The following is a 55211-nucleotide window of genomic DNA, read 5'->3' on the forward strand; positions in this document are numbered from 1 at the left end:
TGGCATGACCGCGCAGCTGAATCTCCTCTTGACGAATGCTGATCGGTTCGCCACCTGCGATGCGTAACTGCTCGGTGATTAGGTCGACACCGGTGACCATTTCGGTTACGGGATGTTCCACCTGAATGCGGGTATTCATCTCCATGAAATAAAAACCGCCGTTGCGATCCAGCAGGAATTCGACGGTGCCCGCGCCTTCATAGTTGATGCTGCGGGCTGCCGCGACGGCGGCGTCGCCCATGCGGCGTCGCAGCTCAGGATCGAGGGCCGGACTGGGAGCCTCCTCGAGCAGTTTTTGGTGACGGCGCTGGATCGAGCAGTCGCGTTCGCCCAGATGCACAACGTTGCCGTGACGATCCGCAAGCACTTGCACTTCCACGTGACGCGGCCTGTCGATGAATTTCTCCATGTACAGCCCGGGGTTACCGAAGGCCGCTTCCGCCTCGCCCTGAGCAGCCTTGAAGAGTGTGTCGAGCTGATCAGGGCTCTGAACCAGGCGCATGCCGCGACCTCCGCCTCCGGCAGTGGCCTTGATCATCACCGGGTAGCCCATGGATTCGGCCAGGGCTGCGGCCTCTGAAGGATTGGCTAGGAGCCCCTCACTGCCGGGAACGGTCGGGACACCAACCGCTTGCATGGTCGATTTGGCGGTCGACTTGTCGCCCATCGACCGGATCGCGTGCGGTGATGGGCCGACGAACGTCAAGCCATGGTCGCGGCACATCTCCGCAAACTTGTCGTTCTCGGCCAGGAATCCATAGCCGGGGTGGATGGCATCGACCCCCCTGGATGTGGCTGCCGCAAGAATGTTGGGAACATTGAGATAGCTGCGGTTGCTCGGCCCCTCGCCCACGCAAACCGCTTCATCCGCCAACTGAACGTGCAGAGCATTGCGGTCGACGGTGCTGTACACAGCGACCGTGCCAATACCAAGTTCCCTGCAGCTCCTCAGGATTCTGAGAGCGATTTCGCCGCGGTTGGCGATCAGCACCTTGCCGATGGGCATCCCGCAGTTTCAAAGCCAGGGCGGATCGTATCAGTGACTGCGTTTACCGTTCCTGCGCGGGAGAGCATTGACGTCTGGGCTTGCTGGGGATGGGCCCCCTAGCCGGTATATTTCTCTGCGATACAGCCCGAGTGGCTGAATCAACCACGCGGATGTGGTGGAATTGGTAGACACGCACGTTTGAGGGGCGTGTGGCTTCGGCCTTGCGAGTTCAAGTCTCGCCATCCGCATTCTTTTTTCCCAGCACGATCCGGCACGCGTGACGCTCCGAACCCCGGATCCAACGCTTTCAATTCTGTTTGTGTCCAACGGTCCGGGTGAATTGAGCACCTGGGTCCGCCCCTTAGCGGAAGCGTTGCACCGCCAACTCCTGTTGCGGCCCCGCGCTCCGCAATCGGCACTGAGCCTCTCTTTGGTGCTGGTGCCCTGTCCCAATGCCACAGGACAGGAGGCGGATGCAGCAAGTCGCTGGAGCCAGTTCGACCGCATCATTCCGGCACGTCACTTTTGGTCTCTGCTGCTGCGTCCCCAGCGGTTTGGCAGCTGGCCATCGCAGGGGGTGGTGGTGTTTTTGGGGGGCGATCAGTTCTGGACGGTGTTGCTCTCAGCGCGTCTTGGTTACCGCCACATCACCTACGCGGAATGGGTGGCGCGATGGCCCCGTTGGAATGACCGCATCGCGGCCATGGCCCCGTCGGTGCGCGATCAGCTGCCCAGGCGATTGCGTTCCCGTTGCGAAGTGGTGGGAGATCTCATGGCCGATCTCTCCAGCCACGCCCGTGCTCAAGACCCTCTGCCTAAGGGGGAATGGGTGGCTCTGTTGCCGGGATCCAAGCCGGCCAAGCTTTCCGTTGGCGTTCCTTTCCTGGTCGAGACAGCGGACCGTTTGGCGGCCGAGCGTCCTGGGTGCCATTTTCTGCTGCCGGTCGCTCCCACCACCAGCGTTGAGGAGCTGCTTCGGTATCTGGAGCCTTCCAATCCCATCGCGGCGAGTTATCTGGCCGGAATCCAAACCCTGCTGCCACCGGGTGATAGCTGGCCGTGGCGGCGTTTACTCACCCGAGCAGGAACACTCATTCATCTGCAAGAAGAACCGCCAGCCCATGGTGTGCTCAGTCAGTGCGCCCTCGCGCTGACCACCGTGGGTGCAAATACTGCTGAGCTGGGGGCTTTGGGAGTCCCCATGATTGTGCTGGTGCCCACGCAGCATCTGGGGGTGATGCAGGCCTGGGACGGATGGATGGGGCTGGTGGCGCGGCTCCCGGGGTTGAATCGTGTGATCGGGTGGCTGCTGAGTGCCTGGCGCTTGCGCAATCACGGTCTTCTGGCCTGGCCCAACATCTCCGCGGGCCGCGTGGTGGTGCCTGAACGAGTGGGTCCGATCACGCCTGCTCAGATCGCCATGGAAGCATCGGAGTGGCTGCAGTCGCCCGAGCGGCTTGAAGGTCAGCGACAGGACCTGAGGGCCTTGCGTGGACAGCCTGGCGCAGTAGCGGCTCTGGCGAAACAGGTTCAGGAGCTGCTGCCACTGGCGCTTTCCGACTAGCTTTTTTCAAGTGCAGCGCCATGACCATGACCAGTCCAACTTCCGTCGGTGGCGATCGCGTCGAACGCTCTCCGGAGGAATGGAGGGCGCAGCTCACCCCTGAACAGTTTCAAGTTGCCCGTCAAGGGGGTACTGAGCGTGCCTTCACTGGTGCTTACTGGAATCACAAGGAGGATGGGATGTATCACTGCGTCTGCTGTGATGCCCCCTTATTCAGTTCACGCACCAAATTCGAGTCAGGCACCGGTTGGCCCAGTTTCTGGGAGGGTGTCAGCTCGGGTGCGATCCGCACCAAAGAAGACCGCACCCACGGGATGGTCCGCACCGAGATCCTCTGCGCTCGTTGTGATGGACACCTGGGCCATGTGTTCAAGGACAGCCCCACTCCCACAGGGCAGCGCTACTGCGTCAACAGCGCTTCTCTGCAATTCAAAGGGGCAGATGCCGATTGATTTGATCTGAATGGGATCTGGTGAGCAATCACCAGGGATCATCCAACGGTTCATTCGGAGCCTGCTGATCTTGGGAGGCTCGCTGTGGCGGTTCTGGATCCCGAGGTGCGCGATTGCGGGGCTCAAAGTCCATGGGCAGCCGCTCTCTTTCCATCGGTTCGACGTCCAGCGGAGCCCCCGGGCGTTCCACGGGTCGCCTGGACGCTGGGCGTGGCCGATCGTCGTAACGAGGTCTTTCGTCGTAAGCAGCAGGTTGTTCCCAGTCCCTGCGAGGCTCATTCAAGCGGGGCTCGGGATCTCTGTAGGTGCGCTCCTGTTGTTCTAGGCCACGGCTGCGATAGCGGTCCGGATCCCGGTAGGGCTCCGGGTCGTCCATCGGCATCTCGTCGAGGTAACGCCGCCTTCTTTGCTCTTGTTCCCGAGGCTGCTCGAGTTCGACGTATTCCAACTCCGGTTGCTCGGCTTGGAAGGATTCGGCCTGGGACGCCTCGAGCTGACGGGGTGCTGATTCCGTTGGCTGGCCGGAGCTCAGCTGGTTCTCGACCGGCACCACGTTGAGCCGATAACGATCCCGTTCCTGCTCGTCCCAGCTGGAGCCCCCAACCCCGAGCTTCTCCAGGAATCCACTGTTGAGCTGCTTGAGCTTCTCTTCAGCTCCTTCGTAAACAATGATCCGGTCAGCGCCACTGCTGACGATCTCGTCCACGGGAATTTCCCAGGTGCTCAGGACGCCCTCACCCAGGAGCGGCACCCCCACCGCACCCATCACCAGGGTGGTGAGATCACCGGTTTCGATATCAAAGGAGAAGCCGAGCACCCGGCCAAGCTGTTGCCCGGATTCAGTGATCACTTGGCAATTGATCACTCGGCTGTAACGGTCCGCCGAAAATCCTTCGCTCAAAGAATCTGCTGAGTCGACCAGGATGACGTCGCCGACCTGACGGATGCGATCGAGCGGCATCCAGCGCGGCAGGCCCGGCAAAAAGCGTGTGAGGGGGTTGTCGCGCAGCCCCAGAGCCACCACTTCACGCCGGTCGATGTCCACAATCACCTCGCCCACGACGCCGAGGCGACGTCCGCTGTCGCGGGTGATCACCTGTGTGCCCATCAGTTCCGACCTCAGCCAGAGGCGGTCTCTGGGCACGTTGGCCAAAGGATCGTTCGTTGTTGACGACAAGCTCAACCGCAGGCCTCAGCCGGAGTGATTGCGGCCATTTTGACGCAAGGACTCAAGGAGGGAAGATCAGGCGGCATCCGGAAGGCCCACCACCTGAGTGTGGGCGCCACGTGCCTGGGTGACGCCAATGGTGCGTGTCGAGGCACCGATCATCGGCCTCCGGTGGCTTACCACCAGAAACTGGGCCTGTTCGGCTTGCCGTGCGATCAAGGCGGCGAGACGCTCCACATTGACCCCATCGAGGAAGCTGTCGACCTCATCAAGGGCATAAAAGGGAGAGGGGCGGAAGCGTTGCAGAGCAAAGAGAAAACTGAGCGCCGTCAGCGATTTCTCCCCTCCGGACATGGCCGCTAGCCGCCGAACCGCTTTGCCTTTGGGATGCGCCACCAGTGTTAGTCCTCCCTCCAGGGGATCGTCCGGGTTGTCGAGCTGAAGTTTGCCGTCGCCGTCGGACAGGCTGGCGAAGATCTCTCTGAAATGGCTGTCCACCGCGGTGAACGCCTCCATGAACGCCTCCTGCCTCAGCGTGGCCACCGTTTCAATGCGCAGCAGCAGTTCCTCGCGTTCCTGGCTGAGCACATCCAGGCGTTCTCCAAGATCCCCGAGCCGCTGCTCCAGCTCCTGGAGCTCTTCGAGAGCGAGCATGTTGACCGGTTCCAGGGCTTCCATGCGGCCTTGCAGCTGCTGCAGTTGTTCCTGAAGCTGCTCTAGTCCTGCTTCGCGCAGGTCGTCGCTGATCTCCGGAAGCGGATTGGGAAGGGTGTTGCGCAGTTCTTCCAGGCGGATGCCACCGCTGCGCAGCTGCTCATCCAGGGCCGCGCGTTCTTCTCGCAGTCGCTCCAGCTCCCAGCGAGCCTGCTGCAATGCTTGGCGCTGTTGGGCCACTACCGCTTCGGCCTCATCCCGGGCCCGGCGCTCTTCTCCGAAACGCGTCTGCAGTTGCTGCTGCTGGGCTTCGAGTGACTCGCGACGGATTTTCAGAGCCTGTTGCTGTTCTCTCCAGCGGCCATGGGCGTCGGCGAGGGTCTGCACCGCTTGCTGCAGCGACTGTTCCTCCCGTTCGGTGCTCTGCTGCTGATCCGCCAATCTCTGCTGGGAGAGTTGGCGGTCACGTTCCTGCTGAAGTAGGGCATCCCGTTGACGGCGGGCCGTTTCCAGTCCCGCATCAGCCTGTTCCAGTTCCTGCTGCAGTGCCTGCCAGCGCTCGGCATCACCGTTGGCTTCCACTGCGGACTCCTGCTGGTTGAGCTGCTCCAGCTCGGTTTGCATTGGGGTCAGGCTGGCCGTTAGTTGCTGCAGCCTTTGTTCGTGGGACTGCTGGGCTTGCTGTAGCTCATTCAGCTTGCGTTGACGCTGTTGCACGCGTTCCAGCAATGGGCCATGGGCGCGCTTGGCGGCCTGACGTTCGGCCTCCAGCGCCGCCTGGCGTTGCTCCAGCTGACGCAGCGCGGGACGCTGCTGATCCACCGCTTCCACCAGCCGTTGTTCTTCCCGCCTGCAGGCGGCGAGGGTTTCACCCAGTTCCAGCAGTCGCTGGCGCAAGGGGGCGGCCTCGTCACCATCACTGCTGATGCCGAAGCTCAAGCCGCCGCTGCGTTGGGAGAAGCTGCCACCGGTCATGGCGCCGCTTTTCTCGAGCAATTCACCTTCTAAGGTCACCGCGCGCGAGCGTCCGAGGAACTGACGCGCGCTGCTGAGGTCAGAGAACACCTGGGTGTCTCCAAACACATAAGCGAAGACGTCTGCGTAGATCGGCTCATAGCGAATGAGATCCACAGCGCGACCCACCAGGCCTCCAGCACCGGTGGCTTCCGGGCGTCGTCCCCGTGCCATGGCGGCACCACCACCACCGGGTGCGCGGATCTTGTTCAGCGGCAGAAAGGTCAAGCGTCCGGCCCGTCGACTTTTGAGCAGATCGATGGCGCGTGCGGCGATGCGGTCGTCATCCACCACCACCTGGCCCATGCGTGCACCGGCGGCCACTTCGAGCGCCAGCCGGTGGCGGTCTTCAACCTCTCCAAGCTGGGCGACCGGACCATGAATGCCCTCCAGACCGGATTCCAGCAGCAGCCGGAGTGCGCCGGTGCCTCGGCTTTCCTGCAGCGCTTCCCGACGGCTGTCGAGACGGGCGATGTCCCGTTCAAGCCGCGCTTGCTCCTGTTCCAGCCGAGAGCGGGTGCGCTGCTGAATCGCGACTGACTCCAGCAACTGCTGAAGCTGTTCCTTGCCGTTTTTGATCGATTCGAGCAAGGTCTGCCACTCCTGCTCGAGCTGTTCGAGAAGTCCCTGAACGCGTTGATCCTCAGCGCCGTCTTGGTCACAATCCTGTTCCAGCTCACGCTGGCGTTCCTCGTCTTGGCGTCGGCGTTCCTTTAGCTGTTGACGTTCCTCTTGCAGCGGCTGAATGGATCTCAGCAGTTCCTGTCGCCGCCCAGAGCGTTGCTTCTGTTCCTCCAGCCAGCTCCCGGATCGGCCAGCCACTTCTCCGAGCCGACGCCGAGACAGTTCAACCGCCGCTTCCGCCTCTCTGCAGAGTTGCTCCACCTTCTCAAGGCCATCGGTATCGGTCTGGAGGTTCAGTGTGTCGCTCTCGGCTTGGAGCTGGCCGCGGCGGGCCTGAAGCTGATGCCGCAGCCCCTGGAGGCGTTCGCCCTCTTGTTGATGCTGTGCCGCCTGGCGCTCCAGTTCGCGGCTCTGCGGATCCAAGCCAGCCAGTTCCGCCTGCACGCTTAGAAGCTGGTCTTCTCCCAGTGCCTTAACACTGTTCTGCAGCGTCTGAAGACGCTTCGCTGATTCCTGCAGCGTGAGATCCCGTTGCTCGATCGTGCGCGCATCACGCTCGTCTTGTTCGCCCAGTTGCTGCTGGCGTTGCTGCAAGCGTTGACGTTCGGCCTGGGCGGCTTCAAAGGCCAGCACAAGCTCCTGGCGCCGTCCAAGTTGCACCTGTTCCTTGAGCTCCTGGTAAGCGCGTGCCTTGGCGCAATCTTTCTCCAGTCTCTGGCGGGCTGTCAGCAGCTCCTGCTCCACGATCCGACAGCGTTCCTGTCGTTCCTGAACCTCATCCAACTTGCGTCGTGTTTGCTCGATGCGGGTGTCGAACAGGGCTACTCCGGCCAGTTCATCAATCAGCCCGCGGCGATCGCGGTTGCTCATCGACACGATGCGGGTGACGTCCCCCTGCATCACCACGTTGCTGCCTTCCGGATCGATGCGTAGACGCCGCAACTGGGTTTGCAGTTGTTGAAGGTTGCAGGGGATGCCGTCGGCGCTGTAGCTGCTGCTGTAAGAACCGCCCGGCATCACCCGTAATTTGCGCGTGACCGTCCATTCCCTCTGATCCGCATGGATCCAGGGACCTTCATCCGGGGCCTCCAGGCCCTCTTCGGCTGCATCGGGCTGCCAGTCCGACAGGTCGAAACGCACACTCACGGTGGTTTCCGCTGATTTGCCGGCCTTGAGAACGCCACTGTTGACGAGATCGGGCAAGCGATCTGCGCGCATGCCACGGCTGTTGGCCAGGCCCAAACAGAACAGCACCCCATCCAGGATGTTGCTCTTTCCGGAGCCGTTGGGTCCGGTCACTACCGTGAATCCCTCCTCAAGAGGGATCGTCATGGCCCCACCGAAGGACTTGAACTGCGTTAGCCCAACCTGATTGATATGTACCAACAGGGGCCACGGCTGTTAGCTCATCGAAATTAGCGGAGCTTCGGAAAACCTCAAGTGCTGTCTTTAGAAAGCGTTTTGCTGCTTCGCAGACGGCATTGATTCCCCTCCAAATCCAGCACCACCTGCTCGGGCAGACCGATCATTTCCAGACCCGAGAGGAGCACGTGAATCGGCGCTAAGGGGTCGGGAGGTAGGGGAGCGGCCATCGCGCCGCCCACCACACGGCGAGCCCAACCTCTGCCGCCAGAGACTGCGGCGGCCTGCCGATCGAGCCACACCAACCGATGCGGTGGCAAGGCGGTGGCTCTGACTGCCGGGCCATCGAGGCCAGGAATGGCATCCAGTCGCCAGCTGCGGCAGCTGTCACCGTCTTCCAGCAGCAGATCAAGATGGCAGCCGCGCGGATCGTCCGGAGCACCGAAATGCTCCAGCAGCACGTAGCGCAGCGGATGCGCACCCATGGGTTTCCTCCGGCTGTCACCACCCTTACCCTGCGTGAGGATGTCAGCACCGTCATGGATTCAGCACCATCCCCTGCCGACGTGCCTGAGCAGTCGCCCGATCTGGCGCATCGATTCCGAGATCGTTTCGAGTCGCTGGTGCCTGAGATCCAGCAACGTTGGCCTGAGGTGACGCAACAGGCACTCGAGGCCACGCGCGGAAGCTTTGATGAGGTGGTGCAGCTGCTTTCGAAGCACAGCGATCGCGCCGGTCATGTGGTCAGCATCCAGCTCGAGGAACTGCTGCATCAGGCTGGGGATCGCACAAAGCATCTGGCCGACAGCCTGGATCCTTTGGAGGAGCAACTGGAGCGACTTCTGGATGAGCTCAACCAAACGTTGCGGCCCAAGATCGAGAAACCTGTGCGTGAGCGCCCCTTGCTGGCGTTGGCGGTCGCGGCCGGTGTGGGTGTCTTGGTGGGTGCCATCATCCGCGGCGGTGGGAGGTCCTCATGAGTGAACTGCCGCGTCAGCAGGACTCTCGGCCCCGTGGCCTTGGAGCTGCTGCCAGAGTCACCGCGCTGGCGGGATCCGTCATGGATCTCCATGTGCGCATCGCTCTGCAGGAGGTGGACCGCGAAAAACGCCGCCTGATCAGTGGTGGCGTCTTCTTGGCAATGGGTGGAACACTCATGCTGCTCGCCCTGGTGACAGCTGAAGCGGCCTTGCTGGTGTGGATGCTGGAGGTCGGGGGCTGGTCGTTGCTGCGATCTTTGCTCACGCTGGCTGTGTTGAATCTGGCCGTAGCTGGCGTCAGTTTGCGCATCGGCGGACAGGTGCTGAAGGGACCCTTCTTGCCGCAGACGTTGGATGGTGTCACCAAGACGATTCGTGCGCTTCTCGGCAAGGTTTGACCCTGCTCAGCGCATGGAGGCTTCTTGCACGCTCGATGGGGCGCGCAATCCGTAGTGAAGCCATCGGCAGTCAAGACCTCCATTGCTGACAGGGATGCGTTTTGAGGCTTTGAGCCTCAGGGCTCCTGTGAGCGAGCGGTTTCCGCTCAGCAGCCAGAGCTGCCAACCTGCAGCGTTCTGTTTCGCGTAAGTGCCAAGGTCGCGATAAAGAGCTTCGAGTTGCTGTTCATCGCCAATGCGATGGCCGTAGGGCGGATTGCAGACCAGAACGCCTGGTAAATCAGGAAGTGTTTGATCCATAAAGTCGCCTGTGTGGATGTTGATGCATGCCTCCAGGCCTGCGGCTCTGACGTTGTCGCGCGCTTGCTCTGCGATTTCAGGGTCTTGTTCAAACCCCACGATGGGAGGAAGGGTTTGTGGCTCGCGCTGGCGAGTGCGAGCTCGATCGCATTCCCGTCGCCAAAGCTCTTGATCAAAATCGGCCCACCCCTCTAGCGCGAATTGACGTCCGAGCCCTGGGGCCTGTTGGAGCGCACTGAGCGCTGCTTCGATCAGCAGGATGCCCGAACCGCAACAGGGATCCACCAAGGGTGTTGAACCATTCCACTCGGTGAGTCTGATCAGGCCTGCTGCCAGGTTTTCCTTGAGTGGAGCCACACCCATGGCGGCCCTGTAGCCACGGCGGTGCAAGCTGCCGCCGCTGCCGTCGAGGCTGAGCACGGCATCGCCTCGTCCGAGGTGCACCTGCAAGGAGAGATCGGGATTCTGCAGATCAACGGAGGAACGTTCACCCCAGAGGTCGCGCTGCTGGTCCACCAGGGCGTTTTTCACCTGCAGAGCTGAGTAGTGGCTGTGGTTCAGTCCTGGCGCTTTGCCGGTGACATCCACCCGGAAGGTCATGGAGGGATGGAGCCAGCGCTCCCAGTTCATGGCCCGTCGGATGCCGTCATAGAGATCGTCTCTCCCCAGACAGGGAAAGCGGGCCATCTGGCGCAGCAACCTGAACGGCAATCGGGCCTGGAGGTGCAACCGATAGAGGCAGGCCATGTCGGCCTGGAAGGCGGCTGCACGCCGAAGTGGTCGCACCTCATGAGCCCCAAGGGCCTGAAGCTCTTCGCAGCCAGCGTCTTCCAACCCCTGGGGAAGCACGGCGACTGCGGAGATCCGGTTTTCACGACCCAACGGCAGTGCTCCCGGTCTGCACTGCTGTCAGAATGACAGGGTCCGGTTTTCCGGACTAGGTGATCCACACCAGTGTTTCGGACAGCGGTTCGATTCCGCTCAGCTCCATTTCTTCTTTCTCGGGGCTGCAATGGTTTCGACGGGGCATGAGGAGGGTGACTGAAGCCTGCTCGGTGAGAGCAAACCCGTAACTGCGAACAACATCGTTCGTTTCTCCCGTCAAGCAGCCCCTGTTGCTGCCTGACCCATTAAGGGAGATGGGGTGAGGTCAGCCTTATCACCCAATTGATCCACGGGGGCTGGAAGGCCCCCACCACCATTCCAGGGCAAGGGATTTCAGAGATTCAGTCCGTTGACAGAATCCAGCCCGTTGACAAGGCGTTGACAACGATCGGGGCATTCAGCCCACGTTGACAACGATTCAGCGTCCAGGCGATCGAGCACCATCGCCACCAGCAGACGCTTGCTGTTCCAGGTCAGGTGGGCCAGCAACAGACGCACCGTGGTCGCCGCCACCTCGGGGTCACCGGTGGCCAGGCCATCAAGCCATGGGCCCTCCAGCCTTTCCAAATCCGCCAGACCCTGAAGACACGTCATCTCGACGTTGGTCGTGGCGGTTCCCGGCATGGGCGTTTGTTGGCAACGCTTCAGTTTGGCGGCGGTGCTCACCACCAGTGCATTGACCACAAATGCACCCGGTTTAAAGCTGCTTCTCGTAGGCAACACCTCGGTAGGTCAGGCTCACAACTTTTTGGATCGCCGTCTGTGCCTTCAGACGATTGAGGATGTACTCCCCCCTTCTGTACTGCATCAGGTGGATGCGCTCAGAACGTTCAGCGATCAAGGCTCTTTGTCCAGAAACCGGGATAAAAGCATTGATTCGCCGCATCAAATCTGAAGCTAAGTGGAAGCTCCAACTGGGCTGGCGTCGGTGCTCACCGCCAGTCGGAATTACAAAAAAGCGCCCCCGCAGGGATGCTCGAGTTTCAGGATTCCAGGGCCTTTTTGATCCGCCGCCGGTGGTCTGAGATCCACCGTGCCGCCCGTGCTGGGTCAAGCTCAGCAATCGCCGCCTGCAACAAACCCGCTGTCATTCCTGACTTCTCAAACGGATTTGATGGACTGATCTTGCTTGAATCAACGCCTGCCATCTTGCAAGCACGATTCAATAGTTGAATCTGATTTGGTGTCATGATTTACGGGCTGCAATGTCCCTAATTGACACCCTAATTTTAGCGAATGCGTTTTATCTACTTTGACTCAACTGCCCTTATCTATGCCAGGTATTGAAGGCTGATTGATGGAGTTAGTCAGACTAATTAGCAATGATAAACCTCTGTCAATGCAGGGGCTTAGGGGGTGTAGGCTCAACAATTGTGGCTGCACTCGAACGTCCAAACTCCCTCACAGGCTCCGCCAGCTGTAGCTTCCAGCTCCTCGACTGATAATTCTACCGATTGCATTGATTGAACATCTTCTGCAGTAATTGAAAAGCCTGCGTCTTTGGCGATTTCAACAGCAGCTTCAGGGGAGGCTGCTGCCTTGAGCTTGTCCTGAAGGCTGGTGTCAGCCATGACCTTCTCTAGGAACGCTTTGAGATGCTCTTCTGACATTGGATTGCGTGCAGCAACAGCCTGGTCATAGCAACGGTAGGCAGCGGTGTCTGTATCCAATAAAAAAGCCCGCTAAGTGCGGGCGATGGTGCCAGGTATTGACGGCTGATTGATGGAGTTAGTCAGACTAATTAGCAATGATAAACCTCTGTCAATGCTGGGGCATTGAGGGCATAGGCTCAACAACAAGGGCGCGCATCCCACCAAGTCAAACTTATTCTACCGCCAGCCGCACCTTCCAGCTCATCGTCTGACACTTCTACCGTTGCCAATTGCATTGATTGAATATCTTCTGAGGTAATTGCAAAGCCTGCGTCTTTAGCGATTTCAAGAGCAGCTTCATTAGAGCCTACTGCCTTGAGCTTTTCCTGAAGGCTGGTGTCTGTCTTGACCTTCTCCAGGAACGCTTTGAGTTGCTCTTCTGACATGGGAGGGCGTGGAGCTACAGCTTTTTGATAGTCACGATCGGCTTCAACGACTCAAACGGTCATCGATAAGCCACCAAACAGCCACTTGCGCATGGGTCGCATGCCAGGGCAACGACCCCATGGCTCAGCAATGAGGTTCCTTAAACTTGGCACCACCAGCAATGGCAGCAAGGGCAACCGCATCCAGTTCGAAATCATCGAACTCGTCATCGTCATCCATCTGACGCAGGAACTCACGCACCTCTTCTGAAGTCACCGTCATTCCTTTCTCTGCTGCAATCTCCACCATGCGCTGGATCGAGGCATCAGGGTCTGAAGTCATCAGCTTGAACAGCTCACCCTGCACACTCATCGGCACCGCATCACGCATTGCCTTGAACTCTTCCAGCGTTGCCATCAGGGGAATTGCAGCGTGACTCCGTTGTAGCCGTGGCGCAGCAACGGTTCAGTGACCCGCTTCAGCGCACTTGGACCCGAAGTCCTTCCTCGATGCGGTTTAGAGATGTTTGCTCGGAGTGAGTGGCGAGCATGCCAATGACGGTGAAGGCGATAACCAGTGCGCAAGCCATGAGCTGAGAAGTGTGTGGTTTGGGGTCTCCCCCTTCGATGCACACACCATCTCGGGAATCACCAAACGACTCGATGATCTGCCTTAAAGCAACCTGTGATGTTGCTCACAGGGTTTTAAAAGCACTGCAATGACTCGGTTTCAAAGACTCACTCCCCAGTTCCAGCCCACCATCCGATCTGCTTCCTCCTCGTTAAGTCATGGCACCGTGAAGTGACGCTTCAGCTCGTCAACCACATCCAGCAAAAGCTTGTAAAAGCCCAGCTCAAGCAATGACCCGTACCCAAAACTTTTTCGCACGTCATACAAGTATCAGTTCAATCAAGAGCATGACGGTCATCAATATTTCCAGTGTCAACGGTTTGGTTGAACTGCTGTAAGTGTTGATGACCGTCAGAAGAATCTGAGGTATGGCTAACAAGGATCGCCCGCTCGTTGATCATCATTCGGCCTAGCCTGGTGGAGTGGGTTGGCTGGCGAACGCTCAAGATTGGTGGTACGGATCAAACTCGCCGTAATGCCCACATTTAAGGTTTCTACAAAAAATCAGTCTTGTGAGTGCATCGTCAAAGTCTTAGTTAGTTTCATCAAGTACGCTGGGTTGGCACATCAAAATAATGAACCAGATGCCGCCTATAAACGGAACCAGGCTAATAAAGATCCACTGCCATTGTTTGCCAATGTCGCGAAGCCGACGAACCACGAGCGAAAGATTGGGGAAGATGCTCGCGACTCCATAGAAAAGGAATAGAACAGCTCCAAACTCTGATGCATTTCCTAGCGATTGCAACACGAGTATGACGATGAACTGGGTGAGGAAGAACCACCAATATTCGGCTCTTGTTGCTTTACCGCCGTAGGTGAAGGCCTTTCTCCAAGCAGTAGTGAATGCTTCTGCAGGTCCCATGTGACTCAATGCAAGGTCTCCGTGCCTTGTTTTAGAGCTCAACAGAGCGACTGGCAGCACGAGGTTCACTACAGCACACAAAAGAGAGAGTCGTGCTAGTCGCAGCTTGTAGCCCACCATTCACATTCGTCGTATCCCAGCTGTCAGCTAGCTGCCCCAGCACAAGCATTGGAGTCCGCCGGCCGCGCCATCACTGCTCATCTACCGAAAGCCCCGCTTGAGATGTTTATCGCTCTTCAACAGAAATTGTGAAGCCTGCTTCCTTGGCAATGCCTCCAATGGCATCAGGGTCGGTGACACCTTTTAGCTTTTGTTGAAGCGCTGGGTCTGACTGAATGGCTTCCAGAACGCTTTGGTTGCTCTTTTTGCATTGGAGTAAGTGATACTATAATCAAGCTGTAGCAACGGTCAGCACCATTTCGCTGATTGATCTTCAATGAGGGCGTCGACTACTAGAAGACTTCACGAAATACTCAAGCTTTCTTCTCTAGGCGTTTCTCGGACCTTACAGCACGCGTGCGGGTGGGTTTCCCTCGGTCTGAAACAAGCACGCTCTGCATCTAATGTCGATATCGAAGCTGGGAGATTGCACTCCTCCAGCTGCAGCTTCCAGCTCCTCGTCTGATACTTCTCCCGATTCCATTGATTGAATATCTTCTGCGGTAATTGCAAATCCTGCTTCTTTGGCGATTGCAATCGCAGCTTCAGGGGAGGCTGCTGCTTTGAGCTTTTCCTGAAGACCGGTGTCGCCTTTGACAATTTCTAGAAAGGCTTTGACTTGTTCTTCGGACATTGAAGTGAGTGGAACTTCAGGCGACTCCTAGCCACGATCGGCTTCAACGACTCAAACGGACAGGGATGAGCCACCAAAGAGCCATCTGCGCATGGGTCGCATGCCAAGGCAACGGCATCCAGCTCGATGTCATCGAACTCGTCATCGCCGTGCATCTCCCTGAGTAAGCCACGCACCTCTTCGGCGGTCATCGTCATCCCTTTCTCAGCAGCTCTCCACCATGCGTCGAACCGAAGCATCAGGTTGTTGAGGTCATCAGCCTGAACAGCTCCCCTTGCACATTCATCGTCACCGCATCTCGCATGGCCTTGAACTCTTCCAGCGTTGCCATCGGTCTTTGTGTGGAATCCCTGTTCGGGGTTGCGCAGCGACCGCCAAGAGATCTATCACGGACATGTAGCGACCGCTACTAAACGTTCACTCCACTTCTGTGGGGCGCAGCTCGATCCAAGCCATGGAACGGGGGCTTGGGCTCTGCAGGAGCTGTGATGACCGCGTTGTATTGGAACGGTTCAGCATTTGCACCAGTGAGGAAGACTGCCGCTAAGAAAGAGGCGGTTTTACTGCATCTGGAAGCAGCTTTCATGGGCGCCGATGCCATCCCCTCACAGAAGCACCGAGGATTGATGTATCTCCGCCAAAACGGATTCGCAGCAACCCGCTGAGTCTCTCAAGCGCTGAGTGGAGTGGTTTTGCAGACAACACCACACATCACGGCGTTGCAAGGCGGCTCTTTCTGAGTGCCCATGGGTCTTTTTAGGGGTCTTTGGGAATCCAATCGGGTGACGGCCTACTCCACGTCCAGGTGATTTAGCGCCATTCCCTCCTCGCCATCGACTGTTTACCGGTCCAATGACCCAATCAGTTACGGCAACGTTGTTGAAATCCCACTTCCCTGCTCCTAGAACCAGTCTTGAATGAGTCCCTACTTCCGATGAGAGCTGTCGTCACTTCACTCGTCCTTGTCTCGTCAGCCATCGCTGCACCGGCCTTCGCCCAAAAGGAAATTCCCAAAGCTCCGGGGCATGACCAGTGCCCGCTGGGTTACGTCAACACTCTGGGAACAACCTGCGTCTCTCCCATCTACTACGAGGTTGCGCCCACGAATGGCGGGGCATGCTTAGAGGGGTGGATGAACATCGGCGCTGGGTATTGCAAGAAGAAAACAGGTCCCCTCGGAATCCTCTAACCACCTCCGGAGCGATCGGCAAAAAAGTGGCTTCGTTGCCACCCTTCACTATCAGAATTCCAGCACTCTTTTGATCTGCTGCCGGTTGTCTCCCTGTTGTCAGGGGAATGCTGAGGCACAACGCCATCGAAGTCAGGGAAACCCTGCAGAGATCAAGAGGCCGGGAACGATGCTCCCTTCCCGGTGCTGACGATGCAAGCGCAGCTCGGCATTATGCGCGGACTAACTCTCGATCCATGCTGCGCCGTCTCCCCATTGGATTACTGGCGTCTGCTGTTGTCATGGCGCCACTGCCAGCTTTTGCTGAGCATTGCGACAATCAACTCACAGCTCGGGCTTTGATTGCCCCATGGAATGCTGCCGACCAGGAGTTCCTTGGAGGACGCACATCAATCAGCTATTTCTTTGAAATGCGGCGACGCCGCTATCAAGTGGTGTATGGCAATGCCAAAGGGGAAATTATCCCAGGCTCACCATGGCAAATGATCGAGTCTGATCCTTTTTATGACGAAGAAAAAACCTTGGGCATTGAGCTGATCAGGGCCACTGATCGGTTGATCAGCCTTGATTTTCGGGAGGTTCGGCGGGCCCAAGATGCTGACCTGGTCATCGTTGGATACTGCGATAAGAACGACGAAAAAGAGGGAGCGCTTGCGCAGAATGCTGGAGGGACTCAATACATCATGATCTTGAATGGATGTCGGGGAATCGCTACTGGGCAAGAAGATCCCGTCTGGTTATTCCTGCACGAATTTGGCCATGCCCTTGGCCTTGAACATCCCTTCTCAGACGTCGATGGTGATTGTCTCTTTGACAACCAGCCCTTTTCAAAGGCTTCTGCGCATGCAGGGATAACGGTGATGGCTTACAAGCCAGGACCAGGTCGTCCGCCTCGGTTTTTTACTGATTATGACATTGCTGTCTTGCAGAGAATCTGGGGCTCGGAATGAAGAAGGGACTCCCATGATCGATGGATCAATAACTCTCTTAAATAGTCATTGGGTTTCAGGAATGCAGGACCAAAGCAAAGCAAGCGCACTGGGTGCAAGCTGATACGCACTCAGTCTCTGGTCAGGGGTAGCCCGTGATTCGTCAGACAAAACGTCTTAACGCCATTGATGCGTGGAAGAAGATGCAGCAAAGAAGCTTGCAACGGTCTTAGTCCCTGTGCACTTAACACTCTTCAAGGCTGCGAATGGTGCCAGGTCTTGGAGCTTTTGTTGAAGCGCTGGGGCTGATTGATTGCTTATTCGCCTTCATCATCTGGCTGCTTGGCCTTCCAACGTTCAAACCAAACCGCGACTGCGAGGGACACACCCATGGCAAATCCAGCACCAATCAGAACCACGCCAACTTCGACCGGCATCAAGACCACCTGTTACTGCCCCAAATCATCGGACAAGATCGACCATGGGTACCGGGGCACTTCCGCTTGAAGAGATCCTCCAGCCAATCCACTGCCGTAGGACTTCGATCAATCAGCTGACTGCAGCGATGCCGTGCCGCCACACCAGCCAGTTGCTGCGGAGTACTGCAAGCAACAGCACAGACTGGGCTTTCAATTCAAGATGTGCAGAATCACGATCGCTTCATGGCCTCGAAGTTTTTCCACGTTCACCACGAGTTCCGTGCCGGTAAAGCGCAGCAGTGGTGGGAGACAGCGCAAGCTGCGATGGCCCCAGGTGGTGGTTGGGATGAGGCAGTCGCTCAAAATCTCGAAGCGGGTTTCTACAACCACGCCTTCTGCCCTATTGGACCTGAGGGGCCTGCTTTCTGCATCTGGGAAGTCCGCGAGGGAATCACAGCAGAGGAGTTTCAAGAGTTCATCGATGGCCCCAATGGCGTGAACTTTGGATTGGGTGCATGGATGAATATTTGCAAGGAGATCAACGTTGAAATGGCAGGGAACCCTCCGTATCCAAGGAAGTTCTGAAAACAATCGCGAATCAGTGCAATGGTGATGAGCCATGCTCCCGCCAGAGCACTGATCATTCAGGCCGAAGTTCGTCATCATGGTGATCGATGACACATTGTGGTTTGGTTCGTTTGGCTACGACTGGAGTGTTGTCTGATGGGTGGACATGGGTTTTGACGAACTGGATCGCACGACCAGGTACATCGTTGATGCCAAGGCTCGGGCCAGTGCAATGCTCGATGAGCAAGCTCCAAAGCTGACTGCTCTTGAGAAGGCCATTTGGGTGAAGTTAAAGCGGGATGAACGTCACTCACCCAGATAAGGGAGGCTTGAGGGTGTTGCAGTTCCTCAGGAGGGGGATGAAGAACACCTGTTGCGGCGTCCGGAGTTTTGATTTTTGAACTTTGACGCGCGTTGTGTAGTCATGCTCGGCATATTCTTTTGACTTCATTGATCTCTGTTTGCCAGCAGTCTTTTGCAATCAATGAGCCAAATTTTTAGTTGAAATGCTGTTTTGCAACATCAAAAGGCTATCGCGATCGATGCGATGGTATGAAAAAGGGTTGAAGTTGACCTGCCGATAGGTCGTTCCTTGATCGGCTGCTAGAAATTCAAAATTTCAATGTCAGCTCCAGATCTCTACGTGCGCCCGTGGTTTGGAGAAAGTCGGATTGGACGATTTCTCTAAACGGATAGTCTGCGTCTGTCGCGAGTTTGCACTCGACTTTGACGATTTCCTCGCTGATTCGTGTGAGTCAGAGTCATGGCGCGACCTTGTGGTAAGAGCAGACTCGGATTCCCCTCGCGCCCCTTCAGTCACTCAATTCATCCGTCGTTGAACTGGATCAGCCGTTCGCGTCCCCTTCAGCAAGTTTGCGGTGGGCTTTGTTTGCTTTTCTGATGATCTTCTGTGCTTCCTCTCGAGACAGGCAGTCTTGGGCCTTCAGCTGTAGCTTCTTGAGCTTGTGATGTTGCTTGTCAGGGTTCAATCGCTTGAAGGCTTTGGTTAAGAGCAAGTAAAGCATCTTAGGCCTTGGCTTGAAAGCCCCCGCGTTCATTCCTGGAGGCCACGTGCGACAGCGTTGCCTCAAGCGAACCTCGTCGATTTCTGTCCTTGGCGCATCGCTGAAGCTTTTCGGCCATGTGAGCCTCTGCATGACTTATTGCTTGACATGGCTAAGGGCGGAACTCGTTTTCTTTGTCGAGATCTCGATACCGATTTAGGGGAGAGACAACCTGGCCATCTCACGGTGATCGTCGAATTTGGATCTCTTGCTGAAGCGAAGGCGGCCAATGAAGCTTCCGACGATCAGGAGATTCTCAAGCTTCGACAGCCCCATGGCGATGTTTCCTTGTCCATCATCGAAGAGGCCGATCATGCTACGCATTAGAACGCATTCATCTCACTGAAATGGGCATAACTCTGTTGGTTGTGTCTCTGTCTCCCTGCTGTTGGGTTCTTTGATTTCGATGCTTTGGCTAAATTCAAGCTCATCAAGGTGAATGGCACCTGGTCTCTCATCTGTTGGCTCATTTCAGGACAATCCGACCAAAATTTGCTATGACGGACTGAGTGCATCAAGTGTTTGAGGCGTATGCGGCTGATTCGATTGATCCCCTTGCTTGCCGCCGTTCTGGTTGTCCATCCGAATGCACTACATGCATCAAGCATAAAGGCCACTGGTAACATTAAGGACGAATTTGAGCGTGCCCAGGCGTGCGATTACTTCGAAGCTGAATTCATTAGTGATGTTGGCGTTTACACCGATGAGAAAGTGAGATATTGCATCAGTTCTGATCAGAAGGAATTGATTTATGTGATGGCAATGGGGACCTCTTGGGTTGTGCCATTCAATCGCCAATATCGTGCTGATGGTTTTGTCAATTATGTCACGTTGGAAGAGGATCGCCTTGTCCTCTATCAGAAGGAGAATGGTGTGGTGACGCGGAAGGTTTTGGGTCGCCGTCGCTGATGAACTCCTTGATTGCTGCGCTCTGTTGAACCGATCGACGTGTTCCTGCTGATACGGACTCTGGGAGTTTTCATGCGACGATTGTGAGGAGTCAATTGTTTGAGTGATGTTTTTGATGCACTGGTCGTTCAAGACCGGTTACCACGAAATTGCCGCGAAAAAGTTCCTGGCGACAGGCGCTCCTTTCCCGCAATGCAAGTCTTTCAAGCGCTTGCATGGTCCTGGTTCCTGCGAGGGTTGGATCCTCGTGGAAACAGATGATCCCAAGGTCTGCTATGAGCATGCTGCTGAGTGGGCAGAAATCATGCATTGGACCGTGACGCCTGTCTGCACGGATGAAGAGGCGGCGCCTTTGATTGCCAAGGTTTACGGCTGATTCCGTCATCCCACCAGGACCGCCTTGCGCTTTGGTTCTGGTGGTCAATATGGGTATTCGATGCGTAGCTCTTCGCTTGTTGCGGAAAATTCGTTTTTGTCGACGTGCAAGCGGGGATGGCACATGCTGATCACTGATCCCACACAGTCTTCATGCAGAGGATTGTGTGGATTTTTTCTAGATTGAATCAAGATTATATGTTCTAGAAGGATTTAAACTAGGTCGAAGGGCTGGACGCTTGACCGATATTTGTTGCGTTTACGATTTTGATAGAGTCATGTTTGTTTTTAATGAGTTTATAGATTCATTTCGCCTGTTATCGACTTTTAAAATATGCAGGTGTTCGTTGGTTAGGGCTTTTCGTTGCTTGATTTATGATTTCCCAGGTTGTGGGATTCTCTCTAGCTAGTCGTCTTGGATTGATGATGTAGCATTTGATGTCTCTCATGATGCTTTTCGGAGAAGCGAATAGGTGCTCAGAGATTAATTGATAGGTCCATCCTTGCTTCCTTAATGCCATGGCAATGCGCACCCGTTTGGATCTCCAACCCATGCTTGGACCAAGCCTCCTCGAGATGCTGCATGATGTTGTGTTCATGGAATTGCCGAAACTTTGATCATTTTCGGTAGTTGGTTTTTCCACAGTGAATGTTATGGCAGTGTTCTGTGTGCCGAATGAAACTTTTTAATGGATCAGTTGTTCTTGTGGAAGCACTTTTCAGGTGAATGTCCTTTGCGATTGATTGTTCTGCATGGATTGATCATTTGATACACGGTTTGCGTTGGAATCTCTATTACTTTCGTAGAGGTTTAGCTCAGGGTTATGGAAGCTGTAGATTGTGGGAAAGTGAAGTCGCAAGTCGTTGAGCTTTATCTAAATGCAACTTGTTCTGGCGTAATCAGCAAGAGTCAATTTCAAAAGTTGACTCAATTAGAACGTGTTGCCGATGTAGGGGAGGTGAAGCTTATTCGTCATCTCAATCTGCTGATTAAAAGGCGTGCAATTCGTATTCATAGGATCGCCTCTTGAGTCTTATTTTCACCTGAATGTTGTGCTTGATACTTGGATTGGTGCTTTTTAGAGCTCAGTGTTCCAGCTTCTCTTTGAAACTATTCAAAACTAGATGCCTCGTGGCTCCTCCTACTCTTTTTTGGGTTGATCTACAGCCCTCTTTGTATTGTCTGAATTCAAGACTTGCTCAGCGGTTAAGCCACTCTTTCACTGTGCGTCGTTGGTCTTTTTGCCATGACCCTGATGAAACTTGTTCCATTGATACTCTTCATAATCTTCTTAGAGAAACATTATTGGATGAAGATCAGCCCTCTCATCTGATTGGTCACGGCATCAGTGGCACAGTCTCATGCCTTTTCGCGCATCGTTACCCAGAGTTAGTGCAATCCCTCACGCTACTAGCGGTCGATACAAAGATTGCCAATCATTGGTCTTCTCACTACTTTCAGATGAGACGACAATTGCCTTGCTCAAGGTCGAATGTCTTAGCTCATTTGTCATCCTTATTGATCTCTAGTCAGCACTTGCGCGCTAAAGCATTATTTCCGCGGCTTCTTGAGAAGTGTCTTGATCAAGACTTTGTTGATGGCTCATTGCTGGATCACCAGCGATTGTCGGGCTGCTTGCAAGTACCTTCGATGCCGATGCTTGTTCTGAATGCTGCTAATGACATTGTGGTTGATTCTGGTTCTCATGCGCGTTGGGATCGATTGTTAAAGCCAGGCGATCGCTATGTAGAGGTGGAGCAAGGGAGACACTTTTTCCCTGCAGACAAATTTATGACCGCAGCTGATTCCATCACTAAATTCATTACTCTTGTGCCTGATCAGTGGCGCAACTTCGATATGCAGTCGACTAATCATTCGCCATTGCTGGGAGGCCGATCATGACCGATATCATTGAAGCGGACGTTTTGATTATTGGTGGAGGTCCCGCTGGCTGTGCTTGTGCTCTTTATGCCGCGCGATCGGCATTGAAAACGATTGTTTTGGATAAAAACCCTGCTGTAGGGGCTTTGGCGATTACGCATAAAATTGCAAATTATCCAGGAATATCAGCTGACACTACAGGTTCGGATCTTCTCAAGGTGATGCGTGACCAGGCTGTTGCTTATGGCGCTGAGTACCAGCAAGTACAGGTTTATGGAATTGATGTATCTGGTCCTTTGAAGTTGGTCTACACACCTGTTGGTGTCTTTCAATGTAAAGCCTTGGTTTTGGCTACAGGCGCAATGGGTCGATCGTCAGTGCTTCCCGGTGAAGATGAATTTCTGGGGCGTGGTGTCAGTTATTGTGCCACTTGTGACGGGGCTTTCTATCGAAATCAGAATGTTGTTGTTTATGGAGCGAATCAAGAGGCAATTGACGAAGCGATGGTGTTATCGAAATTCGCCTCAACCGTGTATTGGGTGACAAACGCAAAGCCAAGCTCTTCAGCTTTGGGAGTTCAGCATCTTGAGTCTGCCCCGAATGTCAAGCGATTAAACCGTACGCGTTTGTTGTCAGTCGAGGGTAATGACTTAGGTGTCACGGGTGTCATGCTTCAGAAATTAGGAGAGGATTGCTCCACAAATCTTGAGGCCAATGGAGTATTTATTTACTCCACAGGCAGTCTTCCTATTACTGACTTTTTGCAGGGCCAGATTCCGCTTCGAAGCGATGGGGGTGTGGACGTCAATGCTGACATGATGACGGCTGTGGAGGGTGTGTGGGCTGTCGGTGATATCCGTAATACGCCTTTTAAGCAGGCTGTTGTTGCTTGTTCGGATGGCTGTATTGCCGCCATGTCGATTGATAAGTTTTTGAATCACCGTCGCGATATTCGTGTCGATTGGGTCCATCGATGAACTTTTCCTGATGCCAACATGCCCGCTGTTAGGCGGGCACACTGGCGTGAGGAAGTCTGTTTTTAGGCTTCGGAGTTGATCTGCTGGATCCATGCACTTAGGCGCTGATCTGTGAGTTCCGACTCGTTGTCCTCATCGATAGCCAGCCCGCAAAACTTGCCATCGATCACGCTTTTCGATTCGTCAAAAGTGTAGCCTTCTGTAGGGACTTTCCCTATTAATTTTGCCCCTGATTGCAAGAAAGCTGTGTAGAGCTCTTCCATGGCATCACAAAAGTAATCGCCATAGCCTGAGGAATCTCCTAGGCCAACGATGGCAACAGCTTTTCCTGCAAAGTCTTTGTCTGGAATCTCTTGAATCAGGTCATCCCATGCTGTTCCAGAGCGTGCTTCATCGGATCCCGTGTTCCATGTGGGAATGCAGCAGATTAGTTGTTCTGCGTTGACCAGCTCATCGATTGAGCTGATGTTGTCTACGTCTTTGGCCTCCGTGCCTGGAATTAATTCTTTTAAGCGGTCAGCTACATCCTCGGTTTTTCCTGTGGAGGTAGCGAAGAAGATTGTAAATGCCATGTGTGATGTGAATCTCTCTTATTCTTATTGAGCCTCTTCAGTGCCTGGATGGCTTATGACTTCATCCTGTGTTGTAGGTATTACAAGGGTTTGTAAGGTTGATACAATCTTGCTCGCGTTGAGATACTCCTTTCGCTGGTTGCCGTGAGCTTTCATCTTTTTTCGTGATTGCGTTTGATAGCGCTGTACTCCGATAGTGCCTGATCAAAGCCCACCTCTCGAACGCGTGAAAGCCAGTGCTTTCTCTTGATTCCATCCGCTTCGATGTGATCAATGAAGGATTCGAGTATTTCTCTTCCGGCTAGTGGCATCGGTTTAGGAAGACTTTGCTCCAGCATGCCGTCATCCAGACAGGAGTCTGTGTGCTCTTAGGCTTCTGCTGGTGTCGTAAGTGTCCTTTGTGCGGAAAATTTGGTTCGCTTTGTCGTGCTCTTGTGCGTCTGCTTTTGTGCTGCTTCAGTGTCGCTTAGCCTTTGTTGATTTGGCTTTTTGAATTTTTGATTTGATTTGATGTGTGCGGATGTTGTCGTCTTTTGGGGCTTGATCTCAGTAGCCAAATCCATACTCCTATCAGGGTTGTAGTTGGAACGATGATCACTAACAGTTGGCTAATGATCAAAACTCTGGCATCAGGATCCATGGTTCGTGTTCTGCTTTTTGCTCTCTAATAGGTGATTTGTCTGGGATTCTGATGTCAGGAGAGTTTGATTTGTTTCAGTGTTAGCCCAATCCAGGAATATCTGGGCCGGGTTTCATGGTTTGTGGATCAGGCCATGCTCCTTGGCCAAATAGGGCGTCTCCGATGCGCTGAAGCAGGCTTTTCTCTTGGCTGAGCTCTTGGCGAACGCTCCATTCAATTTCTTCCAGCTCGCTGGTTTCTAAGCCAAGTGCTGCGATCAATTCTCGGTACGCGGTGCGCTCCAGAGCATTGATGTCTTGTTGGTCGCCGGGGTTTCTGGACACACCTGCCACCAGGCCGGCAATCCGAGCGGCCAGGCATCGGTCTCCAGCTGTGGAGAGTTGTTGGGCCAGTGACGACAGGCTCGGCAGCGCTTGGCGGTCGCTCCCCGCTTCCGCCTCGATCCCCAGTCGTTTTGGCAGTTCCATGATGAGGTGCTCTTCCTCCTGCGAGATCGAGCCATCGCTGAGAGCGATCACCTGGGCAATCAGCAGCAGGGTCGAATGGTTGGAAGCACGCGTCATGGAGAGCTGATCATCCTGTCTTCCTGAGTCTGCAGCCAATGGCCTATGGATCAACCGTTCAGCCAGTTGGCAGCCTGTTGAAGAGCATCCAAGCGCTCATCCACCAGCTCGTGGATGCCGAACTGCGCCAGGCGTCGTTTGACCTTGCCCTTAGCGCCCGTGACGAGCACCCGTCGATTGTTTTCCTGCGCTTCTTCCACCATGCGTTCGATCGCGAGGCTTGCCGTGACGCCGAGGTGTGGCACATCGGTGATGTCGAGCAACAGGATTCGGTATTGCCGCACCAGCATCATCCGTTCACTGATCCCCTTCGCCGCACCGAAACTCAACGGCCCGTGCAGGTGGAACAGGATCAAGTCGTCGCCGCAGCGCTCCAGGAGCTGCTGTTCCTGTGTGGACAGGTGAGCCGTGCCGGTGTCCATGCTGCCTAGCTGATGGTCGGTGATTGATTCGATCGTGAGCAGGTTGGCCACAAACATGCCAACGACAACGGCACCAATCAGGTCCCAGAACACCGTCATCAACAGAACGCTCCACATCACCAGCGCTGTTTTCTTGGACAGGCGATGGGCTCGGCGCAGGAAACCCCAATCGATGATGTCGAGTCCCACTTTGATCAGGATTCCCGCCAGCAAGGCCGTCGGGATGCCTGCTGCTAGCGGGCCTGCACCCAGCAGAAGCAACAGCAAAACGATCGAATGGGTCATGCCGGAGAGGGGTGTGCGTCCTCCGGACTGGATGTTGATCACTGTTCGCATCGTGGCTCCAGCCCCAGGGAGTCCGTTGAACAGTCCAGCAACCGTGTTGGCGATGCCTTGACCCACCAGCTCACGGTTGGAGCGATGGCGAGTGTGGCTGATGTTGTCCGCGACCAGGGAGGTCAACAAGGAGTCGATCGCACCCAGCACGGCCAGCACAAGGCCTGCTCGAAGCAGGAGTGGCCACTGTTCCTGCCAGTTCGGAAGGTTGAAGCTCAGGCCACCCCCGGGGATGGAGCCGATGCGGGCCAGTCCTTCTGGAAAGACCAGCAGAGACAGCGGAGTGATCAAAACGAGCGCCAGCAGGGGTGACGGAATCCATTGGCTGATCCGCCGTGGAGTGGTGAACACCACCAGAAGGGTCACCAGGCCAACGATGAGAGCCGCGGGATTCGGCTCAAAATCACGGATCACCATCTGCAGCGATTGCAGCACTCCGCCCCGGCTGTTGATCCCCAGCAAGGGTCCGATCTGCAGGGTGAGGATGATCACTCCGATCCCCGACATGAAGCCGGAGACCACCGAATAGGGAACCATCGTGATGTAGCGCCCCAGCCTGAGAACGCCCATCAGGATCTGTAGCAGTCCGCCAATCACCACGGCCGCCATGACCAGGGGCAGCATGTCGCCATCTGCCAGATCTCGACTGGCACCAATGGCCGCAAGCGTGCTCACCACCCCGGCAACAGTGACGCTCATCGGGCCGGTCGGTCCACTCACCTGGGCCGGTGTGCCTCCGAACAAGGCGGCCAGAAAGCCAGTGATGATCGCCCCATACAGGCCATAGATGGCCCCTCCGGGCCCGAGAGCTGCATTGCCAAAGGCCAACGCCAGCGGCAAGGCCACAACGGCGGCGGTGAGTCCTCCGGTCAGATCACCTCGCCAATGCTGTCGACTGAAGCCAACGAAGAGGGCGGGCCGGCGCAAGGGCATGGCGTTAAGGGTTCGCACTCATGCCTGACCAGCGCTGCAGTTCCTCAAGCGATTGCACGCCGACACGACGATCACCGTTCGGCAGGATCCAGGTGGGATATGCACGGATTTCAGCGGTCTGACAGGCAGCGGCCTGAATCGGGAACTCATCGGGCTTGGCGCATTCCACATACGGAAGTCGGTTCACGGCATCCCCGAACAGGCGACCTTGGTATTGACAGGCCGAGCAGCGCCAGGAGCCGTAATAGAGGACCTTGGAAGCCCTGAGGTAATCCGCGAGTGCCGTCGGATCCGGTGCGGCGTTTACGGCCTCGCTACTCAACACAACTGAGCTGCCGCCAGCAAGGGCCGCCAACAGAAGAAATCTGACCATGGCCGAAATGTACGTGTGGTGCGACGTACGGGCATCCCGACTCCTGCTTCGGTGCCGAACCCCGGACGGAACTGGGACACTGGGGATCATGTGGAGCCCTCGGGGCTGAACGATCACCATGGCCGGCAGTGGCTACCGCGACTACTTCAAGGTGCTGGGAGTGGACCGCGGTGCCGATGCCGATGCGATCAAGCGCGCGTTTCGCAAGCTCGCGCGTCAGTACCACCCTGATGTGAACCCCGGCGATAAGGCAGCGGAAGCGAAGTTCAAGGAGATCAGTGAGGCCTACGAGGTGCTTTCGGATCCGGACAAGCGCCGTCGATACGAGCAGTTTGGCCAGTACTGGAATCAGGCAGGAGGTGGAGCTGGAGCAGGGCCGGGTGGTTTCGACGTCGATTTCGGTCGGTATGGCAATTTCGATGACTTCATCAATGATTTGCTGGGTCGTTTTGGTGGGCCTGGCGGCGGTGGGTTCGGCGGCGCACCCGGTGGCTTTGCTGGCGGAGGGTTTCCGGGGGGAGGCTTCCCTGGTGGTGGTTTCGGAGGGGGTGGGTTTCCCCGCAGCGCGTCACGGGCTCCCGTCAATCTCGATGCTGAAACCAGCGTGAAAGTGAGCTTCGGTGAGGCCTTCCGCGGAGCTGAGAGAACCTTGTCGGTGAACGGTGAGCGCGTGCAGGTGCGCATTCCAGCCGGCGTCAAGACTGGATCTCGTCTGCGTTTGAAGGGGAAAGGCAATCTGCAGCCAGGGACTGGGCGTCGCGGTGACCTCTATCTCAATCTCGACGTACAAGCCCATCCAGTGTGGCGTCTTGATGGTGATCAGCTCCGCGCCGAATTGCCCGTGTCTCTCGATGAGTTGGCGCTCGGTGGCACGGTGACAGTGATGACTCCCGATGGGGAAGCCGAGGTGTCGATCCCTGCAGGGACAGCACCCGGACGCAGCCTTCGTTTGAAAGGCAAGGGTTGGCCGGTGAAATCGGGTCGTGGCGATTTGCTGCTCAGCCTCAGCCTGCGCTGGCCGAGTGAGTGGTCTGAAGAACAGCGAACTCTGTTGGAACAGCTGCGGGGAGCACGCCATGAAGATCCGCGTGGAGACTGGCTACAGAAGGCCCGCCTCTGACAGGAAAGGCAGGGTTTGACGCCTACGATCGCCCTCCATTGAGCCACGCCCGTTGATGGACATCACCTATCGCCCTCGCCGCCTGCGCCGTTCACCGGCGTTGCGTGCCATGGTCAGGGAGACGGGTCTGTCTCCTGCTGATTTCATCTACCCCCTCTTCGTGCATGAGGGCGCCGATGTGCAGCCGATCGGTGCCATGCCGGGTGCTAATCGCTGGAGCCTTGAGAACCTCACCGGGGAGGTCAAGCGGGCCTGGGATCTCGGCATCCGTTGCGTGGTGCTCTTCCCCAAGGTGGCTGAAGAACTCAAAACCGAAGACGGTGCTGAGTGCTTTAACGAGGATGGCCTGATTCCTCGAGCCATCCGCCAGCTGAAGCAAGAGCTTCCTGAGATGGCGATCATGACCGATGTCGCCCTTGATCCCTATTCCTGCGACGGACACGACGGCATCGTTAGTGAGCAAGGGGTGGTGCTCAACGATGAAACCATCGAGCTGCTTTGCAAGCAGGCGGTGATGCAGGCCCGTGCAGGTGCGGATCTGATTGGCCCTAGCGACATGATGGATGGGCGGGTCGGTGCGATCCGTGAAGCGCTCGATGACGAGGGCTTCGAGCATGTGGGCATCATCAGCTACACCGCGAAATACTCCTCGGCCTACTACGGCCCCTTTCGCGAGGCGCTCGACTCAGCCCCCCGCGCTGCCGGCAGCAAGCCCATCCCCAAGAACAAGGACACATATCAGATGGATCCCGCCAATGCCAGGGAGGCCATCACAGAAGCCCAGCTGGATGAGCAGGAGGGTGCCGACATCATGATGGTGAAGCCTGGACTGGCCTATCTCGACATCATTCATCGCTTGCGGGAGGAGTCCGACCTGCCGATTGCTGCTTACAACGTCAGTGGTGAGTATTCGATGGTGAAGGCCGCAGCGGAGCGTGGTTGGATCGATGAGCGCGCGGTTGTGCTGGAAACACTGCTCAGCTTTAAGCGGGCTGGAGCGGATCTGATCCTCACGTATCACGCGTGTGATGCAGCGGAGTGGTTGAAGTAGGGGGTGATTCTGCTGCCGACGGCTTGAACGCTGAAGCCTCGGCCCAGTCGCTGAAATGGATGGTCTCGCTGGGCTCATCTCTCGTTCAGGATCAAGCGCACTACAGAATGAGCCGATCTGGAGAGCTCATTCATGTCTGCGGTGCAGCGCCTGGGTCATGTCGCCATCCGCGTCAACGACATGGAACGAGCCGTCGGCTTTTACACCGATCTCGGCATGCGCATGGTGTGGGAGGCCGACGACTGGTGCTACCTCGAAGCAGGAGACTCAAGGGACGGTCTGGCCCTGCTAGGGCCGAACTACAAGGCTGCCGGACCGCATTTCGCCTTTCACTTCCGCGACCGCGCAGAGGTGGATGTTGTGCATGCACGCCTGAAGGCCTCCGGTGTGGCGGTGGGGGGTGTGCACGACCATCGCGATGGAACGGCATCGTTTTATTTGCGTGACCCAGAGGGCAACTGGTTGGAGATGCTCTACGAACCGCCCGGAGGGATTCCATCCAATCAGCCAGGCGGGACGACGACCGGTTGATGTCTGCTTTCGAGGAAACCCTGGAGCTGCTCGAGTGGCCGCGGCTATGTGATCACCTGTCCAGTTTCGCCAGCACGGTCCAAGGCCGTCGCGCCTGTCGTGTTGGTTCCCTGCCGGAGTCGCTGCCCGCCAGCCTGCTGCTTCAAGCCAGAACGCTGGAAATGGCCGCGCTGGATGGTCTGCTGGAAGGCGGACTCAGTTTCCAGGGCGTCAGTGATCTGGACCCGATCCTGCTGCGCTGCAGCAAGGGGGGGACCGCCTCCGGTGAGGACTTGCTGGCGGTGGCTGAGACCCTCGGGGCGGCTAGGCGCTTGCGCCGTCAGATTGATGATCCGGACTTGCGCCCGCACTGCACCGCACTGCTGGTGGATGTGGCCACACTGCCGGAGCTTGAACAGCGCCTTAAATTCGCGATCGAAGACGGGGGGCGCGTTGCCGATCGCGCCAGTGCGTTGCTTGAGGGCCATCGACGGCAGTGGCAGGAGCTGCGCGCCCGGCGTCGCGACAAGTTGCAGGAGGTCATCCGGCGCTGGGCGTCCCATCTGCAGGACACGGTGATTGCGGAGCGCCATGGTCGCCCTGTGCTGGCGGTGAAAGCTGGCGCCGGAGGTCAGTGTCCCGGCATGGTTCATGACAGCTCCGCCTCCGGAAGCACGGTGTTTGTGGAACCCAAATCGGTGATTGATTTGGGGAACCGACTGGCCGATCTTGATGGCCGCATTCGCGAGGAAGAGCAGCGGGTGTTGGCGGAGCTGAGTGCTGCTGTGGCTGAGCAGGTGGATGGGCTGCAGGCGCTGATGGTGGTGTTGCTTGAGCTGGATTTGGCACTGTCGCGCGGTCGCTATGGCCAGTGGCTCGGCGCTGTGCCTCCCCGCCTGGAGGCCTCAGAGAATGCGCCATTCGCGCTCAAGGACCTCCGCCACCCCCTGCTGGTGTGGCAAGAGCGCAAAGAACAGGGACCTGCCGTTGTGCCGGTCAGTGTGGACGTCTCCAGTTCCCTGCGGGTGGTGGCGATCACCGGTCCCAATACGGGCGGGAAAACTGTCACCCTCAAAAGCCTGGGCCTTGCGGCACTGATGGCCCGTGCCGGCCTCTGGCTCCCCTGTGGTGGGATCCCGACGCTCCCCTGGTGCGCCCAAGTGCTGGCTGACATCGGGGATGAACAGTCCCTGCAGCAAAGCCTTTCCACCTTCAGTGGCCATGTGAAACGCATTGGGCGCATCCTCGCTGACGTGGATTCCGGTCCAGCACCGGCCTTGGTGCTGTTGGACGAAGTGGGTGCAGGAACGGATCCCAGCGAGGGCACGGCTTTGGCGACAGCCCTGCTCCGCACCCTGGCGGATCGGGCGCGGCTCACCGTGGCAACCACGCATTTCGGGGAGCTCAAGGCCCTCAAATACAGCGACCCGCGCTTCGAAAATGCGTCTGTTGCGTTCGACAGCGAGACCCTGTCTCCGACTTATCACTTGTTGTGGGGGATCCCTGGACGCAGCAATGCCTTGGCGATCGCCACCCGTCTGGGCCTGGAGACGGGCGTGATCGAACAGGCCCGCAGCCTGTTGTCACCTGGAGGAGAGGGTGAGGCCAACTCTGTCATCCAGGGCCTGGAGGAACAACGGCAGCGCCAACAAGCTGCCGCTGAAGATGCCGCAGCCCTGCTGGCTCGCACCGAGTTGTTGCATGAAGAGCTTCTTCAGCGTTGGGAGACGCAGAAGCGTCATTCCGCAGAACGTCAGGAACAGGGGCGGCAACGGCTGGAGACCTCCATCCGTGCTGGCCAGAAAGAGGTGCGCCAGCTAATTCGTCGCCTGCGTGATGATCAAGCAGATGGTGAGACCGCACGCAAAGCAGGGCAGCGCTTGCGCAAGCTCGAAGATCGTCATCGCTCGACTCCAGAGCGCCGAAATCATCAGGGTTGGCGCCCCCAGGTCGGAGACCGCATTCGTCTGCTCGCCCTGGGGAAAGCAGCTGAGGTGCTAGCGGTTTCGGACGATGGTCTGCAACTTCAGGTGCGTTGTGGCGTGATGCGCAGCACCGTGGAGCTGTCGGCGGTGGAAAGTTTGGATGGGCGCAAGCCTGAGCCGCCCCAGGCACCTGTGGTGCAGGTCAAGGCTCGTCGGGGCAGTGGTTCGGCAGGGGTGCGCACCGCGCGTAACACCGTTGATGTGCGTGGCATGCGCGTGCACGAGGCCGAGGCCGCTGTTGAAGACGTGCTGCGCGGAGCCAATGGACCCGTCTGGGTGATTCACGGCATCGGCACAGGACGCCTGAAGCGTGGGCTACGCGACTGGCTTGGATCCTTGAACTACATCGACCGGGTCGTGGATGCCGATCAGGGGGATGGTGGCGCCGGCTGCAGTGTGATCTGGGTGCGCTGAGTTCAGTCGTTCAATTCAGCATGGTTCAGCTCAGTTTGGGCAGAACCGGCTCGTCATCGTTCAGGCGGCTGGCCGCCACGGGGCTGATCGCGCTTCCTTGCTGATCGAACAAACGCCATCCGCGCGGATCCGGCTCAAGGTGGATGAGAGCCCCAGGCACGGCATCAAGGCCGGGTTCGGCTCTCACCTGCACCAAGTGGTTGCCGTTGAGCAACCGGCAGGTAACCAGTTGTTCGTTGCCCAGCACTTCGCTGTGGCTTACCTCTGCTGGCAGATTGCGGTTGGTGGCAGGAGCCACCCGCAGTTGTTCAGCGCGGATCCCCCCACTGAGCTGCTGACCTTCCAAGGGGTCCAATGCATCGGCCAAGGGGCCTTCCACACTGAGGCGACGCTCTCCGAGCATGAGCGTCTGGCTTGGCCCCACCTGCACGGGAAGCACATTCATCGGAGGACTGCCGATGAACTGGGCGACGAACAGATTGGCTGGCCATTGGTAGAGCTCCATCGGTGTCCCCAGCTGCTGCAGCTCCCCTTGGTTCAGCACTGCGATCCGATGCCCCATGGTCATCGCCTCCACCTGATCGTGGGTCACGTAGAGGGTGGTGGTGCCCAGCTGGCGCTGCAGTTCCACGATCTGTTTGCGCGTTGATCCGCGCAATTTGGCGTCGAGATTGCTGAGGGGCTCATCCATCAGAAACACCGCCGGTTGCCGGGCCATGGCCCGGCCCAGGGCCACCCGCTGCTTCTGCCCGCCTGACAACTCTTTGGGACGTCGATCCAGGAGACGGTCCAGTTCGAGTGCGGCGGCCACTTCCTGCACTCGATGCTCAACCCTGGCTTCCCGTTGGGAGTTGTATTGCAGTCGCTCGGGGAGCCAGCGAGTGCTGCGATGCAGCTGATCCTGCAGTTGGTCGATGGTGGATCGTTGACGGCTGCGCCGCAGTCCGAAGCCCAAGTTGTCGCGCACGCTCAGGTGTGGGTAGAGCGCATAGCTCTGGAACACCATGGCCACGTTGCGCTTGGCGGGACGCAGCTGGCTGACAGCCTGATTGCCGACCCAGATCTCTCCGGAACTTGGCGCTTCCAGTCCGGCCATCAAACGCAGCAGGGTGCTCTTGCCGCATCCGGAGGGGCCGACGAGCACCAGGAATTCGCCATCATCGACGGCGAGAGACAGGTCTTTGATCACCTCGACGGGGCCTTCACCACCGCGTGCTGGGTAGCTCTTGCTGAGCGCTTCAAAGCGAACGCCGGCCAAGCTCAATCTCCCGTGCCTCGCGATCCTAGGGTTGGTGGTTGGCCACGACCGAGGCATTTCGTGCAGTTCATCGACCAGGCGCGAATCACCGTGAGGGGCGGCCGTGGCGGCGACGGCATCGTGGCCTTTCGGCGTGAGAAGTACGTACCCGCAGGGGGCCCCTCTGGCGGTGACGGCGGCCATGGCGCTCATGTGGTGCTGGAGGCGGATTCCAACCTTCAGACCCTGCTGGATTTCAAATACAAGCGCTTGTTCGCTGCCACTGATGGTCGTCGTGGTGGCCCCAATCGCTGCACAGGGGCATCGGGCCAAAATTTGGTCATCCCTGTTCCCTGTGGCACCGAGGTGAGACACCTCTCCACCGGCATCCTGTTGGGGGATCTCACGTCAGTGGGTGAACAGCTCACCGTCGCCTTTGGGGGGCGAGGCGGTCTTGGCAATGCCCACTATCTGAGCAATCGCAACCGTGCTCCGGAGAAGTGCACGGAGGGGCGCGATGGTGAGGAATGGCCGCTGCAGCTCGAGCTCAAGCTCCTCGCGGAGGTCGGCATCATCGGCTTGCCCAATGCGGGCAAAAGCACTCTGATCAGCGTGCTGTCAGCGGCACGTCCAAAGATTGCCGATTACCCCTTCACCACGTTGGTGCCCAATCTGGGTGTGGTGCGACGGCCCACCGGGGATGGCACAGTGTTTGCTGACATCCCGGGGCTGATTGCCGGTGCCGCGCAAGGCGCCGGACTAGGGCATGATTTTCTCCGCCACATCGAGCGCACGCGGCTGTTGATTCATGTGGTGGATGGTGGTGCTGAGGATCCCCTCGGTGATCTGCGTGTGGTGGAGCGAGAGCTCGAGGCCTATGGCCATGGTCTGGTGGATCGTGAGCGCCTGCTGGTGGTCAACAAGCTGGAGCTGCTGGATGACGCTGGTCGCGAAGAGCTGTCGGCGCAGCTGGAGCAGGCCAGCGGCCAAAAGCCTCTTCTGATCTCTGCGGCGATGGGGCAGGGGCTGGAGGCTCTGTTGAACCGGGTGTGGGCCGAACTGGGGGTCTGAGCCCCTCGCGCCTGTTTATGGGCGTGGGCACATTTGCACTTGTGTCGGGTGCTGGCCGTGGCGATAACAGAAGCACCGCGAGAATGTCTCATGACTTTCTTCACTTGTTTCGACAACCATGGTCAACTGATCGCCCGTTGTCAGACGCCTGCTCAGATTGAGGCTCTTCGTCGCCGGGGCCGCCCCATTGCAACGGTGCACGCCATGAAGCCTGAAGAAGCTGTCGTCTGCACGCTGACCGGCAGTCCCGCAGAATTTGATGAGGAGCAGTGATGGCTTGGCCATCAAAAAGCGGGGCCTTAGCCCCGCTTTTGAGTGATCCAACGCAGAGGCCAAAGACCGCTCAGTCGTCGTAGACGCGACACTCATCGGCATCAGGATTCGCTTCGCAGTAGAGCTCCAGGGGGGTGGGGTCGTGGCTGTCGCCGGGATGCTCTTTCTTGTAATCCTGAAGAGACTCCAGCTCTTCGCTGATATGGCGAATTTTGGCGTCGTTGCCCTCGGCTTTAGCCGCTTCAAGATCGGTCAGGTCTTTCTTGATGTGTTCGTCGATCGATTTCATGGCAACGCGGCGTGTCCAAGCCGATGTCAACCTCTTCACCTTACGGCTGTCGAACGGGGCTGCCAGCACCCACGCCGAACCGCTGGTTTCCGTAACAACACCGTTGCAGCATTTTGGTGACCTCAGCTACCAGCAAAGAAGAGTGAGCTGGTGGTCATGGTCAGGATCCGACATCGTCAGGGGCGCCATTTCATGGATGATGAAGGGCGGATGTTCTGGATTAATGGTCCGGAAACGTTTTGCTACCTCTCTGAACAACGCCAGTGGCGCACTGGTCTGAGCTTTCAAGATGTGCTCGAGTGGAAGCAATGCGCGCCGTCGGGATTGGTGAGCCAGCGGTTCAAGTCCGTGCAGGCGGCTTGCGAAGCCTTTGAGCACAACCAGGTGCTCTGGTCGCATGACCTCTATCTGCGCCGGATGGGTGACCAGATGGCGCTCCATCGTTCTGCCTCGGATTACCGGCCAACGGCGATGAAACTGGCCGAAGCGTCAGGCCGGTCGGTCAGGCCGGCTCCCTGGATCAGTGAGGAGCCGGCCTGCCTGAGCTGCCCGATCCCTTCCATGGCGGAGGGTGATCACCCAACCGCGCCAGCAGTGGATGAACTGCTCCATCGGCGTCGCCGTCGACGCTCGCTCAGGGAACCAGTTCACTGAGCTCAAGCCAGCGTTCCTCGCTGTTGTTCAGCGTCTCCAGCAGAGTGGCCAACTCTTGACTGAGGCTTGTCAGATCGCCTGTCCCTGAGGCGATGGCCTGCGCAAGTTCTGTTTTGCGTTGCTCCATCTGGGGCAGCTCGCGTTCCAGTGATTCCAGCTCCTTGGACTCCTTGAAACTGCGCCGTCGTGGGCCATCGCTGGGTTTCGGAGAAGCTTTTTTCTTGCCGGCCACATTCGTTCGGCTGCGATTGGCTTGGTCCGCAGCCGCTTTCTCCAGCTCGCGTCGGTAATCCAGAAACGCGCTGTAGTTGCCTTCGAAGCGTTCCAGTCGTCCAGCCTCGAAGCAGAAAAGGCGATCGACCGTGCGATCTAGGAAGTAGCGGTCGTGTGACACCACCACCACACAGCCACGGAAGTCTTCGAGCAGGTCTTCTAGGACGCTCAGAGTTTGCACATCAAGGTCGTTCGTGGGTTCATCCAGCAGGAGCACATTCGGCGCCTGAATCAACATCCGGCAGAGGCTCAGACGCCGGCGCTCTCCACCCGACAACTTGCTGAGGGGGCTGTGCTGCTGGGCGGGGGGGAAGAGGAAGCGCTCCAGCAACTGAGAGGCGCTCAACTGTTCCCCACCAAGGTCAATCCTGGATGCGGCCTCTTCGATGAATTCGATCACCTTGCGTTCCAGCCCACGACCTTCGGTGAGTGCATCGGTGTGTTGATCGAGATAGCCCAGGTGAACGGTCTCACCAAGGCGCAGGCTGCCGCCGGTGACGTCGCGTCGTCCCGCGATCAGGTCCAGCAGGGTGGACTTGCCGCTGCCGTTGGGGCCGATGATTCCGACGCGATCCTCTGGGCTGAAGCTGTAGGTGAAATCCTGCAGCAGCACTGGGCCGTCCGGGGTGCCGTCGGCCGTAACCATCAGCTGTTCCGCTTCGATGGCGAGCTTGCCGATCCGGCGGCTCACACTGCTCATCTCCAGCTGGGCACGACCCTGTTTCACCGGCGCTTCGCGCATGGCCTCGATCCGCTGGATTCGGGCTTTTTGCTTGGTGCTGCGTGCCTTAGGGCCTTGCCGCAGCCAGGCCAGCTCCCGGCGCATCACGCTTTTGAAGCGTGCGGCTTCCGCTGCGTCGGCCACCTCCTGCTCCGCCTTGCGTTGGAGATAGGTGCTGTAGTTGCCTTCGATGCTGGTGGCCTGACCGCGGTTCACCTCCACAATCCGTCGTGTCACCCGGTCGAGCACGTAGCGGTCGTGGGTGACCAGCACCACCGCTCCGGGGTAGCGATCCAGCCAGCTCTGCAGCCACTCCACAGCAGCGGCGTCGAGGTGGTTTGTCGGTTCATCGAGCAAGAGCACATCCGGGCTGGCCACGAGGGCCGAGGCCAGCCCAACGCGTTTGCGATACCCCCCGGACAGATCCTCCACTGGTCGATGCAGATCACTAATGCCCAGGCGTTGCAACACCTCTTGGCACTGTTGCTCCAATCCCCAGGCACCCTCTTCATCCATGCGCTCGCTCAGGGCGCCGAGCTCCTTCATCGCCACCGCGTTCTCGGGATCACAGGCCACGGCCTCCGACACCGCACTGAATCGCAGCAGCAGCTCACGCTTTTCTCCACAGCCGGCGAGCACCTGTTCCAGCACTGTTAGGCCTGGCTCCACAACGCTGTCCTGACCGACCAGTTCCACGCGCAGCCGCGATGAGCAGCGACGTTCTCCACCCCCTAGGGGTTCCTTGCCCGACAACACCCGCAGCAGGGTGGATTTACCGGCACCGTTGGGACCGATCAGTCCCACGCGGTCATTGTCACGGATGTGGAGCGTGAGGTCCTCGAACAGGGTTCGGATGCCGAAATCCTTGGAGGCATCAACCAGGCTGATCAGACTCACGGGTTGGCGACTTGGCGCTGGGCGTCCAGATAAGCAAACACGCTCTTGTCTCCCACGTCGGCCGCTGCGTCCATGCCGAATTTGCGCATCGACAGCACCAGGAGCAGCAGGGCGGCAATGAGCATTAGCCCCATGCAGCTGCTGGTGCCGACCAGGCCCGTTAACCGGCCCAGAAGGGCGATCGGCAGCAACAGGGTGAGGCCAACAGCTTCCGGGCGTCTGAAGCAGAAAAATTCTTTGAACCCAATGCCGGTCAATGCCGCGAACAGGGGGCCGACGGCCAGAATCCAAAGGGGATGGAGGCCAAGGGTCTGGAGGGCTTGGCCCGGTGAGACCTTCCACATCAGCACCAACCACCCCAGGCAGCCCATCAACCAAAAGAGTTGCAGCGCTTGATGCAGTGGGCGCAGGTAGATATGAATCCACTGCAAGGCCAAGCCAAGCCCGATGCAGAGCGGCATTAGCCAGACCCAGGCCCACTGGCTGCCGATCAGCCACCAATGGAGAAGGCCTGCGGTCATGGCGATGCCGCTGATGAGCAGGCAGAACCGGTAGCGCTGTACCTCCGCACGATCCGAGGCGGTGATTGTGAACGGCCCGTACACACCGTCGAACTGGGGATCGGCCATGATCATGGCTGCGGGACTAGTTGATTCACCAGTGTGCTCAAGCTCGGTCCATCCGGGACGATCCCCCCGGGATGGAGCGGGAACAGGGCGCCGAAGTAGTCATGACGCCAGGCCGCGGCATCACAAGTGGAGGCCACTCCCGGCAGGTTGAGGAACCGCTGTCTCCAGGTCCATAGTGCTGGGAACATCCACAGCGGCTGGGCACTACAGCCGAACAAGGGGGCGTACACATTTTCCCAGCGAATCAAGGTCGGAAAAAGGCGCACATCCGCAAGGGTTAGGACCTCCCCGCACAGCCATGGCCCTGTTCGACGCAACGCCACTTCGGTGTGCTGCAGGGCTTCGAACAGGGCGGAGCTGGCTCGGTCATAGGCCGCCTGCGTTCTGGCGAAGCCGCAGCGGTAGACCCCGTCATTGACCGCGGGTTGCAGCAAGGTCTGCCATCGCTCGATGGCGTCTTTCAGGTGCGGCGGTGACAAATCCGGCGCACCTGCTGCGGCTGGCCAGCGGTTCAGCGCAGCACTCAGAGGGCTGCTGTCATTGCCCAGAAGCCTGGCTTGGCTCTCTGGTCCAGCACCGGGGTCCACCAGCACGGGAACCGTGGCCCGCAGGCTTGGTTCGGCGCCGCAGTACCGATAAAGCTCCAACAGGCTTGAACAGTCCAGCCAGCTGGGCTCCAGCCGCCATCGCCCTTCGTTGTGATCTGCTGTGGCCATGAGCACTTGGATTGAATCGGTCAGACCGCGCAGTTGCACCATCAGCCACACCCGATGGGCCCAGGGGCAGCTGCGACCGATGATCAGTCTTGGCTGCCATGCCGGTTCACGTCGCTGCAAATCGTCAGCATCGAGAACTTCGGTTTGCATCGGTTGGCTCTCGGGGCGCTGATAGTTGCCTTGGCTGTCGGCCGGGCCGAGGCCGCCCATCAATTGCCTCCATTGCCACTGCCAGCCCTGTCGGACGCTGCGCACCACCAGCGGAGGGATTGACATCTCAGTTCCGTTTCGTTGCATTGTCAGCCAGGCTGACGGCGAGTGCAGCGTTGTGATGGCAAAGCCCCGAGTGCTGGTGGTGGCGGGCACCCACGGCAATGAGATCAATGGCCCCTGGTTGCTAGAGCAATGGACCAGCAATCCATCTCTGATCGACAGCTGCGGTTGCCAGGTGGAGACCATCATCGGCAATCCCGGTGCCCGTGCTGATGGGCGTCGGTATCGCGACCGGGATCTCAACCGCTCCTTCCGTCCCGACCTTCTCGAACGCGTCAGAGAGGACCCCGATCAAGCGGATCAGGAGATGCGGCGTGCTCATGAGCTATTGGAAGCGTTTGGACCGCACGGCCAGACCCCCTGTGATTGCGTCATTGATCTGCACAGCACCACAGCCGCCATGGGCAACTGCATGGTGGTGTACGGACGCCGGCCGGCTGATTTGGCACTGGCGGCTCTCGTTCAAGCCCATCTTGGTTTGCCCGTCTATCTCCACGAAGCAGATGCGGCGCAGCAGGGATTCCTGGTGGAACGCTGGCCCTTTGGCTTGGTGCTTGAGGTGGGCCCAGTGCCTCAGAACGTGCGACGCCACGACATCGTCGACCAGACCAGGCGCGGGCTTCAGGCCTGCTTGGAGGCGCTGGCCGCGGTGATCGACGGGTCAGCCCGCTATCCCGAACAGCTCGTGGTTCATCGTCATCTCGGCAGCATTGATCTGCCAAGGGGGAATGACGGTGGTGCATCAGCCCTCATCCATCCCCAGTTTCAAAATAGTGACTGGGTGCCTCTGCGTAGGGGCGATCCGTTGTTCATCACAGCCGACAACACGATCGTCCCTTTCGATGGTCCTCAAGGCGCCGTGCCGGTCTTTATCAATGAGGCGGCCTATGCCGAAAAAGCGATCGCCTTCAGTCTCACTTGCCGTGAATGCTGGCCCTTGTCACCAGACTGGGACAAGGGACTCCGATCATTGCTGAGTATGGATTAGCGGGGTGAGCCGTTGTAGAGGATGCTGTCGACCGTCCGGCCATCCGGTGAAATCTGAATCTCGGTTTCGGTGGTGGCATCACTGCCGTCCTCAGGCCAGCCAGGGGCCCCACCTAGAAACTGAAACGTGTAAACGCTTGGATCGTTCTGAAGGAGGCAATCCCCACCCCCGGAGCTGGTCTCGAGCATGCACGGTTGGGGGCGATAGATGCTCAATCCACCGTTTTCGGCAACAGCGGTATTGCGAGCCAGGTTGATCGCGCGCACCTGCGCTGCAGGCACAGCTTCTTGACCCTTCACCGGTGATAAGGCGAGGGATGCTGTTCCGGCGATTAACGCCAGAGCGGTCAAGGTGGAGACGTTCATGGTCTTAAAAAAGACCTCTCCATCGGAGACATTTCGGAGACATTGAAGTTGTCTCTGTCAACAAATCAGTCGTAGTCCCTGGATCAAGAGGCGCCAGTCACCTCACCTCATCGAATTGGGCCGTTGTAGGGAACCGCCAGGATTCTGGTGCCGTCTTTGGAGACGACCACAGTGGTCTCGAGGCTGGGCTTGGGTGGCTTCTGCTGTTCCCATCCCGGCGCCCCCCCGCGGAATCGGAAGGTGAAGCTTTCGCTGGTGCTCGAGACAAGACAGGCGCGTGCTCCCGTTTCGTACATGCAGCCTGCAGCTCGATAGGACGTCAGTCCTCCGTTGAGGGATTCTGCGCGCATCCTTGCCAGATTCGCGGCGTGGGGTTGAGCCATGGGCATCGAGGGTTCTGCACGCACGGGTGGCGTCGGCCCCATCGTGAACAGCAAGCCTGTGATGACGCTCAGCAGTCGGACAATCCGAAGAGCGGAGGCCACGTCAGCTTGGCCTTGCCGTTGGGATGGTGTGTTGACTTGGGCCAGGAACGGCACATCTTGACCTGGCTGTTTCAGGAGTCGAGAGTCGACCTCGACCAGGCTGTTACTCATCCGCACGCCCACGTTCCTTGCTCGAGGGTGCAGGGCAGATCGCTCACGGTGCCGTTTTCCCAATAGATCCTGACGCGATCGTCTGCGGTGCCGCTGCGGAAGGTGATCGATTGAATGGGTCCTGGAGGGATACGGTCGCCGGCGTCGTCGCTACGACTCAGGGCACTCACCTGTCGCTCCAGTTGCTCCAGTCGAGTTTGCAGGCGGTTGATTTCACCGCCGTTGCTTTGTGATGACGACGAAGATTGGCTTGATTTCGGCTGACAGGCTCCCAGCAAGGCCCCTGCCATCAGAACGAAAGAGGCCATCACCAGAGATCGCGTGACGGACGCTCTGAAGAGATGCATAACCCCAGTGGTCGATGCTCACCAGTCTGGGCGTTTAGCGCTGTTCGGCCAGTCGTTCGCTCCAATACACAACAGCACCCTGGGCTTCGAGTTCATGACGCCGATGGCGCGCATGCTCGGTTGGCACGGTCTCTTCAAGCCGTTGGCCCGAGATTAACCATCGAATCAAAACCACTGGCGTCTCATGAGACACGATCCGAGAATCTTAAGTGATCCTTTAGCCGATTTGCTCGTTTCGTCGTTTTATGAACCACCAGCTCAACGGTTCTTCATGTCAGCTTCATGAACGTGCCTACACGTTGCGCAATGTTGCTTTACACTCTGGCTCGGCAGGGCTTCCTGCCCTTCCATAACCCGTCTCTTCGGAGACATTCTTTCCCGTTCTCATGACCACCACCATTCAGCAGCGCTCCGGCGCCAATGGCTGGCAGTCCTTCTGCGAGTGGGTCACCTCCACCAACAACCGCCTGTATGTGGGCTGGTTTGGTGTGCTGATGATCCCCACCCTGCTGGCTGCCACCACCTGCTTCATCGTTGCGTTCATCGCAGCACCCCCCGTCGACATCGACGGCATCCGTGAGCCCGTTGCTGGCTCCCTGATCTATGGCAACAACATCATCTCCGGTGCTGTTGTGCCCTCCTCGAACGCCATCGGCCTTCACTTCTATCCCATCTGGGAAGCTGCCTCTCTCGACGAGTGGCTGTACAACGGCGGTCCTTACCAGCTGGTTGTCTTCCACTTCCTGATCGGCATCTTCTGCTACATGGGCCGCGAGTGGGAACTCTCCTACCGCCTCGGCATGCGCCCCTGGATCTGCGTTGCTTACAGCGCACCTGTGGCTGCTGCCTCCGCCGTGTTCCTGGTGTACCCCTTCGGTCAGGGTTCCTTCTCTGACGGCATGCCCCTGGGCATCTCTGGCACCTTCAACTTCATGTTGGTGTTCCAGGCTGAGCACAACATCCTGATGCACCCCTTCCACATGATGGGCGTCGCAGGTGTGTTCGGTGGATCCCTGTTCTCCGCCATGCACGGCTCCCTGGTGACCTCCTCCTTGGTGCGTGAAACCACCGAGAGCGAGTCCCAGAACTACGGCTACAAGTTCGGCCAAGAGGAAGAGACCTACAACATCGTGGCTGCCCACGGTTACTTCGGTCGCCTGATCTTCCAATACGCCTCCTTCAACAACAGCCGCAGCCTGCACTTCTTCCTGGCTGCCTGGCCCGTTGTCGGCATCTGGTTCACTGCCCTGGGCGTCAGCACCATGGCTTTCAACCTGAACGGTTTCAACTTCAACCAGTCCATCCTTGATGGTCAGGGCCGCGTCCTGAACACCTGGGCTGATGTGCTGAACCGCGCCAACCTCGGCATGGAAGTGATGCACGAGCGCAACGCTCACAACTTCCCCCTCGACCTGGCTGCTGCTGAGTCCACTCCTGTGGCTCTGCAAGCTCCCGCCATCGGCTGAGGCTGAAGTCTGCAAAAGATTCAGCTTCGGTTGAATCGGAAAGCCCCCTCTCACGAGGGGGCTTTTTGTTGGCTGATGCGTTGAACGACTGAACCGCGTTGAGGACGCTCCCACTGGGTGCTGCGTCGACGGGCCTCGGCAAAACCAGGCGCAACAATGGTTGTTGGGAGCAGATCTATTTGCATCTCAGAGAAGCTGTTGAGGTTTAGCGTTCTTTCGGAGACCGATTGATCGGAAGGAGACCAATCCAGCAATGTGAGCGAGGCCGGTGAGGTGACGCTGCTGCCGATCAGTCGCCGCGGTCCGCTGCCCATCGCGCCAAGGCTCAGCAGTCGAAGCCCCAGAGCCTCAGCGGGATACCAGGCATGGTGATGACCCGAGATCACGAGATCCACCCCGGCTTCGCGTAGCTCAGCAGCCAGCGATGCGGCGTTGAAGATGCATTCGCCAGCGCGTGCCCGGCCCTGGCTAAAGGCCGTTATGGGGAGATGGCCCACAACAAGGCAAAGGTCATCGCTCTGACGCTGCGGTGACTTCAACGTGCGGGAAAGCCATTGCCGCTGAGCACTGCTCACAGTTGCGGATGAGGCATCCATCACGACGAGAAAAAGACCTGGTTCATGCCAGGCGTACTGAAATGGAAAGTTCTCCCCTGCCGTGAGCCCTGATGGCAGCTCCTGCTGATGCTTGTTCCAAAACAGTGAGGCCTGCTGCCGCTCCCGCGCATAGATCCAGCGGCCTTGAGATCGTTGACTTGATGCGTCGTGATTTCCCATCGCTGGAAGTAGGGGAATGCCAGCCTCCTGCAGTGGCCGTCGCACGAAGGTCTCAAAGCCTTCCCACATCGCTGCGAGCTGGTGGTCGGAGAGCGATGTTTTTTGGCCCGCGACCATGTCTCCGGCGCAAATCACCAGGTCGGGCTTCTGCTGCAACAGAAGGTTCACGCCTCGTCCAACGCTGGCGCCATAGCTGGTGCTGCCGTACGAGCTGTTGAGATCGCTGATCAGCCCAATCCTGAGGCGCTCTGCTTGGAGTTGGGGAGGGCTGGTTGGTTCGGAAAGATGTGGTTGCGAAACCCCTTGTCTCAACAGGAGCTCCAAGGCCGAGCCCGACGCAGCGGCGCCGGCCATGAGCCGCAGAAAGTCTCGCCGTCCGGGCTGCTTCATCGGCTGAGCTTATGCCTGAATGCAGCCCATGCCATCAGCTGAGACTGAAGCTGAACACGATTCAGCTTGAGTTGAATCACCAAGCCCCCGCCGAGCAGGTGGCTTGGTGATTCCTTTGCAGGACCATGAAACCCTTGAAGACAGTTGTTTCGCGTCGCAAGGTGGTTCGCTTGATTTCAGCTGATGTGGCTCAATATTGAAGGGTCTTGGATTTTTAAACCAGAGAATTGAATGACATCAAGCCTTTGCCTGGCGTCAATCCAGGCCTAACTCCTTGATGGGAAGGCGAGCCGGCTCTTGCCAAGGTCTACAGAGAGTGTCAGCAGTGAGGGATTGAAAGTGATCGTTTTACAGGTTTGTTTTTGCTTTTTAAGATTGCGCCTGCTTGTTTTTCGCTTTTGCCTGGTTTTTCAGTGCAAAGATTGGACGATTGCTTGGTTTAAAGCGCCTTCGATGGGCTCTGAAACTCTGTGCATTGCACTGGGTGCGGCTTTGGCGAATTCAGACCATCACCACCGATCAAGCCATGGCTGATGTCAGGGTTGCTGATCTTCGGTCAACTCTTGTGTGGTTGGTTTGGGTTGTGCTTCCGCTTCCATGGTCAATGGCCCTGAGTCTTGGGTGAGCCCACGCTCATCTCCTGACTGAGCATCATCCCCTGTGATTGCCTCGGTTGGCGACGGTGCGGGAGCTTCTGGGATCGGTGGAGGGCTCAGTAGCTGTCGGGCTTCAGGGCTGTTTTCGTTGGGTTGTTCTTTGGGACCGACGACATCCACTGCGGTGCGTTGAACCACCATCCTGAAGCGAATCGGTTGGCGGCGATTGATTTCCTCCTGCACTTTCGACACTTGTGTGAATGTGGGGCGGTTGGGGTCAGCGACACGCACAACCACACGAATCACCGGTGGGTTTTGATCCCAATCGATATCCACCCGCTCCACATCAACGGATTCAGGGTCTCCGAAGGTGAGGGTCTCCTTGGTCAGAAAGCGTTGAATGGTCCTTTGCACGATGTCTCTCGTGTTGTCTTTGCGGGCCTGCCCCAGCAGGCTCACAAAGCTGCTTCCCAGGGGAATTAACAACAGGCCTGTGAGCAGAAAACTGGCTGCACTCAGGTGACTGCGACGCAGTACATGGCGGAATTGCTGATCTTTCCAAGCCATCAGCATGAGGCCGCCAGTGAGGATCCCCAGCAGGTTGGTGGTGAAAAGCAGGCCAGCTCCGGAGGCCTCGCTCCAGCGCTGATGCGATAGCAGCAGACCCATGACACAGACCGGTGGCACGAGGGCGACGGCAATGGCTGTTCCTGCCACGGAACTCACCGCATCACTGCGCAATTTGGCGTAGGTCGCCAATCCCCCAGCCACGAGGGCAATGCCTAGATCCAGCAGGTTGGGCTCGGTCCTGGTCAGGACTTCTGCTCCGAATTTGGGGAGACCGGCCACCAAACCCAGGATCAACGACAGCAGCGTGGTGGTGGATACCCCCACCAGCAGAGTCCTGAGCGATCGTCCCAACAACCGCACCTCCCCAAGGAGAATGGCGAAGGCAGCAGCCCGCAGCGGTGTGATCCAAGGGGCAACCACCATCGCGCCGATCACCACAGCAGCGCTGTTGGCAAGCAGCCCCAGCGTGGCGATCAGACTTGCCCCCACGCTCAGCACAAGAAACACCTCATTCAGCTCTGCATCACGCATGTGACTGCGATGCAGTCGCTTGAGCTTCCTGCTGGACAAGCTGTCCGCGTTCATGGAGTGTCAGACGGTCAGTGCAGTTTGGTCTGTCTGACCCAACGATTCGCCCCAATTGCAGGGATCATTCCAAGCCGATGACCTGACTTGAACAGGCGACCCACGCTTTACGAAAGCGTTGCTCTACCAGCTGAGCTACATCGGCGTCCCTAGGAAATTAACATTCGAGGCCCCGCAAAATCCTTTTGAACGACGGACCTGGTGGAGATTCGCGCTTGGATCCCGCTTTGCGTAAGAGGCTTCTGGAGGAGTCTCGTACGCCATGGAGAGGCCTGCGCCGCTTGCTCTGGCTGGCGTTGTTTGCGTCCGGTGGCCTAGGCCTTTTTGTGATGACCTTCCGCCTCTCCGCCGGGGATCAAGTTGTCATCAGTGACCTCACCATCCAGGTCGGGGCCGTCGTCCTCTTCGGCTTCCTGCTCTGGTTCGATCGATCCAGAGACAGCTGATTTCAGCGATTCGGCATCGTCAGCCGAGTCTGCAGGTTCCTGTGAGGGTTCAGCGTCTGCCGCAGGGTCGTCTGTTTTCGGCTCCTCGGTCGCAGGTTGTTCTGGTTCGGGCTCTTCAGGTTCGGATTGGTCCGGTTCGGCGCTGTCCGGTTCAGTCGCCGCTTCAGGCCTGCTACTGAGGTCGTCAGTCGCGCTCAACGCGGGCCCGTCCTCTTCCGAGCAGATGGATGCTGGCGTTTCGGGGTCCTCGGCTTCAAGGGCGTCAGCTTTGGGGGCTTCGGCGTTGTCTGTGAGCTCCGGACTAGCGTCGGCGTTGTCTTTGGGAGTGTCCGTCCCTGACTCTCCTGTTTCGAGCTCTTCTGGTTCAGCCGCCGTTTCAGACCTGCTGCTGGGGTCGTCAGTCGCGCGCAACGCGGGCTCGTCCTCTTCGGAGCTGATGGATGCTGGCTTTTCGGGATCTTCGGCTTCGAGGGCGTCAGCTTTGGGGGCTTCGGTGGTGTCTGCGAGCTCCGCTGCTGCTTCGGGCTCACTGGCATCAGCGGTGGAGTCGTCGACGCCAGCAGCTGCCGCGGTTGGGGCTGGATCGGGGGTTTCGGGGGCCGGCCATTCGAGGGCAGGTAGTTGCAGGATGCTCAGCCCGAACGACACGGTGCGATCACGCAATTCAGCTTCGCTGATTGGCTTGATCTTTTCAAAGGCCTGGTCTGGTTGCGTGAGAAGCCAGATCGACTGCCAGAGCTGTTGCCACTGCCAGAGCATCAAGGTGAGGAGGGGACCTGCCAGCAGAAGCGCAGTCAGACGACTGTCATTGGCTAGCGGTGACATCTGAGTGACCAGGAGGGCCGATCGGTCGATGCTCCAGAAGCTCAGCAGCAGGAGTGTCATCCCCAGAACAAGAGTCGCCTTCAGGGCAAGTGTCTGAGGTAATGCGCTGATGCGCCGTTGATCAGGACTCCGCCCAGGCAGGGGAAGACGAACCAAGAGCATGGAGCCCCAGTCCGCAGGGCGTCGCCATAACAGGAGGCCCGGTCCGATGACCGCCAGTCCCCAGATCAGAAGGCGTTCGAGAGCCGGGACTGGACCCAGCGCAGGTCCTGCAAGCAGAAGCCTGAGCAGCTCGAGCTCCAGGGGAATGACGGCAACGGCCATCAACTGGAGCCAGAGCAGTGGCTCTCGGCGCGTGATCATCAGGTGGTGAGCTTGCGACGCTGAGTCACCATCTTGAAGGCTTCGATGCGATCACCGTCTTGCCAGTTGGCAAAGCGATCGGTTCCCACCCCGCATTCGAAGCCCGTGGCCACTTCTTTGACGTCGTCCTTGTTGCGTCGCAGCGAGTCGAGATCGCCTGCGTACACGATCTCTTTGCCGCGATGCACGCGCACCTTGCAATTGCGCTGCAGTTTGCCGGTGGTGACGTAACAACCCGCCACAGCGCTCTTGCCGATGGTGAACACAGCACGCACCTCGGCTTCGCCCAATGCTTCCTCCACCAGTTCCGGTTCGAGCAGACCTTCCATCGCCAGCTGAATGTCTTCCAGCAGCTTGTAGATCACGTCGTAATCGCGAACGTCGACGCCATTGGCATCAGCAGCTTTTTTGGCACCCGATGCCATGGACGTGTTGAAGCCAATGATCACCGCGCCAGACGCAGCGGCCAGGTCCACATCGGTTTCGGTGATTTCTCCTGGTGCGGAGAGCAGAACACGAACCTGGACTTCATCCTTGGGCAGTTGTTCCAGGGATCCGAGGATGGCTTCCACGGAGCCCTGCACATCGGCTTTGAGGATGAGGTTGAGCTCTTTGAGTTCTCCTTCATTGGCTTGGCCGGACATCGCGGTGAGCGACACCCTGCGAGACGCCATCTGCTGAGCGAGACGTGTGGCACGCGCATCGGAAGCCCGATCGCCCACCACGGCTCTCGCCGATTTCTCATCCGCATAGACCTCGAACTCATCACCGGCGGTAGGCACTTCGCTGAAACCGAGCGCCTCCACGGCACAGGACGGACCCGCATCTTTGAGGCGCAGACCGGCGTCATCCACCATGGCGCGCACCTTGCCGAGCACGGGGCCAGCTGCCACCACATCACCGGTGCGCAGGGTGCCGTTCTGAACCAACAGCGTTGCCACAGGGCCTTTGGCCTTGTCGAGGTGGGCTTCGATCACGGTGCCACGTGCCATGCGATCGGGGTTGGCTTGAAGGTCTTCGACCTCGGTGACGAGCAGAAGCATCTCCAGGAGCTTGTCGATGTTTTCGCCCTTGATGGCACTCACAGGCACCATCACCACATCACCACCCCACTCCTCGGCCAGAAGATTTTGCTCGGAGAGCTCCTGTTTGACGCGGTCAGGAGAGGCGCCTTCTTTGTCGATCTTGTTGATCGCCACCACGATCGGTACTTCCGCCGCACGGGCGTGGCTGATGGCTTCCAAGGTCTGAGGACGTACGCCGTCATCAGCTGCCACCACAAGAACGGCAACGTCGGTGACTTTGGTGCCACGGGCACGCATGGCCGTGAAGGCTTCGTGACCCGGTGTATCCAGGAAGGTGAGCTTGCGGGCCTGGTCGTTGTGCTCAATTTCCACCTGGTAAGCACCAATGTGCTGTGTGATGCCACCGGCCTCGCCTGCGGCAACGCGAGCCTTGCGGATGGCATCCAGCAGGCTGGTTTTGCCGTGGTCGACATGGCCCATCACGGTGACGACGGGTGGGCGTCGGATCAGGTGCTCGCGATCGGCTTCCTCGATCATCTCGACGGTCTTCTTGGCCGCCTCCTCCACGTCGTCCTGGAGAACCGGTACACCGAATTCCTCGGCCACAGTCTCGATGGTGGGCATATCCAGGGTTTGGGTGACCGTGGCGATGATTCCTTTAAAGAAAAGGGATTTGATGATTTCGGAGCTTTCCACGCTGAGCATGTCGGCCAGCTCCTGCACCGTGAGGTTGTCCTCCGGCACAACGATCATTTCTGGACGTACCTGTTTGGCTTCGCGTGCTGCTCGCAATTCCATGGCTCGGCGACGTTGACGCTGACGTGCCGTTTCCTTGCGACGCTTGCGCATCGCTGCCACCGGTTTCGGTGTGGTTCTTTGCTGCGACTTGGGCTTGGCAGGACGAGCCAAGCTCGCCGACAAGACCATGTTCTCCTGCTCGCCAGCGAACCCACCGGTTTGCGCTGCGAGTGAATCATCGTTCTCACCGATGATGTGAACCTTCTGGCGCTGCTTCTGTGGCGAGCGGTTGCGGAGTGCTTCCAGCTTGGCGCTGTCATCCCAGTCGGGACGACCGGGACGGCGCTGGCCGCCTGGGCCTGCGCCCGGACGGAATCCAGGTCGTCGCGGTGCATTGGCCGGAGACGGAGGGGTCGGCCGAGTGGAGGGTGGTGTGGCCTTGGGACCATCACCACGAGGGCTGACGGGGGTTCCATCAGGACGACGTGGTGGAGGAACCGCCGGACGACCCGTGGGCTTCTGCAGCTGCATGAGCTCACCAGGTGCGACCGGTTTGCGCATACCTGATGGCATGGCAGGCCGATTGCCAGCAGCGCCGCCGCGCTGTCCACCGCCGGGCCGGCCTGCATCACCGCGATTGCCGCTGCCATCACGGCGAATTGGTTTCCCAACCAGCTCCAGGGTGTTGCCGGGCCTTCCGGCCCCAGGGCGGCCGGCAGGAGAGCCAGGGCGGGAGGGGGCTCCGGGCCGTTGCGAACCGGCTGGACGCTGAGGGGATCCGGAGCGCTGCCCGCCTGCCGGGACCGGACGGGGTGCACCAGGACGCGCAGGAGCACCCGGTCGTGCAGGTGCACCTTGGCGTTTCGGCTGGGGACGGCCCACTAATTCCGGTCGGGTTGGCCGCTGCGGAGGTGGCGCAGTTCTGTTGATCGGTGATTTGGGCTGGGGTCGTGTCGGCGGTGGTGCCGAGGGACGTGCACCGTCAGCGGGCCCACGGCGAATCGGGGCTGCGCTGCGCGGTTTGGCTGCAGGACTGGGTGCTGTGGGACGTGCCGGCGGAGCAGTCGGTCGACTGGCGGTCCTGTTGGGCGCCGGCGCAGCAGCAGGTCGCGGGGTGGGTTGCTGCGGGGCACCAGACCGGCGCTCCACTGGTTTCTGTGCCGGTTGCTGGCGAACAATCGTTTGCTGGCGAGCGACCGGTTTTTGCGGGGCTCTCTTCTGGGGAGCCGTGACCTGTGGGGCGGAAGGTTTGGCCGGTGACGCTGGTCGTGCTGGGGGCTTCTGTGCCGTAGCCCGGTTTGGAGCAGCTGGCGTGGCAACGGGCTTTTCAGCGACGGGCCGTGGCTGTGTCGGTTTGGCCGGTGCTGCTGTCGGCGTGTCAGCGGCTTTCTTCACCGACAGGATGGCTTTGACAGGAGCAGGTTTGGTTGGAGCTGAGGTCGCGTTGGATCCACCACCGCTCTTGAGCAGGGTGCGGATCTTGCCTGCTTCGGATTCGCTGATCGAGCTGCTGTGACTCTTGGCCGCAATGGACAGCTTCTCAGCGGCATCCAGCACGTCTTTGTTGTCCAGGCCCAGGTCCTTGGACAGCTCATAGATTCTGACTTTGCCGCTGCTGGTCATTCAGGTCTCCGGTCGGTCCGCGCACGAGGTGCTCGGGGCGCCACACATGGTGGTGCCAGTGTTCATCTTGCCTCAGCGTCTGATTCCGTGTCGGATATCAGTCGCTCTCTCAGCTCCTCAAGCACGCTGTCAGGCACCTGGCATCGCAGGGCTTTCGGCAGGCGTTTGCGGCGCTGTGCTTCCTCAAGACAGCTCTCCTTTGGACAGAGGTAGGCCGAACGCCCCATGCCCTGATCCAGGAGAACCCCGTTCTGATGGTCGCGGATGACTCGCCAGAGCAGGCTGCGATCCAGCAGCTCGCGACAGGCGACACAACGACGCAGGACGGGGCGAACGTCGTTCACCGGGCTCCTTCCTCGGTTGCTTCCTCGGCAGTCATCTCTTCGGCACTGGCCTCATCAGCAGTTGCGCTGTCAGCTTCGGTTCCCAGATCGGCCTCGGCGGCTGTTTCCATCTGAGCCTGCTCTTCGTAGGTCTCGGATTCGGCAGCTGCGGCCAGCTCCTCGGCTCCATAGTCCTCTTCATCTTCCGGAAGCGGATACAACTCACGGAGACGCGCATCTTCTTCAGCGCGTGCGGCCTGTTCAGCAGCCAGACGTTCCTCCGCTTCGCGTTGGAGGGCTTCCTCCTGTTCACGCTGGGCAATCAATTCTGAGACGACCGCATCTTCCGAGGCCTGGTCGTATTCGCTGGCGTTCTTGATGTCGATCTTCCAGCCGGTCAGACGGGCTGCCAGACGAACATTTTGACCTTCACGACCGATAGCCAAACTCAACTGATCCGGTGGAACCAACACGTGAGCATGCTGACCGACGGGATCGACAAGTCTCACCACATCGACCCGTGCTGGGCTGAGGGAGTTGGCGATGTACTGCGCTGGGTCCTGTGACCAGCGGATGACGTCAATTTTTTCTCCACGCAGTTCATTTACAACCTGCTGGATGCGCGAACCACGCGCACCGATGCAGGCACCCACGGGGTCGACTTCGCGTTCGATGCTGTCCACGGCGACCTTGGTGCGAGGACCCACGGAGCGAGAGGGGGGATTGGCTTCCCGAGCCACCGCCACGATGCGGACCGAACCCTCCTGAATTTCGGGAACTTCGTTTTCGAAGAGATACACCACCAAGCCGGCATTGGCTCGGCTCACAAAGAGTTGGGGGCCACGCCTTGGAACCTCGCTGACCTCTTTGAGGAAGACCTTGAATGTCGCGTTGGCGCGATAGTTGTCGTTGGGGAGCTGGTCACGACGCGGCAGCTCGGCTTCCACTTCTGGGCGCCCGAGTCCAGAACTCACCGCCATGATCACGGATTGGCGTTCGAAGCGGATCACCCTCGCAGTCAGAACGGGATCTTCCAGATCTGCGAATTCTTCCTGGATCATGCGCCGCTGCTGATCCCGCAGCTTCTGGGCCAGCACCTGTTTGGTGGTGGCGGCTGCCATCCGACCAAAATCCTCTTTTTCCGGCGTGACGTCGAGAACAACCGTGTCGCCGGCCTGTGCGTCCTCCGCCACCTGCATCACCTCAGCCAGCGCAATTTGGTGGTCCTCGCTTTCCACCTCATCAACAATGATTTTGCTGGCCAGCACCCGATAGCCCTCCTCGTCCAGGTCGAGGGCAACATCGAAGTTGCTGAAATACTCCTCATCAAACGGGTCTTCACCGATTCCCAGGTAAAGGGTGCGGCGGTAGCGCTCATATCCCTTAAGTAGGGCTTCCCTTAGAGCGGCTTCTACCACCTGAGGCGGGAGTTTTTTCTCCTCGCTGATGTCATCGATCAGGTTGGTGAGGCCAGGAAGAAGAACGAGTGCCATGGCAGACGCGAGAGGAGGGAAAGGAGAGGGGTATCTGAGCGGTAATTGCGATCAGTTCAGCCGGTGGGGCTGGTGAGTTCGACGCTGATCACTGAATCCCGTGGGATGCGTTTGACCCGGCCGCGCATGTTGATCTGGACGTGATCTGCGGTGCGCTCCAGCAATGTCCCTGACTGACGTTGCTCGTGACCGTTGCCGTCTGTGTAGACAACGTCCACGGGGTAGCTCCGAAAGGTTTGAAAGTCTCTGTCTGACTGGAGACGGTCTCCGATGCCGGGACTGCTGATTTCCAGAACATACGCCTCCGTGAGCAGCGAGGATCCTTCGATGGCCTCGCCCATCGGGGCGCTGAAGCCAGCGCAGTCGTCCAGGGAAACATCCTCACCATTGCTGCAACGGATTTGGATCTGCAGCGTCATCGGTTGAAGGTGGGTCAGTACCTGGACGCTGACCATTTCAAAACCATGGCGTTCGGCGGTGGCCGATGCCAGGGTCGTTAGATCCGGCAGAAGAGGATGAGGCAAGGAGAGGTTGAGGGTGGTCTCGGGCTTTGGCCCGATGGTTGATGCAGTGATCACCCTCCCGAAGAGAGGAACTCAACGGGCCTAACAGCAATCTACGGGATGGCGGAACCCGAGCTGATCCGCCACCTGACGGTGATGTCAGAGGCCCTGGGAAACTCAGGCTCCAGCTGCGGATTCCAGCTTTTCTAGCAGTACATCAACGGGTATTTGGCTTGAAAAGCGACAAGCACAGGTTTCGCTGGCATCCAAGCTGCCGTGCTCCCAGTATTTGTTGCTGCCAGTTCCCCCTCCGCAGAAGCCGTAATAGTCACACTCCTGTTTGCATCGCTCCATCCCCGAATTCATATCGTTGAGCAATGTCTGAAAGACGTCACTTTTCGTGGCTTCGATCAGTGAGAGATCGCGGATGTTGCCCAAATTGAATAAACCGTATCGCTCTGTTTCGACGGAGAGAAGCTCTGGATCAAAGGTGGAGAAGTTGCCTTTGGCATCCACGCTCAGAATGGAATATGGCCGATTCATCTCGTTCTGACGCAGACGCTGCCCCCCAGCGATCATCCCCATCACCTGCTCAAATTCACGCACCTTGACGGGGAATCCATCCCTTTGATTGCAAGACCAGAATTTGGCGAGGAAGGCCCGATAACGCTGCTCTTTCTCCTCGCCTTGCATGGACGAACTGAGGTTGACGCCTTCCTGCTCCTCCACATTGAAACCGACATGCAGGATGTCCTCGTCCCGGAAGAAGGCATACATCCGCTCCGGTTGATCCAAAGCGTCTGCCGTTAAAACGGAGATGGCATGAATCGGAATGTTCCGTTCGCGCAACTTGCGAATGCCACGCATGGTCATGCCATGGGAACCTTTGCCGTTGCGGAAGCGACGATGGCTGTTGTGAATGTCCTCCGGACCGTCCACACTGACGCCAACAACAATGTCGTTACGTTCGAAGCAGTCACACCATTCGTCATTGATCAATGTGGCATTGGTTTGAACATGTTGTTCAACGACCACGCCTTGATTTTGGAGCTCCGACGTTTGTTGGTGGATCAGTGATGTCGCGCGGTCGTAAAAGTGCGTGGGCAGGGTTAACGGTTCGCCGGCATGCCAGAGGATTGATAGGTGTGGGCCCCAGAACGGACTCTCATAAATCCGTTTGAGCAGCAGAGGGAGCTGCTGCTCAAGGTCGAAGATGTTCCTCCGCTGGCGATCCGGCAGATAGCAGTAACTGCAGTCGAGATTGCAGAGCGACGTCGACTGGATCACCAGCAGACCGATCGGGCCATAATCGGAATGGTTCACCAATTGGCAAATCCGCCGCGGTATCCGTTGGCAAAGCCGCCGCCGCCGTTGCGGAAGCCGCCGCCATTGAGGAAGCCGCCGCCGTTGCCGAAACGACGTCCACCGTTACCCCAGGCGCGACCATTGCCATTGCCCCAGGCTCGGGCGATGACTTCATCGCCGGCAATGCCGTGTTGCTCCAGAACGGCCCAGGCCTCGGGGCTCATGCGCTCGATGCGCTGCTCGAGCGTGTTGCCAAGATCAGGCGCGCTGTGCACAGCGGCCTGCGCTGATTCGCAGAGGGCAGCACTCGTGGCCAGAACGGCGGCGAGGCTGAGAAGACTGGTCTTGTTCATGGTTAAAGATGCGGAAAATCTGAAGCAGTCAAAATCAGGATTGCTTGGAGAATTCAGCGGATGTGGAGAGCACGATCGAGAAGAAGCTGCCGATTTGGTCGTCGCTCAGACCAACGCTGCTGCCTTTACCGATCCATTGGTTGATGGCTGAGCGCACTTCGGTGTTGTCGTTGATGTAAGAGGAGAGCAGGCGACCGATGGCCAGGTTGCTGATGTTGAGCAGCTTCGGCGTGGTGTCGGCCACCACACAGGCGATGCTCGAACGTGCGTAAGGCAAGGTCGGCACCAGGGCTGCATCCGGTGCGGTTGCTGCCTGATTGGCTCTCAGCCAGAGGGTGTTTCCGCCCAGAAATTCGATGCTGCCGTCTTTCATGGCGGACAAGGCATCGCCTGGGCTGTCGAAGAACTTCAAGGTGGCGTTGTCCACCGATGACGCCAGCACCGATGAGGCGAGGGTGTCTTTCACCACGCCGACAGTTTCGCCGTTGAGGCTCTCAGGTGTGCCGTCATTACCGGCTGGGGCAAGCACCCTGACGCCACCCATCGCGAACGGGAGTGTGTAGGTGAGAGTGCGCTG

General features: G+C 58.3%; 59 protein-coding genes, 2 tRNA genes and 1 pseudogene (2 of these 62 only partly in view). 23 read left to right on the top strand and 39 right to left on the bottom strand.

The annotated features are described in order from the left end of the window. Nucleotides 1–1006, bottom strand: partial view of an acetyl-CoA carboxylase biotin carboxylase subunit gene (gene accC, locus SynA1560_RS03140; protein WP_186470222.1) — the 5' portion only. It extends 341 nt beyond the left edge of the window; 1006 of the gene's 1347 nt are visible here — the first part of the coding sequence; its start codon is at nt 1004–1006; the stop codon falls past the left edge of the window. 148 nt (nt 1007–1154) lie between these two features. Here accC and SynA1560_RS03145 point away from each other — a divergent pair. The 3 genes from SynA1560_RS03145 to msrB all read left to right on the top strand — a co-directional run bounded on the left by SynA1560_RS03145 (nt 1155) and on the right by msrB (nt 3004). After that, nucleotides 1155–1236 (top strand) — tRNA-Leu (locus SynA1560_RS03145). A 29-nt stretch (nt 1237–1265) separates the two neighbouring features. Then, complete coding sequence (locus SynA1560_RS03150; protein ID WP_186501146.1) at nt 1266–2552, top strand: glycosyl transferase; 1287 nt, start codon at nt 1266–1268, stop codon at nt 2550–2552. A gap of 26 nt (nt 2553–2578) precedes the next feature. Then, on the top strand, nt 2579–3004 hold the full coding sequence (gene msrB, locus SynA1560_RS03155; RefSeq protein ID WP_186501147.1) for a peptide-methionine (R)-S-oxide reductase MsrB: 426 nt from the start codon (nt 2579–2581) through the stop codon (nt 3002–3004). 28 nt (nt 3005–3032) lie between these two features. Here the strand turns inward: msrB and SynA1560_RS03160 are convergent, their stop codons facing one another. The 3 genes from SynA1560_RS03160 to SynA1560_RS03170 form a co-directional block, all read right to left on the bottom strand. After that, nucleotides 3033–4187 carry a PRC-barrel domain-containing protein gene (locus SynA1560_RS03160; RefSeq protein ID WP_186501148.1) on the bottom strand — a complete coding sequence of 385 codons (1155 nt, stop codon included), beginning with the start codon at nt 4185–4187 and terminating at the stop codon, nt 3033–3035. A 60-nt stretch (nt 4188–4247) separates the two neighbouring features. Continuing rightward, entirely contained in the window at nt 4248–7796 is a 3549-nt protein-coding gene (smc, locus tag SynA1560_RS03165) for a chromosome segregation protein SMC (RefSeq protein ID WP_370523178.1), read from the bottom strand. Between the two features lie 104 nt (nt 7797–7900). Beyond that, on the bottom strand, nt 7901–8311 hold the full coding sequence (locus SynA1560_RS03170) for a hypothetical protein (RefSeq protein WP_186470227.1): 411 nt from the start codon (nt 8309–8311) through the stop codon (nt 7901–7903). A 54-nt stretch (nt 8312–8365) separates the two neighbouring features. Between SynA1560_RS03170 and SynA1560_RS03175 the strand changes: the two genes are divergently transcribed. Both SynA1560_RS03175 and SynA1560_RS03180 read left to right on the top strand, forming a co-directional pair. Further along, nucleotides 8366–8806, top strand: coding sequence for a hypothetical protein (locus SynA1560_RS03175; protein WP_186470983.1), 441 nt, complete (start codon nt 8366–8368; stop codon nt 8804–8806). Beyond that, entirely contained in the window at nt 8803–9204 is a 402-nt protein-coding gene (locus SynA1560_RS03180) for a phage holin family protein (RefSeq protein ID WP_186470228.1), read from the top strand. The genes SynA1560_RS03175 and SynA1560_RS03180 overlap by 4 nt, the downstream gene beginning before the upstream one ends. A gap of 6 nt (nt 9205–9210) precedes the next feature. Here the strand turns inward: SynA1560_RS03180 and SynA1560_RS03185 are convergent, their stop codons facing one another. The 10 genes from SynA1560_RS03185 to SynA1560_RS03230 form a co-directional block, all read right to left on the bottom strand. Further along, a complete protein-coding gene (locus SynA1560_RS03185; RefSeq protein ID WP_186501150.1) occupies nt 9211–10386 on the bottom strand; it encodes a class I SAM-dependent RNA methyltransferase in 1176 nt (391 codons plus the stop codon). A gap of 336 nt (nt 10387–10722) precedes the next feature. Further along, entirely contained in the window at nt 10723–11109 is a 387-nt protein-coding gene (locus SynA1560_RS03195; protein WP_186501151.1) for a hypothetical protein, read from the bottom strand. Next, nucleotides 11087–11197, bottom strand: a complete 111-nt coding sequence (locus SynA1560_RS13910) for a DUF4278 domain-containing protein (protein WP_222930023.1) — start codon at nt 11195–11197, stop codon at nt 11087–11089. Before SynA1560_RS13910 ends, SynA1560_RS03195 begins: the two co-directional genes overlap by 23 nt. Nucleotides 11198–11753: 556 nt before the next feature. Continuing rightward, a complete protein-coding gene (locus SynA1560_RS03200; protein WP_186501152.1) occupies nt 11754–11999 on the bottom strand; it encodes a Nif11-like leader peptide family natural product precursor in 246 nt (81 codons plus the stop codon). Nucleotides 12000–12178: 179 nt separating this feature from the next. Next, nucleotides 12179–12427 carry a Nif11-like leader peptide family natural product precursor gene (locus tag SynA1560_RS03205; RefSeq protein WP_186501153.1) on the bottom strand — a complete coding sequence of 83 codons (249 nt, stop codon included), beginning with the start codon at nt 12425–12427 and terminating at the stop codon, nt 12179–12181. 124 nt (nt 12428–12551) lie between these two features. Continuing rightward, on the bottom strand, nt 12552–12824 hold the full coding sequence (locus SynA1560_RS03210) for a DUF1456 family protein (RefSeq protein WP_186501154.1): 273 nt from the start codon (nt 12822–12824) through the stop codon (nt 12552–12554). Nucleotides 12825–13569: 745 nt separating this feature from the next. After that, complete coding sequence (locus SynA1560_RS03215; RefSeq protein ID WP_186501155.1) at nt 13570–13902, bottom strand: DUF805 domain-containing protein; 333 nt, start codon at nt 13900–13902, stop codon at nt 13570–13572. A gap of 226 nt (nt 13903–14128) precedes the next feature. Further along, entirely contained in the window at nt 14129–14248 is a 120-nt protein-coding gene (locus tag SynA1560_RS13915) for a Nif11-like leader peptide family natural product precursor (RefSeq protein WP_186470984.1), read from the bottom strand. Between the two features lie 159 nt (nt 14249–14407). Continuing rightward, entirely contained in the window at nt 14408–14695 is a 288-nt protein-coding gene (locus tag SynA1560_RS03225) for a Nif11-like leader peptide family RiPP precursor (protein WP_186501156.1), read from the bottom strand. Beyond that, nucleotides 14665–14934: a hypothetical protein gene (locus SynA1560_RS03230; RefSeq protein ID WP_186501157.1), complete on the bottom strand. Its 270-nt coding sequence runs from the start codon at nt 14932–14934 to the stop codon at nt 14665–14667. Before SynA1560_RS03230 ends, SynA1560_RS03225 begins: the two co-directional genes overlap by 31 nt. Nucleotides 14935–15629: 695 nt before the next feature. Here SynA1560_RS03230 and SynA1560_RS13735 point away from each other — a divergent pair. The 3 genes from SynA1560_RS13735 (at nt 15630) to SynA1560_RS03240 (ending at nt 17817) form a co-directional block, all read left to right on the top strand. After that, complete coding sequence (locus SynA1560_RS13735) at nt 15630–15884, top strand: hypothetical protein (RefSeq protein ID WP_255477118.1); 255 nt, start codon at nt 15630–15632, stop codon at nt 15882–15884. Between the two features lie 281 nt (nt 15885–16165). Next, the gene (locus SynA1560_RS03235) at nt 16166–16834 is read left to right on the top strand and encodes a M66 family metalloprotease (RefSeq protein WP_186501158.1); all 669 of its coding nucleotides are present in this window, start codon (nt 16166–16168) and stop codon (nt 16832–16834) included. Between the two features lie 641 nt (nt 16835–17475). After that, nucleotides 17476–17817: a hypothetical protein gene (locus SynA1560_RS03240; RefSeq protein WP_186501159.1), complete on the top strand. Its 342-nt coding sequence runs from the start codon at nt 17476–17478 to the stop codon at nt 17815–17817. An 827-nt stretch (nt 17818–18644) separates the two neighbouring features. Here SynA1560_RS03240 and SynA1560_RS03245 read toward each other — a convergent pair. Next, nucleotides 18645–18824, bottom strand: coding sequence for a hypothetical protein (locus SynA1560_RS03245; protein WP_186501707.1), 180 nt, complete (start codon nt 18822–18824; stop codon nt 18645–18647). A gap of 147 nt (nt 18825–18971) precedes the next feature. Here SynA1560_RS03245 and SynA1560_RS03250 point away from each other — a divergent pair, with 147 nt between their 5' ends. The 5 genes from SynA1560_RS03250 (at nt 18972) to SynA1560_RS03270 (ending at nt 23006) form a co-directional block, all read left to right on the top strand. Then, nucleotides 18972–19190, top strand: a complete 219-nt coding sequence (locus tag SynA1560_RS03250) for a DUF1330 domain-containing protein (RefSeq protein WP_186470240.1) — start codon at nt 18972–18974, stop codon at nt 19188–19190. Between the two features lie 228 nt (nt 19191–19418). Next, nucleotides 19419–19772 carry a hypothetical protein gene (locus SynA1560_RS03255; RefSeq protein WP_255477042.1) on the top strand — a complete coding sequence of 118 codons (354 nt, stop codon included), beginning with the start codon at nt 19419–19421 and terminating at the stop codon, nt 19770–19772. A 103-nt stretch (nt 19773–19875) separates the two neighbouring features. After that, nucleotides 19876–20148: a DUF3303 domain-containing protein gene (locus SynA1560_RS03260; protein WP_186470241.1), complete on the top strand. Its 273-nt coding sequence runs from the start codon at nt 19876–19878 to the stop codon at nt 20146–20148. Nucleotides 20149–21372: 1224 nt separating this feature from the next. Further along, nucleotides 21373–22050, top strand: a complete 678-nt coding sequence (locus SynA1560_RS03265) for an alpha/beta fold hydrolase (protein ID WP_186501160.1) — start codon at nt 21373–21375, stop codon at nt 22048–22050. Beyond that, a complete protein-coding gene (locus SynA1560_RS03270) occupies nt 22047–23006 on the top strand; it encodes an NAD(P)/FAD-dependent oxidoreductase (protein WP_186501161.1) in 960 nt (319 codons plus the stop codon). The genes SynA1560_RS03265 and SynA1560_RS03270 overlap by 4 nt, the downstream gene beginning before the upstream one ends. Nucleotides 23007–23068: 62 nt before the next feature. Here SynA1560_RS03270 and fldA read toward each other — a convergent pair whose 3' ends face one another. The 5 genes from fldA to SynA1560_RS03295 form a co-directional block, all read right to left on the bottom strand. Next, nucleotides 23069–23578, bottom strand: a complete 510-nt coding sequence (fldA, locus tag SynA1560_RS03275; protein WP_186470244.1) for a flavodoxin FldA — start codon at nt 23576–23578, stop codon at nt 23069–23071. A 152-nt stretch (nt 23579–23730) separates the two neighbouring features. Next, nucleotides 23731–23916, bottom strand: coding sequence for a hypothetical protein (locus tag SynA1560_RS03280; RefSeq protein ID WP_186470245.1), 186 nt, complete (start codon nt 23914–23916; stop codon nt 23731–23733). A gap of 382 nt (nt 23917–24298) precedes the next feature. Beyond that, nucleotides 24299–24781 carry a TerB family tellurite resistance protein gene (locus SynA1560_RS03285; RefSeq protein ID WP_186501162.1) on the bottom strand — a complete coding sequence of 161 codons (483 nt, stop codon included), beginning with the start codon at nt 24779–24781 and terminating at the stop codon, nt 24299–24301. 50 nt (nt 24782–24831) lie between these two features. Continuing rightward, the gene (locus SynA1560_RS03290) at nt 24832–26472 is read right to left on the bottom strand and encodes a SulP family inorganic anion transporter (RefSeq protein WP_186470247.1); all 1641 of its coding nucleotides are present in this window, start codon (nt 26470–26472) and stop codon (nt 24832–24834) included. 4 nt (nt 26473–26476) lie between these two features. Further along, nucleotides 26477–26845 carry a hypothetical protein gene (locus tag SynA1560_RS03295; protein ID WP_186470248.1) on the bottom strand — a complete coding sequence of 123 codons (369 nt, stop codon included), beginning with the start codon at nt 26843–26845 and terminating at the stop codon, nt 26477–26479. A 118-nt stretch (nt 26846–26963) separates the two neighbouring features. On the opposite strand from SynA1560_RS03295, the gene SynA1560_RS03300 reads away from it, so the two are divergent. From SynA1560_RS03300 to SynA1560_RS03315, 4 genes are all read left to right on the top strand, one after another. Beyond that, the gene (locus SynA1560_RS03300) at nt 26964–27965 is read left to right on the top strand and encodes a DnaJ C-terminal domain-containing protein (RefSeq protein ID WP_186501163.1); all 1002 of its coding nucleotides are present in this window, start codon (nt 26964–26966) and stop codon (nt 27963–27965) included. Between the two features lie 55 nt (nt 27966–28020). Further along, a complete protein-coding gene (gene hemB, locus SynA1560_RS03305) occupies nt 28021–29016 on the top strand; it encodes a porphobilinogen synthase (protein ID WP_186470250.1) in 996 nt (331 codons plus the stop codon). Nucleotides 29017–29148: 132 nt separating this feature from the next. After that, nucleotides 29149–29547, top strand: a complete 399-nt coding sequence (locus SynA1560_RS03310; RefSeq protein ID WP_186470251.1) for a VOC family protein — start codon at nt 29149–29151, stop codon at nt 29545–29547. Then, nucleotides 29547–31925: an endonuclease MutS2 gene (locus SynA1560_RS03315; RefSeq protein WP_186501164.1), complete on the top strand. Its 2379-nt coding sequence runs from the start codon at nt 29547–29549 to the stop codon at nt 31923–31925. The genes SynA1560_RS03310 and SynA1560_RS03315 overlap by 1 nt, the downstream gene beginning before the upstream one ends. Nucleotides 31926–31950: 25 nt before the next feature. Here SynA1560_RS03315 and SynA1560_RS03320 read toward each other — a convergent pair whose 3' ends face one another. Next, complete coding sequence (locus SynA1560_RS03320) at nt 31951–33183, bottom strand: ABC transporter ATP-binding protein (protein WP_186501165.1); 1233 nt, start codon at nt 33181–33183, stop codon at nt 31951–31953. Between the two features lie 60 nt (nt 33184–33243). Here SynA1560_RS03320 and obgE point away from each other — a divergent pair, with 60 nt between their 5' ends. Next, nucleotides 33244–34233: an Obg family GTPase CgtA gene (gene obgE / locus SynA1560_RS03325; RefSeq protein WP_186501564.1), complete on the top strand. Its 990-nt coding sequence runs from the start codon at nt 33244–33246 to the stop codon at nt 34231–34233. A gap of 90 nt (nt 34234–34323) precedes the next feature. Continuing rightward, nucleotides 34324–34506: a hypothetical protein gene (locus tag SynA1560_RS03330; RefSeq protein WP_186470254.1), complete on the top strand. Its 183-nt coding sequence runs from the start codon at nt 34324–34326 to the stop codon at nt 34504–34506. Between the two features lie 70 nt (nt 34507–34576). On the opposite strand, the gene SynA1560_RS03335 is transcribed toward SynA1560_RS03330, so the two are convergent. Continuing rightward, complete coding sequence (locus SynA1560_RS03335) at nt 34577–34795, bottom strand: CP12 domain-containing protein (RefSeq protein WP_186470255.1); 219 nt, start codon at nt 34793–34795, stop codon at nt 34577–34579. Between the two features lie 156 nt (nt 34796–34951). Between SynA1560_RS03335 and SynA1560_RS03340 the strand changes: the two genes are divergently transcribed. Next, nucleotides 34952–35449: a hypothetical protein gene (locus SynA1560_RS03340; protein ID WP_186501166.1), complete on the top strand. Its 498-nt coding sequence runs from the start codon at nt 34952–34954 to the stop codon at nt 35447–35449. On the opposite strand, the gene SynA1560_RS03345 is transcribed toward SynA1560_RS03340, so the two are convergent. The 3 genes from SynA1560_RS03345 to SynA1560_RS03355 are packed head-to-tail and all read right to left on the bottom strand — an operon-like array spanning nt 35430 to nt 38961. Then, nucleotides 35430–37340, bottom strand: coding sequence for an ABC-F family ATP-binding cassette domain-containing protein (locus SynA1560_RS03345; protein ID WP_186501167.1), 1911 nt, complete (start codon nt 37338–37340; stop codon nt 35430–35432). The two genes, SynA1560_RS03340 and SynA1560_RS03345, sit on opposite strands and share 20 nt — an antisense overlap. After that, nucleotides 37337–37975, bottom strand: coding sequence for a DUF2301 domain-containing membrane protein (locus SynA1560_RS03350; protein WP_186501168.1), 639 nt, complete (start codon nt 37973–37975; stop codon nt 37337–37339). Before SynA1560_RS03350 ends, SynA1560_RS03345 begins: the two co-directional genes overlap by 4 nt. Continuing rightward, nucleotides 37972–38961, bottom strand: a complete 990-nt coding sequence (locus SynA1560_RS03355; protein ID WP_186501169.1) for a glutathione S-transferase C-terminal domain-containing protein — start codon at nt 38959–38961, stop codon at nt 37972–37974. The genes SynA1560_RS03350 and SynA1560_RS03355 overlap by 4 nt, the downstream gene beginning before the upstream one ends. A gap of 55 nt (nt 38962–39016) precedes the next feature. Here SynA1560_RS03355 and SynA1560_RS03360 point away from each other — a divergent pair, with 55 nt between their 5' ends. Continuing rightward, nucleotides 39017–39946 carry an aspartoacylase gene (locus tag SynA1560_RS03360; RefSeq protein WP_186470260.1) on the top strand — a complete coding sequence of 310 codons (930 nt, stop codon included), beginning with the start codon at nt 39017–39019 and terminating at the stop codon, nt 39944–39946. Here the strand turns inward: SynA1560_RS03360 and SynA1560_RS03365 are convergent. The 3 genes from SynA1560_RS03365 to SynA1560_RS03375 form a co-directional block, all read right to left on the bottom strand. Beyond that, on the bottom strand, nt 39943–40311 hold the full coding sequence (locus SynA1560_RS03365) for a hypothetical protein (RefSeq protein ID WP_186501170.1): 369 nt from the start codon (nt 40309–40311) through the stop codon (nt 39943–39945). The genes SynA1560_RS03360 and SynA1560_RS03365 overlap by 4 nt on opposite strands. Nucleotides 40312–40418: 107 nt before the next feature. Further along, complete coding sequence (locus tag SynA1560_RS03370; RefSeq protein WP_255477043.1) at nt 40419–40907, bottom strand: hypothetical protein; 489 nt, start codon at nt 40905–40907, stop codon at nt 40419–40421. Continuing rightward, nucleotides 40904–41254 (bottom strand): hypothetical protein, encoded by a 351-nt coding sequence (locus tag SynA1560_RS03375; RefSeq protein ID WP_186470262.1) that lies wholly within the window; start codon nt 41252–41254, stop codon nt 40904–40906. Before SynA1560_RS03375 ends, SynA1560_RS03370 begins: the two co-directional genes overlap by 4 nt. A 386-nt stretch (nt 41255–41640) precedes the next feature. Here SynA1560_RS03375 and psbA point away from each other — a divergent pair, with 386 nt between their 5' ends. Continuing rightward, on the top strand, nt 41641–42720 hold the full coding sequence (gene psbA / locus SynA1560_RS03380) for a photosystem II q(b) protein (RefSeq protein ID WP_006040880.1): 1080 nt from the start codon (nt 41641–41643) through the stop codon (nt 42718–42720). Nucleotides 42721–42770: 50 nt separating this feature from the next. Here the strand turns inward: psbA and SynA1560_RS03385 are convergent, their stop codons facing one another. The 3 genes from SynA1560_RS03385 to SynA1560_RS03395 all read right to left on the bottom strand — a co-directional run bounded on the left by SynA1560_RS03385 (nt 42771) and on the right by SynA1560_RS03395 (nt 45782). Continuing rightward, nucleotides 42771–43886 carry a metallophosphoesterase gene (locus tag SynA1560_RS03385; RefSeq protein ID WP_186470263.1) on the bottom strand — a complete coding sequence of 372 codons (1116 nt, stop codon included), beginning with the start codon at nt 43884–43886 and terminating at the stop codon, nt 42771–42773. Between the two features lie 536 nt (nt 43887–44422). Continuing rightward, nucleotides 44423–45637: a DUF389 domain-containing protein gene (locus tag SynA1560_RS03390; RefSeq protein ID WP_186501171.1), complete on the bottom strand. Its 1215-nt coding sequence runs from the start codon at nt 45635–45637 to the stop codon at nt 44423–44425. Between the two features lie 72 nt (nt 45638–45709). Then, a tRNA-Thr gene (locus SynA1560_RS03395) sits at nt 45710–45782 on the bottom strand. 136 nt (nt 45783–45918) lie between these two features. On the opposite strand from SynA1560_RS03395, the gene SynA1560_RS03400 reads away from it, so the two are divergent. Continuing rightward, nucleotides 45919–46083 carry a photosystem II assembly family protein gene (locus SynA1560_RS03400; RefSeq protein ID WP_370523209.1) on the top strand — a complete coding sequence of 55 codons (165 nt, stop codon included), beginning with the start codon at nt 45919–45921 and terminating at the stop codon, nt 46081–46083. 630 nt (nt 46084–46713) lie between these two features. Here the strand turns inward: SynA1560_RS03400 and SynA1560_RS03405 are convergent. The 8 genes and pseudogenes from SynA1560_RS03405 to grrP form a co-directional block, all read right to left on the bottom strand. Then, nucleotides 46714–47271, bottom strand: a pseudogene (locus tag SynA1560_RS03405) (low-complexity tail membrane protein); the annotation flags it as partial. Then, a complete protein-coding gene (infB, locus tag SynA1560_RS03410) occupies nt 47271–50657 on the bottom strand; it encodes a translation initiation factor IF-2 (RefSeq protein WP_186501172.1) in 3387 nt (1128 codons plus the stop codon). The pseudogene SynA1560_RS03405 and the gene infB, both read right to left, overlap by 1 nt. Before the next feature lie 62 nt (nt 50658–50719). Continuing rightward, nucleotides 50720–51001: a YlxR family protein gene (locus SynA1560_RS03415; RefSeq protein WP_186501173.1), complete on the bottom strand. Its 282-nt coding sequence runs from the start codon at nt 50999–51001 to the stop codon at nt 50720–50722. After that, nucleotides 50998–52473, bottom strand: a complete 1476-nt coding sequence (gene nusA / locus SynA1560_RS03420; protein WP_186501174.1) for a transcription termination factor NusA — start codon at nt 52471–52473, stop codon at nt 50998–51000. Before nusA ends, SynA1560_RS03415 begins: the two co-directional genes overlap by 4 nt. 56 nt (nt 52474–52529) lie before the next feature. Further along, a complete protein-coding gene (gene rimP, locus SynA1560_RS03425) occupies nt 52530–52997 on the bottom strand; it encodes a ribosome maturation factor RimP (RefSeq protein WP_186501175.1) in 468 nt (155 codons plus the stop codon). A 156-nt stretch (nt 52998–53153) separates the two neighbouring features. Continuing rightward, nucleotides 53154–54299, bottom strand: coding sequence for a cyclophane-forming radical SAM/SPASM peptide maturase GrrM/OscB (grrM, locus tag SynA1560_RS03430; protein ID WP_186501176.1), 1146 nt, complete (start codon nt 54297–54299; stop codon nt 53154–53156). Then, nucleotides 54296–54634, bottom strand: coding sequence for a GrrA/OscA1 family cyclophane-containing rSAM-modified RiPP (gene grrA / locus SynA1560_RS03435; RefSeq protein WP_186470271.1), 339 nt, complete (start codon nt 54632–54634; stop codon nt 54296–54298). Before grrA ends, grrM begins: the two co-directional genes overlap by 4 nt. Before the next feature lie 34 nt (nt 54635–54668). Next, nucleotides 54669–55211 carry the 3' portion of an extracellular substrate binding-like orphan protein GrrP gene (grrP, locus tag SynA1560_RS03440; protein WP_186501177.1) on the bottom strand. Its footprint extends 369 nt past the window's final position, so only the last 543 of its 912 coding nucleotides appear in the window; the start codon falls outside the window, past its right edge; the stop codon is at nt 54669–54671.

Source organism: Synechococcus sp. A15-60 (genome assembly GCF_014280095.1).
Taxonomy (GTDB): domain Bacteria; phylum Cyanobacteriota; class Cyanobacteriia; order PCC-6307; family Cyanobiaceae; genus Synechococcus_C.

Coding starts and splice junctions, on each gene's coding strand:
- SynA1560_RS03375 (WP_186470262.1), bottom strand. CDS start 41,254: ATGCATCTCTTCAGAGCGTCCGTCACGCGATCTCTGGTGATGGCCTCT.
- SynA1560_RS03370 (WP_255477043.1), bottom strand. CDS start 40,907: ATGAGTAACAGCCTGGTCGAGGTCGACTCTCGACTCCTGAAACAGCCA.
- SynA1560_RS03315 (WP_186501164.1), top strand. CDS start 29,547: ATGTCTGCTTTCGAGGAAACCCTGGAGCTGCTCGAGTGGCCGCGGCTA.
- SynA1560_RS03310 (WP_186470251.1), top strand. CDS start 29,149: ATGTCTGCGGTGCAGCGCCTGGGTCATGTCGCCATCCGCGTCAACGAC.
- SynA1560_RS03280 (WP_186470245.1), bottom strand. CDS start 23,916: ATGCTGGAGCAAAGTCTTCCTAAACCGATGCCACTAGCCGGAAGAGAA.
- psbA (WP_006040880.1), top strand. CDS start 41,641: ATGACCACCACCATTCAGCAGCGCTCCGGCGCCAATGGCTGGCAGTCC.
- SynA1560_RS03235 (WP_186501158.1), top strand. CDS start 16,166: ATGGCGCCACTGCCAGCTTTTGCTGAGCATTGCGACAATCAACTCACA.
- SynA1560_RS03210 (WP_186501154.1), bottom strand. CDS start 12,824: ATGGCAACGCTGGAAGAGTTCAAGGCAATGCGTGATGCGGTGCCGATG.
- SynA1560_RS03215 (WP_186501155.1), bottom strand. CDS start 13,902: ATGGGACCTGCAGAAGCATTCACTACTGCTTGGAGAAAGGCCTTCACC.
- SynA1560_RS03335 (WP_186470255.1), bottom strand. CDS start 34,795: ATGAAATCGATCGACGAACACATCAAGAAAGACCTGACCGATCTTGAA.
- SynA1560_RS13735 (WP_255477118.1), top strand. CDS start 15,630: ATGAGAGCTGTCGTCACTTCACTCGTCCTTGTCTCGTCAGCCATCGCT.
- SynA1560_RS03295 (WP_186470248.1), bottom strand. CDS start 26,845: ATGGTCAGATTTCTTCTGTTGGCGGCCCTTGCTGGCGGCAGCTCAGTT.
- SynA1560_RS03365 (WP_186501170.1), bottom strand. CDS start 40,311: ATGAACGTCTCCACCTTGACCGCTCTGGCGTTAATCGCCGGAACAGCA.
- SynA1560_RS03245 (WP_186501707.1), bottom strand. CDS start 18,824: ATGCTTTACTTGCTCTTAACCAAAGCCTTCAAGCGATTGAACCCTGAC.
- SynA1560_RS13910 (WP_222930023.1), bottom strand. CDS start 11,197: ATGCAGTACAGAAGGGGGGAGTACATCCTCAATCGTCTGAAGGCACAG.
- SynA1560_RS03330 (WP_186470254.1), top strand. CDS start 34,324: ATGACTTTCTTCACTTGTTTCGACAACCATGGTCAACTGATCGCCCGT.
- SynA1560_RS03360 (WP_186470260.1), top strand. CDS start 39,017: ATGGCAAAGCCCCGAGTGCTGGTGGTGGCGGGCACCCACGGCAATGAG.
- nusA (WP_186501174.1), bottom strand. CDS start 52,473: ATGGCACTCGTTCTTCTTCCTGGCCTCACCAACCTGATCGATGACATC.
- SynA1560_RS03270 (WP_186501161.1), top strand. CDS start 22,047: ATGACCGATATCATTGAAGCGGACGTTTTGATTATTGGTGGAGGTCCC.
- SynA1560_RS03300 (WP_186501163.1), top strand. CDS start 26,964: ATGGCCGGCAGTGGCTACCGCGACTACTTCAAGGTGCTGGGAGTGGAC.
- SynA1560_RS03175 (WP_186470983.1), top strand. CDS start 8,366: ATGGATTCAGCACCATCCCCTGCCGACGTGCCTGAGCAGTCGCCCGAT.
- SynA1560_RS03390 (WP_186501171.1), bottom strand. CDS start 45,637: ATGAACGCGGACAGCTTGTCCAGCAGGAAGCTCAAGCGACTGCATCGC.
- msrB (WP_186501147.1), top strand. CDS start 2,579: ATGACCAGTCCAACTTCCGTCGGTGGCGATCGCGTCGAACGCTCTCCG.
- SynA1560_RS03170 (WP_186470227.1), bottom strand. CDS start 8,311: ATGGGTGCGCATCCGCTGCGCTACGTGCTGCTGGAGCATTTCGGTGCT.
- smc (WP_370523178.1), bottom strand. CDS start 7,796: ATGACGATCCCTCTTGAGGAGGGATTCACGGTAGTGACCGGACCCAAC.
- SynA1560_RS03205 (WP_186501153.1), bottom strand. CDS start 12,427: ATGTCAGAAGAGCAACTCAAAGCGTTCCTGGAGAAGGTCAAGACAGAC.
- grrA (WP_186470271.1), bottom strand. CDS start 54,634: ATGAACAAGACCAGTCTTCTCAGCCTCGCCGCCGTTCTGGCCACGAGT.
- SynA1560_RS03350 (WP_186501168.1), bottom strand. CDS start 37,975: ATGATCATGGCCGATCCCCAGTTCGACGGTGTGTACGGGCCGTTCACA.
- SynA1560_RS03355 (WP_186501169.1), bottom strand. CDS start 38,961: ATGTCAATCCCTCCGCTGGTGGTGCGCAGCGTCCGACAGGGCTGGCAG.
- hemB (WP_186470250.1), top strand. CDS start 28,021: ATGGACATCACCTATCGCCCTCGCCGCCTGCGCCGTTCACCGGCGTTG.
- SynA1560_RS03285 (WP_186501162.1), bottom strand. CDS start 24,781: ATGACGCGTGCTTCCAACCATTCGACCCTGCTGCTGATTGCCCAGGTG.
- SynA1560_RS03230 (WP_186501157.1), bottom strand. CDS start 14,934: ATGCTTCGGTTCGACGCATGGTGGAGAGCTGCTGAGAAAGGGATGACG.
- SynA1560_RS03340 (WP_186501166.1), top strand. CDS start 34,952: ATGGTCAGGATCCGACATCGTCAGGGGCGCCATTTCATGGATGATGAA.
- SynA1560_RS03290 (WP_186470247.1), bottom strand. CDS start 26,472: ATGCCCTTGCGCCGGCCCGCCCTCTTCGTTGGCTTCAGTCGACAGCAT.
- SynA1560_RS03225 (WP_186501156.1), bottom strand. CDS start 14,695: ATGTCCGAAGAACAAGTCAAAGCCTTTCTAGAAATTGTCAAAGGCGAC.
- SynA1560_RS03180 (WP_186470228.1), top strand. CDS start 8,803: ATGAGTGAACTGCCGCGTCAGCAGGACTCTCGGCCCCGTGGCCTTGGA.
- SynA1560_RS03240 (WP_186501159.1), top strand. CDS start 17,476: ATGGCCTCGAAGTTTTTCCACGTTCACCACGAGTTCCGTGCCGGTAAA.
- infB (WP_186501172.1), bottom strand. CDS start 50,657: ATGACCAGCAGCGGCAAAGTCAGAATCTATGAGCTGTCCAAGGACCTG.
- fldA (WP_186470244.1), bottom strand. CDS start 23,578: ATGGCATTTACAATCTTCTTCGCTACCTCCACAGGAAAAACCGAGGAT.
- SynA1560_RS03250 (WP_186470240.1), top strand. CDS start 18,972: ATGGCTAAGGGCGGAACTCGTTTTCTTTGTCGAGATCTCGATACCGAT.
- SynA1560_RS03385 (WP_186470263.1), bottom strand. CDS start 43,886: ATGAAGCAGCCCGGACGGCGAGACTTTCTGCGGCTCATGGCCGGCGCC.
- SynA1560_RS03200 (WP_186501152.1), bottom strand. CDS start 11,999: ATGTCAGAAGAGCATCTCAAAGCGTTCCTAGAGAAGGTCATGGCTGAC.